General features: G+C 42.5%; 41 protein-coding genes and 2 pseudogenes (1 of these 43 running past the window's edge). 20 read left to right on the forward strand and 23 right to left on the reverse strand.

The features are described 5' to 3' along the window. Nucleotides 1–1,170: pseudogene (locus DP117_RS35550) on the forward strand (serine/threonine protein kinase); the annotation flags it as partial. 132 nt (nucleotides 1,171–1,302) lie between these two features. After that, nucleotides 1,303–1,785 carry a GNAT family N-acetyltransferase gene (locus DP117_RS23980; RefSeq protein ID WP_169220749.1) on the forward strand — a complete coding sequence of 161 codons (483 nt, stop codon included), beginning with the start codon at nucleotides 1,303–1,305 and terminating at the stop codon, nucleotides 1,783–1,785. 415 nt (nucleotides 1,786–2,200) lie between these two features. On the opposite strand, the gene DP117_RS23985 is transcribed toward DP117_RS23980, so the two are convergent. Next, nucleotides 2,201–5,182 carry a filamentous hemagglutinin N-terminal domain-containing protein gene (locus DP117_RS23985; protein ID WP_169220750.1) on the reverse strand — a complete coding sequence of 994 codons (2,982 nt, stop codon included), beginning with the start codon at nucleotides 5,180–5,182 and terminating at the stop codon, nucleotides 2,201–2,203. Nucleotides 5,183–5,681: 499 nt separating this feature from the next. Here DP117_RS23985 and DP117_RS23990 point away from each other — a divergent pair, with 499 nt between their 5' ends. After that, the gene (locus tag DP117_RS23990) at nucleotides 5,682–6,101 is read left to right on the forward strand and encodes a DUF202 domain-containing protein (RefSeq protein WP_169220789.1); all 420 of its coding nucleotides are present in this window, start codon (nucleotides 5,682–5,684) and stop codon (nucleotides 6,099–6,101) included. Between the two features lie 265 nt (nucleotides 6,102–6,366). On the opposite strand, the gene DP117_RS23995 is transcribed toward DP117_RS23990, so the two are convergent. Next, a complete protein-coding gene (locus tag DP117_RS23995; protein WP_169220751.1) occupies nucleotides 6,367–6,822 on the reverse strand; it encodes an Rrf2 family transcriptional regulator in 456 nt (151 codons plus the stop codon). A gap of 268 nt (nucleotides 6,823–7,090) precedes the next feature. Between DP117_RS23995 and cysE the strand changes: the two genes are divergently transcribed. Further along, nucleotides 7,091–7,816 (forward strand): serine O-acetyltransferase, encoded by a 726-nt coding sequence (gene cysE, locus DP117_RS24000; protein WP_169220752.1) that lies wholly within the window; start codon nucleotides 7,091–7,093, stop codon nucleotides 7,814–7,816. A 132-nt stretch (nucleotides 7,817–7,948) separates the two neighbouring features. On the opposite strand, the gene DP117_RS24005 is transcribed toward cysE, so the two are convergent. Beyond that, entirely contained in the window at nucleotides 7,949–8,278 is a 330-nt protein-coding gene (locus DP117_RS24005) for an AzlD domain-containing protein (protein ID WP_169220753.1), read from the reverse strand. A 523-nt stretch (nucleotides 8,279–8,801) separates the two neighbouring features. Here DP117_RS24005 and DP117_RS24010 point away from each other — a divergent pair. After that, nucleotides 8,802–9,788 (forward strand): 50S ribosomal protein L11 methyltransferase, encoded by a 987-nt coding sequence (locus tag DP117_RS24010; protein WP_169220754.1) that lies wholly within the window; start codon nucleotides 8,802–8,804, stop codon nucleotides 9,786–9,788. Between the two features lie 40 nt (nucleotides 9,789–9,828). Here DP117_RS24010 and DP117_RS24015 read toward each other — a convergent pair whose 3' ends face one another. After that, nucleotides 9,829–10,647 carry a hypothetical protein gene (locus DP117_RS24015; RefSeq protein WP_169220755.1) on the reverse strand — a complete coding sequence of 273 codons (819 nt, stop codon included), beginning with the start codon at nucleotides 10,645–10,647 and terminating at the stop codon, nucleotides 9,829–9,831. Between the two features lie 1,301 nt (nucleotides 10,648–11,948). Between DP117_RS24015 and aroF (DP117_RS24020) the strand changes: the two genes are divergently transcribed. Continuing rightward, complete coding sequence (gene aroF / locus DP117_RS24020; protein ID WP_169220756.1) at nucleotides 11,949–13,049, forward strand: 3-deoxy-7-phosphoheptulonate synthase; 1,101 nt, start codon at nucleotides 11,949–11,951, stop codon at nucleotides 13,047–13,049. Between the two features lie 528 nt (nucleotides 13,050–13,577). Then, nucleotides 13,578–14,855 carry a serine/threonine-protein kinase gene (locus tag DP117_RS24025; protein WP_248277796.1) on the forward strand — a complete coding sequence of 426 codons (1,278 nt, stop codon included), beginning with the start codon at nucleotides 13,578–13,580 and terminating at the stop codon, nucleotides 14,853–14,855. Nucleotides 14,856–14,961: 106 nt separating this feature from the next. Here DP117_RS24025 and DP117_RS24030 read toward each other — a convergent pair whose 3' ends face one another. Then, on the reverse strand, nucleotides 14,962–16,494 hold the full coding sequence (locus tag DP117_RS24030) for a SulP family inorganic anion transporter (RefSeq protein ID WP_248277797.1): 1,533 nt from the start codon (nucleotides 16,492–16,494) through the stop codon (nucleotides 14,962–14,964). Between the two features lie 713 nt (nucleotides 16,495–17,207). On the opposite strand from DP117_RS24030, the gene DP117_RS24035 reads away from it, so the two are divergent. Together DP117_RS24035 and DP117_RS24040 are read left to right on the forward strand one after the other, a co-directional pair. Further along, complete coding sequence (locus DP117_RS24035) at nucleotides 17,208–17,798, forward strand: IS607 family transposase (RefSeq protein WP_169220758.1); 591 nt, start codon at nucleotides 17,208–17,210, stop codon at nucleotides 17,796–17,798. Further along, a complete protein-coding gene (locus DP117_RS24040; protein ID WP_248277801.1) occupies nucleotides 17,704–18,891 on the forward strand; it encodes a transposase in 1,188 nt (395 codons plus the stop codon). The genes DP117_RS24035 and DP117_RS24040 overlap by 95 nt, the downstream gene beginning before the upstream one ends. Before the next feature lie 494 nt (nucleotides 18,892–19,385). Here the strand turns inward: DP117_RS24040 and DP117_RS24045 are convergent, their stop codons facing one another. Together DP117_RS24045 and DP117_RS24050 are read right to left on the reverse strand one after the other, a co-directional pair. Beyond that, nucleotides 19,386–20,996 (reverse strand): DUF4114 domain-containing protein, encoded by a 1,611-nt coding sequence (locus tag DP117_RS24045; RefSeq protein ID WP_169220759.1) that lies wholly within the window; start codon nucleotides 20,994–20,996, stop codon nucleotides 19,386–19,388. A 109-nt stretch (nucleotides 20,997–21,105) separates the two neighbouring features. Further along, nucleotides 21,106–22,155 carry a hypothetical protein gene (locus tag DP117_RS24050; RefSeq protein ID WP_169220760.1) on the reverse strand — a complete coding sequence of 350 codons (1,050 nt, stop codon included), beginning with the start codon at nucleotides 22,153–22,155 and terminating at the stop codon, nucleotides 21,106–21,108. Between the two features lie 1,798 nt (nucleotides 22,156–23,953). Between DP117_RS24050 and DP117_RS24055 the strand changes: the two genes are divergently transcribed. Next, complete coding sequence (locus DP117_RS24055) at nucleotides 23,954–24,211, forward strand: hypothetical protein (RefSeq protein ID WP_169220761.1); 258 nt, start codon at nucleotides 23,954–23,956, stop codon at nucleotides 24,209–24,211. A gap of 117 nt (nucleotides 24,212–24,328) precedes the next feature. Here the strand turns inward: DP117_RS24055 and tyrA are convergent, their stop codons facing one another. The 15 genes from tyrA to aroF (DP117_RS24130) all read right to left on the reverse strand — a co-directional run bounded on the left by tyrA (nucleotide 24,329) and on the right by aroF (DP117_RS24130) (nucleotide 44,122). Continuing rightward, nucleotides 24,329–25,492, reverse strand: coding sequence for a bifunctional chorismate mutase/prephenate dehydrogenase (gene tyrA, locus DP117_RS24060; RefSeq protein ID WP_248277798.1), 1,164 nt, complete (start codon nucleotides 25,490–25,492; stop codon nucleotides 24,329–24,331). Nucleotides 25,493–25,689: 197 nt separating this feature from the next. Next, entirely contained in the window at nucleotides 25,690–26,127 is a 438-nt protein-coding gene (gene aroH, locus DP117_RS24065) for a chorismate mutase (protein ID WP_169220762.1), read from the reverse strand. A gap of 583 nt (nucleotides 26,128–26,710) precedes the next feature. Then, on the reverse strand, nucleotides 26,711–27,340 hold the full coding sequence (locus DP117_RS24070; RefSeq protein WP_169220763.1) for a PEP-CTERM sorting domain-containing protein: 630 nt from the start codon (nucleotides 27,338–27,340) through the stop codon (nucleotides 26,711–26,713). A gap of 11 nt (nucleotides 27,341–27,351) precedes the next feature. Further along, the gene (locus DP117_RS24075; protein ID WP_169220764.1) at nucleotides 27,352–27,996 is read right to left on the reverse strand and encodes a PEP-CTERM sorting domain-containing protein; all 645 of its coding nucleotides are present in this window, start codon (nucleotides 27,994–27,996) and stop codon (nucleotides 27,352–27,354) included. Between the two features lie 385 nt (nucleotides 27,997–28,381). Further along, nucleotides 28,382–29,053 (reverse strand): PEP-CTERM sorting domain-containing protein, encoded by a 672-nt coding sequence (locus DP117_RS24080; protein WP_169220765.1) that lies wholly within the window; start codon nucleotides 29,051–29,053, stop codon nucleotides 28,382–28,384. A gap of 68 nt (nucleotides 29,054–29,121) precedes the next feature. Further along, nucleotides 29,122–29,871, reverse strand: coding sequence for a PEP-CTERM sorting domain-containing protein (locus DP117_RS24085; RefSeq protein WP_169220766.1), 750 nt, complete (start codon nucleotides 29,869–29,871; stop codon nucleotides 29,122–29,124). 360 nt (nucleotides 29,872–30,231) lie between these two features. Beyond that, a complete protein-coding gene (locus DP117_RS24090; protein WP_169220767.1) occupies nucleotides 30,232–31,728 on the reverse strand; it encodes an NAD(P)/FAD-dependent oxidoreductase in 1,497 nt (498 codons plus the stop codon). A 330-nt stretch (nucleotides 31,729–32,058) separates the two neighbouring features. Continuing rightward, complete coding sequence (locus DP117_RS24095) at nucleotides 32,059–33,201, reverse strand: 3-oxoacyl-ACP synthase III family protein (RefSeq protein ID WP_169220768.1); 1,143 nt, start codon at nucleotides 33,199–33,201, stop codon at nucleotides 32,059–32,061. A 2-nt stretch (nucleotides 33,202–33,203) separates the two neighbouring features. Beyond that, complete coding sequence (locus DP117_RS24100) at nucleotides 33,204–35,012, reverse strand: ScyA-related TPP-binding enzyme (RefSeq protein WP_169220769.1); 1,809 nt, start codon at nucleotides 35,010–35,012, stop codon at nucleotides 33,204–33,206. A 32-nt stretch (nucleotides 35,013–35,044) separates the two neighbouring features. Further along, a complete protein-coding gene (locus tag DP117_RS24105; protein ID WP_169220770.1) occupies nucleotides 35,045–36,565 on the reverse strand; it encodes a long-chain fatty acid--CoA ligase in 1,521 nt (506 codons plus the stop codon). 51 nt (nucleotides 36,566–36,616) lie between these two features. Continuing rightward, on the reverse strand, nucleotides 36,617–38,038 hold the full coding sequence (locus DP117_RS24110; protein ID WP_169220771.1) for a cytochrome P450: 1,422 nt from the start codon (nucleotides 38,036–38,038) through the stop codon (nucleotides 36,617–36,619). A gap of 15 nt (nucleotides 38,039–38,053) precedes the next feature. Continuing rightward, a complete protein-coding gene (locus DP117_RS24115) occupies nucleotides 38,054–39,463 on the reverse strand; it encodes a cytochrome P450 (protein ID WP_248277799.1) in 1,410 nt (469 codons plus the stop codon). Nucleotides 39,464–39,725: 262 nt separating this feature from the next. Beyond that, a complete protein-coding gene (locus tag DP117_RS24120; protein ID WP_169220772.1) occupies nucleotides 39,726–41,150 on the reverse strand; it encodes a cytochrome P450 in 1,425 nt (474 codons plus the stop codon). 33 nt (nucleotides 41,151–41,183) lie between these two features. Further along, nucleotides 41,184–42,893, reverse strand: a complete 1,710-nt coding sequence (locus tag DP117_RS24125) for an aromatic amino acid ammonia-lyase (protein ID WP_169220773.1) — start codon at nucleotides 42,891–42,893, stop codon at nucleotides 41,184–41,186. Nucleotides 42,894–43,018: 125 nt separating this feature from the next. Next, entirely contained in the window at nucleotides 43,019–44,122 is a 1,104-nt protein-coding gene (gene aroF, locus DP117_RS24130) for a 3-deoxy-7-phosphoheptulonate synthase (RefSeq protein ID WP_169220774.1), read from the reverse strand. Between the two features lie 2,364 nt (nucleotides 44,123–46,486). Between aroF (DP117_RS24130) and DP117_RS24135 the strand changes: the two genes are divergently transcribed. The 8 genes and pseudogenes from DP117_RS24135 (at nucleotide 46,487) to DP117_RS24170 (ending at nucleotide 53,719) form a co-directional block, all read left to right on the forward strand. Further along, nucleotides 46,487–46,810, forward strand: a complete 324-nt coding sequence (locus DP117_RS24135; protein ID WP_169220775.1) for a metalloregulator ArsR/SmtB family transcription factor — start codon at nucleotides 46,487–46,489, stop codon at nucleotides 46,808–46,810. Beyond that, entirely contained in the window at nucleotides 46,807–47,418 is a 612-nt protein-coding gene (locus tag DP117_RS24140; RefSeq protein ID WP_169220776.1) for an SRPBCC domain-containing protein, read from the forward strand. The genes DP117_RS24135 and DP117_RS24140 overlap by 4 nt, the downstream gene beginning before the upstream one ends. Nucleotides 47,419–47,654: 236 nt before the next feature. Further along, nucleotides 47,655–47,987 carry a cupin domain-containing protein gene (locus DP117_RS24145; protein WP_169220777.1) on the forward strand — a complete coding sequence of 111 codons (333 nt, stop codon included), beginning with the start codon at nucleotides 47,655–47,657 and terminating at the stop codon, nucleotides 47,985–47,987. Between the two features lie 106 nt (nucleotides 47,988–48,093). Continuing rightward, nucleotides 48,094–48,750 carry an ATP-dependent Clp endopeptidase proteolytic subunit ClpP gene (gene clpP / locus DP117_RS24150; protein ID WP_169220778.1) on the forward strand — a complete coding sequence of 219 codons (657 nt, stop codon included), beginning with the start codon at nucleotides 48,094–48,096 and terminating at the stop codon, nucleotides 48,748–48,750. Between the two features lie 291 nt (nucleotides 48,751–49,041). Further along, nucleotides 49,042–49,647, forward strand: a pseudogene (locus tag DP117_RS24155) (ATP-dependent Clp protease proteolytic subunit). A gap of 462 nt (nucleotides 49,648–50,109) precedes the next feature. After that, nucleotides 50,110–51,138, forward strand: a complete 1,029-nt coding sequence (locus tag DP117_RS24160) for an NAD-dependent epimerase/dehydratase family protein (RefSeq protein WP_169220779.1) — start codon at nucleotides 50,110–50,112, stop codon at nucleotides 51,136–51,138. Further along, nucleotides 51,135–52,928: an ABC transporter substrate-binding protein gene (locus DP117_RS24165; RefSeq protein WP_169220780.1), complete on the forward strand. Its 1,794-nt coding sequence runs from the start codon at nucleotides 51,135–51,137 to the stop codon at nucleotides 52,926–52,928. The genes DP117_RS24160 and DP117_RS24165 overlap by 4 nt, the downstream gene beginning before the upstream one ends. A gap of 32 nt (nucleotides 52,929–52,960) precedes the next feature. Then, the gene (locus DP117_RS24170; RefSeq protein WP_169220781.1) at nucleotides 52,961–53,719 is read left to right on the forward strand and encodes an alpha/beta hydrolase family protein; all 759 of its coding nucleotides are present in this window, start codon (nucleotides 52,961–52,963) and stop codon (nucleotides 53,717–53,719) included. Here the strand turns inward: DP117_RS24170 and DP117_RS24175 are convergent. After that, complete coding sequence (locus DP117_RS24175; RefSeq protein ID WP_169220782.1) at nucleotides 53,716–54,360, reverse strand: DUF2808 domain-containing protein; 645 nt, start codon at nucleotides 54,358–54,360, stop codon at nucleotides 53,716–53,718. The two genes, DP117_RS24170 and DP117_RS24175, sit on opposite strands and share 4 nt — an antisense overlap. Nucleotides 54,361–55,261: 901 nt before the next feature. Here DP117_RS24175 and DP117_RS24180 point away from each other — a divergent pair. Continuing rightward, nucleotides 55,262–56,974 carry an amidase gene (locus DP117_RS24180; RefSeq protein WP_169220794.1) on the forward strand — a complete coding sequence of 571 codons (1,713 nt, stop codon included), beginning with the start codon at nucleotides 55,262–55,264 and terminating at the stop codon, nucleotides 56,972–56,974. Nucleotides 56,975–57,400: 426 nt separating this feature from the next. Then, nucleotides 57,401–57,671 carry the 5' portion of a DUF4149 domain-containing protein gene (locus tag DP117_RS24185; protein WP_169220783.1) on the forward strand. 215 nt of this gene lie beyond the right edge of the window, so only the first 271 of its 486 coding nucleotides appear in the window; the start codon lies at nucleotides 57,401–57,403; the stop codon falls past the right edge of the window.

Consider the following 57,671-nt stretch of genomic DNA (forward strand, 5'->3'; position numbering starts at 1 on the left):
AGACAGTCCCTACCTCCCCCCACTCGCACCACAAGTTGGTGGACACCTGGTAAAATCATAGCCATAGCGGTAGTAATGGCTACTGCTGTTGGTGTAGGTATATGGGGAGCAAATCAATTATTTGATTCTTCATCCCTCTGGCGTAATGATCCAAAACTTTCCTTAGAAGAACGACAACGTAAGGGAAAATTAGATGAACGCCGTCAACAACTGGGTATCGACAATAAATTCTTTACTAGCTTAGTCAATCAAGTTTTTTGGGAAAAAAATCCAAGTTTACGCAACCGCACCTTGACAGATAAGCCAGAAGATGCTGAACTGCGGACACAATGGGACAGCATGGCAGATGAATTGCTGGAAAAGCTCGCGGTATTGAGTTCGAATGCACGGAAACAATTGGGTAGTTTCACGCAAGCAGAGCGCGATCGCGCTAAAGTGGAAGTTAACCAAATCAACGTTGGTAGTCGCTCTTTATATGATTTAGCAGATGCTGCTTTTTTGCAGCAATTTCCAGAACAGCGCGGCAAGAATTTTATCGAGCAGCCAATTGGACAAGTCTGGCAAGGGTTTGTTGCTGACAAACTCAATGCTATCCTTGCTGGCAGTGCTTTTAAGAAAATCGTTTTTGACAAAGGTGCCATCAGTAGTAGAGTGAGTGGCACCCTTAAACCAGGAGAAGGTAAAGTTTTTATCGCTGAGCTTCAAGAAGAGCAATTGATGAAAGTCAAGCTGGATGGTAATTCTAAAAATTTACTTTCCGTGTATTCCCCTAGTGGAAAATTCCGATTTTTGGAAGATTCTACACGACGCACTTTATCTATTAAACTTCCAGAAACTGGATTTTATGAATATAGTATTGTTTCTACAGGGTCGAAAACGTCAAATTATACGCTTGTCATCACCGCAGAAAATCCTGCCCCACCTCCATCGCCTACACCAACTCCTATAGAAACAGTCACACCCACACCAATACCCTCACCGACATCCACGCCTACTCCTACAGTTACAGCGATACCGATACCGATACCGACACCAACATCCTCACCCACGCCTACAGAACCCACGCCTACAGATACACCAACACCTACGCCCACACCGACACCGACATCTACGCCCACACCGACATCCTCACCGACATCTACGCCCACACCGACACCGACAACACAATAAGCAATACAAAATTCCAAGTTAAGCCGGTAAATTAGCTTCTGAATTGAGAATTTCAAGAAAAAAAGCTTGTGTTTTCAGTGAATACATTTTTGGTCTCGGTTTCTTCTGTGTTCACAACTTATCTAAAGGAAAATGGTAGAAAATAAGTTTTTAATTCGTTTGGCAAAATCTGATGATTTGGATGTCTTGGTTGAATTTAATCGAGCAACAGCACTTGAAACCGAGAATAAAGACCTCTCTATAGAAATTGTCACTGCTGGTGTAGAAACGTTATTGAAAAATCCGATTTTGGGTTTTTATATTGTTGCAGAAAATCAGAATAAAGTTGCAGGTTCTCTGATGGTGACAACAGAGTGGAGCGACTGGCGAAATGGGATATTTTGGTGGATACAAAGTGTTTACGTTAAGCCAGAATTTCGTCGTCAAGGGATTTATCGAAGACTCTACGAGTTTGTGAAAGAAAAAGCTAGAAAAGAACAAAATGAACTAAGAATATGTGGTTTTAGACTTTATGTGGAGCATCAAAATACTGTTGCACAAAAAACTTATGAAGCTTTAGGTATGAAAGACACAGGCTACAAGTTATATGAGGAACTTGAGTTGGGATTACAGTAATCCTTGCTTTGGCTCAATACGGTTCAATTAAACAGAATTGATTTAGCATCAACCATTGTAGAGAACGCCACATCGCTCAACGGGGAAACCCCTTCGGGGAAGACCTCCGGTCTCGCTGCGCGTTCCGCCAGTTGCCTGTTGTCGGGAAACCCTCCCGCACTTCTGTTGTCGTCACCGCGCACGCAAGTGGCGCAGTTGCATCCCGTCGTTCTACACACTGAAAATTGCCACCATTGGGCCCTAACAGCAACCGTATTGCGCTTTGGCTGGCAGTTTTGATACCAAGTTGTAAAAACCTCACCCCCATCCCCTCTCCTTAGTAAGGAGAGGGGTGCCCGTTAGGGCGGGGTGAGGTGTAAGTCATGAATGCAATACACGTATCAATTGGGTAGAAAGCAGGTTGGTTGTCGCGGGGTTATTTCGCCGCAGCACAACTCGTAGATGTTTGCGGCTCTCGTTGTACACCAGTTTTGGTAGGATCATAAGCGACCAGCACCACCTCACCTTTTTCATTAAATATCCATCCTCGTGCTGGTATTATGGGTTTGTCAGTTGGACGCTTAGATGGCTGATGATGAGTTGTACTTGTTGAACTCACCTTACTGGCGACGGGCTTGACTAAATCCACACGTACATTGTCACCACTGATGACTTCCTTTGGATCAGTTGGAAATCCACCACGTCCGGTGATGAGAAATTCGCCACCTCCTCGTAGACAGGGATTTTGAGCTATTTGCTCTGCTGGGTCGATAACAGTCTCTAATAATTCAAATAACCCTTGGCTGGGGTCAATCTCGGGTGTGTTAAATTGCACCGTACCACTGAACTGGGCACCAGCTTCAGAAGTAGCAGAGATGACGGTATCTGGTGAAAGAAATCTGCCTCCTTTAGTTGTAATGATGACATTCCCTCCATAACCTAGCTGGGCATTGGCAGTGATTTTGCTATTTTCCAGGACAACTAGGTTGTTAGTGTTAATCTTAATGTTGCCTCCATCAGCCGTGCCAGTGGCATTAGTGGTGATTTTGCCGTTGTTGCGCAAGATTAAATCGCGAGAATTCACGGTAATGTTGCCTTGTCCCCCACTCGTGTTAGCTTCAAGCGAACTGTTATCAACCTTAATAGTATCAGCCACAATCTCCAAATTACCAGCGTTACCCGCGCCAGAGGAGTTGGTAGTTATATTTGCACCGCCGGCTACAGTCAATGGACCTTTAACAGTAATGTTGATGTTTCCAGCGTCACCTTTACCTTTAGTGGCTGTAGATATATATGCTGTATCTGGTGGATTTTGTAGTACTTCCAGAGAGCGTGCGGTAATCTTGATTTCTCCACCCCGACCTGTGCTATTTTCCTGCGCCTCGCTTTGAATAACTCCTTCAAGCCGAAAAGAATTTGCACGGATGTTGATTTTTCCCGCGTCACCCGTGCCAAAGGTGTTAGTCGTTATACTTGTTTTGTTGATCACAACAGAGTCTGCTACATTAAAGTTGATTTCTCCAGCTTGACCTGCGTTTTTCGCCGTGCTAGAGACACTTGAGGTGTCCATCTGCAAAGAATTTGCATTGATGTTGATTTTGCCAGCGTTCCCCGTGTCATTGGATTCGGTACTTATACCTGTACCGACGGCTGTAGTCAATAGACCTTTAACAGTAAGGTTAATGTCTCCAGCGTTACCCTTACCATCAGTGGCTGTAGATATAACTGTACCTTCTTGTTCTGTATTTTTTGGTAATTCCAGAGAGCCTACGGTAATGTTGATTTCTCCACCCCGACCTGTGCTATTGTTCTGTGCCTCGCTAAGAATCTTTCCTCCAAGCCGAAAAGAATTTGCACGGATGTTGATTTTTCCCGCGTCACCCGTGCCAGAGGTGCTAGTCGTTATAGTTGTTTTGTTGATCACAAGAGAGTCTGCGACATTAAAGTTGATTTCTCCAGCTTGATCTGCGTTTTTCACCGTGCTAGTGAAAAACGAGCCGTCCATCTGCAAAGAATTTGCATTAATGTTGATTTTGCCAGCGTTCCCCGTGTTATCGGATAGGGTACTTATACCTGTACCGGCGGCTGTAGTCAATGGACCTTTAACAGTAAGGTTGATGTCTCCAGCGTCACCCTTACCATAAGTGGCTGTAGATATAACTGTATCTTTTGTCCTATTTTCTGTATTATTTTTTAGTAATTCCAGAGAGCCTGCGGTAATGTTGATTTCTCCACCCCGACCTGTGCTATTTTCCCGCGCCTCGCTAAGAATCTTTCCTTCAAGCCGAAAAGAATTTGCACTAATGTTGATATTTCCCGCGTCACCTTTGTCATGTGTCTGAATACTCAGACTACTGCTATTCTCTAACTTGATGTTGTTAGCTTCCAGTGTAATTTGTCCGCTGTTTCCTAAACCGAAGGTGTCAGAGGTGACGCCAGACTGATTGAAAACTATAGAGTCACCGACAATGCTAATATCTCCCCCATTTCTATCAGCAAGCGTATCAGATAAGAGAATTGATTTATCGGTGACATTGATATTCTTAGCTGTAAGCGCGATCGAACCACCGCCATCTCCTGTGACATTCACGAACGATTGACCAGAAAACTGGATGTCTCGAAAACTGGGTGTGCCTTGATAACCAAGTGAAAAACCTTCTTGTGCTGGGACAAGATTCACAACCTGATTGCTGTCAAAACTGCCGATTTCAATACGTCCTCCTTGTGACCTGAGTACACCACCCTCAAGTGAGACATTCCCTCCTACGAGTGCTAAGGTTTTTCCTGGACTGACTTGCAATCCCGTAACGCTCGAGTCAAATTTGTCACGGTTTAGTGAGTTGATAACATTATTATAGTCAACTCCGTGCCCCGGTCCTTGTACCTGAATCGGTTGAGGATTCTCCCCATACCTCAACCCAATTGGAAGATTTATAGTTAACAATGGTGGTGCTTGCGGATTAGTCGCACTAAACTCAAACCCATTATCAAACACAAAACTCTTCGCCGTACTCCCCAAAAATGAACCACCAATATTTAATCTGGCATTTGGTCCAAAAAGAATCCCCGCAGGATTGAGTAAAAATAAGTTAGCTGTGCCATTGGCTTTAATCAAACCATCAATATTAGAAATCGAACCACCCGTCACCCGGCTAATAATGTTTTGTATATTAGCTGCATTGTTGAAGTTAGCCGAACCACCTGTGGGTACAGAAAAATCTTTGAAACTATGAAAAAGGTTTGCTCCTCTTGTTGTACCATCATTGATATCAAAATTTTTGCCATCAGGAGTGGTAACTGTGGTGGATACAGTTCCATCCGCAGAAACTTGCGCTATTGCTGTGGTGAGTGGCGCAAAAGTTGCGATGGTTGCTAGAGGTAAGGCGAGGAAAAAGAGTCTGTGATGCACCTGTTTCATACTCATTACCTTACAAGTTCATGATTATGAGGTTGGGAAAAAGACTGTAATTAGGACGAGTCAAAATAGTTGCTCTTGAATACTAATAACAGGTTTTTAAGCTCCGATGATGGTTTGTAAGATTTTTTGACAAAATGTTGTAAATTTTACGACAATTATGATTGCTTTCTATCAAGAAATCGTAACTTTCTCATTCTAGTTCCCTGACATTGAGCGGGGATACATAACTGTGGGCTGTTGCCTGAATATCATTCAGCAGGAGACAGCAGCCCACGGTAGTGCGTTCCCATCCAGAGCATAGGAACCAGAGAGCTTTACCGACTGTTACATGTTGCATTAGAATACTTTAGTCACTAATTATTATGGCAATATTGTTGAGTTACCTAAATTCCACTCCTGGCTACTAGTTGAAGAGTTAGTAGGCAACGTAAAAAGTATTGTCAGAAATTGCAACACCGCCTTGTTCAGTCTTTTATCCATGCAGCTACCATTCAAATTTATGCAAGTTAATGAAGAAGTTTCAGAAAAAGAAAAGTTGAAAAAACCCAGTTCAGATAGAGTGCGGGAACATTTAGCAAATGAACGTACCTATCTTGCATGGATGAGAACTGGAATTTCCTTGATGGGGTTTGGTGTTGTGATTGTCCGCTTGCGCATCCTTCGTCCTCCTCTTGCACCTCAATCCCCTGGTGATGGTTGGAAGTTAGGTTTAGCCTTTTCATTAGTTGGTTTGTTGACAGTTATGCTGTCAACTCAGCATTACCTTGTTGTGCGCCGTGATATCGATCAGGATACCTACGAACCTGCAGACCGATGGATTATCCTCTCTAGTCTTGCTGTTATACTTCTTGGAATTGGAGTTGTCTATTACGTCTTCACAATACCTTTGGAATCATTAAACACAGTCATAGTTGAGTAACAAAACTAGGTGTAGATTTTAGGACTAAGGTTAGTACACGGTACACCAGCGCTGCACGACGGTGTACCACCAACGTCTTTGCTCAGGCGTAGAGGGACCGTTACAAAATTGATAAAACTGATACAATAATTACCTGTGCTTAAAATACAATACTAATGTCTAAACGCCAGACAGAAATGCCTTTTTACTCCTGACTCCTGACTCCTGACTCCTGACTCCTGACTCCTGACTCAGGAATTATGCTTTCACTGATAACTGCTCCCTGTTAAATGTAATACATTGGACCTTCTTGCAAACGAGCATCTCTTTGTTGACACAAATCTTGGAGTGTATAGTTGTGCAAAACTTTAACACAAGCAATGTTGGCTTGCTCCCAGATTTCGTGAACCAAATTCCTTTCCAAAGTGGGATTAACGAGTGGTTCTTTCTCTTTGCGTTCTCCTTCCACTAAAGTGACAATCTCCAGTAAGGTGATTTGCCAAGGTTCACGCGCCAAAACAAAGCCTCCTCGCGAACCTCGATGACTCTTTACCAAACCTGCGCGCCGCAAACTGGTCAGAATTTGTTCTAGATAGCGCTCAGGTATCGGTTGCTTAGTAGTAATTTCACTCATAGTTAAAGGGGTTTTTTTTCCCTTGTTACTTGCTAGTTCTAAAAGTGCTAGCAGCGCGTATTCAACTTTGGAAGACAGATCCAAAAGGTTGTAGTTTTGGCTATTCAAGTTTTTACTCTACATACTACCGTTAGTCGATGCATTAATCGTAATTTTATGATAAATTAATCCTTAACGGCAATGTCTCGATGTGATAAGGTCTCACAGGTTAATCAAAAAAAAATCGTAATTGTATCGACTTACCGTAGCTTATCTAACGCACTTTCTACAAATGACATAATTGATGACATAACTGACACATCTAGTTTGTCTGTTGAGATTTGGTGTAGGAGCATATTTTGAATTGCTTATGAACTTCCCTAGATAGGAACAGATTATGCTACTTGCTGATTTGCGAACGATTTATGAGCGTGATCCAGCAGCCCGTAACTGGCTGGAAGTGTTGTTCTGTTACCCAGGTTTTCAAGCTATACTCTTTCATCGAGTGGCACATTGGCTTTATCAAACGGGGATTCCCTTCATACCTCGGTTGATCTCTCATATCAGTCGGTTTTTTACAGGAATTGAGATTCACCCCGGAGCAAAAATTGGTACGGGAGTTTTTATTGATCATGGTATGGGAGTGGTGATTGGTGAGACAGCTGTGGTGGGTGACTACAGCTTAATTTACCAAGGAGTTACCCTAGGTGGTACTGGCAAAGAGACAGGAAAGCGCCATCCTACTGTTGGCAATCATGTTGTTGTAGGAGCAGGTGCCAAAGTATTAGGTAACATTAATATAGGAGATCATGTTCGTATCGGAGCAGGTTCAGTTGTCCTGCGAGATGTGCCTAGCCACACAACAGTCGTAGGAGTTCCAGGGCGTGTGACTCGTCAAGACTATGAAAACGCCGATGTTCTTGCTCACAATAAACTGCGAGATGTGGAAGCAGAAGTCATTCGCGTCTTATTTGAACGAGTTAAAGTTTTAGAAAAACAAATCCAACAGTTAGAGATGCAGTCATCTTTACACGCATTGCAAGTCAGCAACTCACAAACGAACAATGGTAAGTGTAATAGTGATTTGGTGATTTCAGAGTTTTTAGATGGTGCGGGGATTTAGGTGATGAGGGCGATCGCCATTTAATGGATGAATGCGATCACAGCTTTGCTTACAGTACTGCGATAAGCCGGAGGCTTGACGCTGCGCGTATCGCATTTTCAAAGAATGAAATTTACCTACTTTGTAAAAGCTTTAACTCAGTTGCACAAGAAGCCACTGCCAACAAAAAAATACCAGCATTCCCAACACTATAGTTAATAGCAAATTCCTTGTGTAAAAGCTGATCAAAATTGCAGCGATCGCTCCCATCAAACGAGCATTGGTATAACTGAGCATCACTTCACCCTTACTACTTATAAGAACTGTAGGAACCACAATTGCTGTTAAAACTGCAGGAGGGATATAGCGGAGCATTTGCGTCATGGAAGCAGACAGCTTAATCCGACTACTCATCCCAAGCAATCCATAACGAATGAAAAACGTTATCAGTGCCATTCCAACGATAAGACACAGTTCATTCATGGCGCGACCTTTTTAATTGAATTTTTTCTGTTCCAACTCCCGCTAAGATACCTGCCAACACTGCTACAATTAAGCTCAATTGATGTGGTAGCGAATGTACCGCTTCATTTTCCATGAGCCTTGGATGGACAACCCTATACAATGTCTACTCGTAAAACCCAAAATCTGGGTGTATTTTTGCGGTGAATCCAGCGCCGTGCCAAGAGTTGTTTGAGCGGAGGTTTCCTCCGATCAAAGCTATGCCCTACGGGCACGCTGCGCTATCGGGGGGTTCCCCCCGTTGAGGCGACTGGTTCTCCCGTTGGGCCCTACCCAAGAATTTGGGTAAAACTAGTTGACTGGAGGCCGCAAAAATACAAGGGTTGTCCATCCTTGTCAAGGGTTTGCCCAACCCATACTGAAACTATCCCTGTCACCATGACCGTTACAACCATTGGCTGAGTGATGAGGTAGGGAACAACCATGCCGATGAACGTTACACACATAGCGAAATCTAGTCCCCAGCTTGCAGGAAAAAGAAAATATGCCGTGGATAGAGTTAAGCCTCGATACAACACACGAGGCTATTGATTGGGTCTGTACGCTGCTTGCAGAGACTATCGATATTGATGACGTAAATATCGTAGAATATACAGAATCGAACCAACCCCACCCAGTTGCCCACGATATCACACACCCTCGATGGACATTCACTGTTTACTTATATCTACCACTAGATACCCAGTCGAGGACACGTGTAGAAAAAATCGTTCATCTGCTCTCGCCTTTACACCGTACTGGATTAACAACTGCAATACAGACGAGTGTGGTTGAAGAGAAACCCACTGACACAGACGGACTTCACTCCAGAGTTCATCGAATTGGGAAACGCTTCATTGTGCTGACTGCTGATGCACCATTACAATCGCAGACAGCAGACGACATCATCTTAAGAATAAAGACAACGCTCTCTTTTGGCAGCGGTTTACATCCAGCAACGATTATCAGCCTCCGACTGCTTGAGCGGTACATTGTTCCTAGTATGAATGTCCTTGATTTTGGATCAGGTTCAGGTATTCTGAGTGTGGCAATGGCAAAGCTTGGGGCAAATGTCTTAGCACTGGACAACGATAGTATTGCTGTACAAGCCACTCAAGACACCGTACTTCGTAATGGGGTAGACCAGCAAGTCACAGTCATGAAAGGAAGCTTGGGGGCGGGAAGTGATATGGGACATTGGATGGGCAAAAACACCACCGACAATGTGCCAAATATTAACGCTACAAAAGCTTTTGACCTCATTGTTGCAAATATTTTAGCAAGGGTACATATTGCTCTTGCTGATGATTTTCAGCGCGCACTGCGTCAAACTTATGATCAAACTCATGCACACGCTGGACTTCTGATTACCGCTGGTTTTACGAAAGATCATGAGGATGATGTTAACGCAGCTTTAGCAGAAGCAGGATTTAAGGTTGTTGATTGTGAACGATTAGACGAGTGGGTTGGATTTGCCCATCGCCTTGTATAGCAACGAGACAGATGAGGCAACTCTAGCCCTATAGTTTTAGCTATGGGTACACAGTCTCAGCAACGAACACAGGCTTATTTCTGTAATCTGCTTCCAACTGTCGTCTCACCCTCTCATCCCAAGTTATACCGTAGTCTCGTTCAATATCTGCAGCGACAAACGGACGAACAACACCCACCATCCCTACTGTCTGATTTTTGTTAATCACCTTTTTTGGTGTTCCGACTAATAAAACCAACAAATCTTCCGCACCTAGCGAGTAGCTTTCATCTACTGTGAACAAAACGGGACTTTGAATGTTATCAACATCGCCCGTAATTGCAACCCTTGTGCCATAGTACTTGCTAGGGTTTTTGGTAATTTGTCCAGGTCTTGGCGCTAATAAAATTGACTTAGCAATAATCGCAGGTTTATTGATGTAGTTTTTATAAGATTCGTCCTCTAAATTAAGCTTATAATCGCGCTCAATGTTTGAAATATCTAAGTTACGAACATCACCCGTAACTTGAACTCTTGTTTGACTGTCAGTAGGTAAATCAAAAGGTAAACCCGAAGCATTCACCACTACTATAGGTTCGCCACTTAATAATCTCTGATCACTCACTGTAAAAGAGGTTAAACCAACTTTTTGAATCGGTTGGCTTCTCACTGTCACAGTTTCACCAACAAAATTTTTTGTGTTTTTGCTGACTTCATATGTATTAACAACTGGTGCAGGAGCTGGTGTATCACTGCTAAAACCAACTCTAGCCACTAGTGCGATCAATATTATAGAAACGAGAACTTTTGCGTCCCAAAGCTTTTGAAGTAAAAAATTCGTTTCACGATTGACTTTGTTTTTCATCTCTTGGTTATTCATACGCTCAGAGTTTTTTATTCAAGGTTTTCTTGTTAGTCTAAAAAATTAAATATCACACTTATTCAATAAAAAGCAAGAATACTAAGGACTATTCCTACAAATCAAAATGCACTTTTTCATCTAGCTATCCACATAAAGAAATATCAAATTGAGTCTTGGAAGATATGCAAGCATAATATTAGCGAATCCATGTCATTTTCTCTTCTTACTGAGGTAATATAGTTCATATCCAATCAAAGAAATTGCCAATACTATCGATAGATTCTTATCTTCCTATCGACGATAGGTTGAACAAGGAGCACAGCCATGCCTATGTTCCGCCTCCGGTCACAAGACAGAAATCTTCCAGCCATAGTTAGATGTCTATGTTGACAAAAATTTTTTGTTTATTATAAAATTTAACGTCAATTAAAGTGTATTTTTTTATACCAATAGCAAACAAAGAATTTATGGGTAACATCAAAATCAATAATTTGCAATCTGCCAACCCATAACATTCTTAATTCAATTATGAATAAAGTGAACTACCTACACTGACCTGGCGGTGGACCAGGCAAGTCGTGCTGCTGGTGTTGTTGTGCCAGTTCAGGGACAAGTTAAGGAGGTGGCGCAGTGGTTTACAGGAAAAACATCCTCTGAAAGAGGACTGATAACCTTGACTATATATAGTCATGCTCGGCTAAATTATTTTTGTTTTTAAAAAAGTTAACAACCCGTCCTTCCATCTTTATTTATATTAATATGACTATTCTAATGACTTTATCTGACCTTTTCTGACTTGTTGAAACCGGAAAAATAGAAAATCATAATGTAGTCTCTATTAAGAAACAAAATTACATTAAGAAGGAGTCAGCAAGTCCTGATTCAGAATTCAGAATACATCCCCATAAATAAATTTAGGGGACGCATGAATCCATAAAAAACGGAGTCAGCACGCCAGGTCTCTCAACGCGCTTAACCCGCGCACGAGACTGGCTCCTTTGTCTAGTTTCACTGTCGGCACCCACGAGTACTCGTTCTAATAAGGCTGACTCCGTTTTTTACCGAATTTTTCCACGGGGATTTGATTTTGACGCTTTGTTTCATCGCACTACGTGTCTCGAAACAACTCTTTTTTTATTTTCATAACGGAGTTGGGGGCTTGAACCCCCAAGTCATCCGCCAGTCGCCACTTGCCATTCTGGCTCCTGGCTCCTGACTCCTGACTACTTTCAAAGGTCAAAAGCCAAAACGGCTGATTGCTGTTGAAGCACTACAGCTAACTACAAAGACTCAAGTCAAAATTTAGGAGGATTAAAACAATGATTATTATTATGAAATACCAAACTCCATTATCAGAAATTGAACGCGTCTGTGATGAACTCTCCAATCAGAATATTACACCAGATAAATCTGTTGGTAAGGATAAAGTTGTCATCGGTTTAGTAGGTGATACAGCATCTCTCAATCCGGAACAAATTCAACAACTTAGTCCTTTTATTGAACAAGTTCTTCGAGTGAAAAAGCCATTCAAACGAGCTTCTTTAGAATTTCGTCATGGTGAATATAGTGAAGTTGTTGTCCAAACACCCAATGGTGCAGTCACTTTTGGTCAAAACCATCCTGTCGTTGTTGTTGCTGGACCTTGTTCTGTTGAAAACGAAGAAATGATTGTCGAAACAGCTTTGATTTGCAAGGCTGCAGGAGCTAAGTTTTTGCGTGGTGGTGCATACAAACCCCGGACTTCACCTTATGCTTTCCAAGGTCATGGTGAGAGTGCTTTAGAATTGTTGGCTAAGGCTCGTGAAGTGACTGGACTGGGTATTATTACAGAAGTTATGGATACAGCTGATTTGGATAAAGTTGCATCTGTGGCGGATGTAGTGCAAATTGGCGCACGCAATATGCAGAATTTCCCACTGCTACGGAAGGTGGGTGCGACTGGTAAACCTGTGTTGTTAAAGCGGGGACTTTCTGCCACGATTGAAGAATGGTTGATGGCAGCTGAGTATATTTTGGCAGCTGGTAATCCCAATGTTATTCTGTGCGAACGTGGTATTCGCAGCTTTGACCAAAAGTACACTCGTAATGTGTTGGATATTTCTGCAATCCCAGTTTTGCGCTCTCTGACTCACTTACCGATTATGATTGATCCGAGTCATGCGACTGGGAAATCAGAATTTGTCCCGTCGATGGCGATCGCCTCGATTGCTGTAGGTGCAGATTCGTTGATGATTGAGGTTCACCCTAACCCTGCTAAAGCACTTTCAGATGGTCCTCAATCTTTAACACCTGAAAAATTTGAGCAACTTATGTTGGAAATCGCTCCTCTTGCTAAGTTCTTTGGTCGTTGGACAATGCTACCATTCGCAACTACAATGTCAACTCATTGGCTTCATGAGTTTGTTGATTCAGCTAAGTAATATCAAGTCCGGTTAATCACTTATAAAAAAAATATGTCTGTCATACTGAGCGAAACGTAGTGTAGCGAAGTATCAAGGGAGATTCTATGTCTTTCAGACACGCTACGCTAACACTTCGTTCAGAATGACAATTAATCACCCGGACTTGATATAAATGCTCAAGCACTTAGGGAATTCAAAATTCAAAATTCAAAAAAAAAGATTCAACCTGTTTGAATTTGAGTGTGATTGCGGGTTATCAACTGGTGCAGAGTTTTCGTTGCCAAGTTTTTAAATCTTGCCAGGATGTTTGTAAGTTTATTCCTGTCACTCACGCACACTCGCAAAGCTAGCCGGGTGGAAGATTCGATCCGGCAAACTTTGCGCCATTTTGATTGGATCTCTGAAGTATGGCTGTCTTTGCTCCTTACACCAGCGTTCTTTTTGGTCAATATTTCCTTCTACCTCCTTGTACTAGTCACCACTAGAGAAAGACCTTTGTCAATTGTTGTTTAGTGTATCCTGGCAAGCAACAGGCACTTAGATAAGATGAATAGCATTTTAGTAAATCACAGCCCAGTAATGCTAGCAGAGATTAACCCCGGAACATTAATAAACAATCGCTATCAGATTCAAAAACTTCTTGGACAAGGAGGTTTTGGAATAACTTACTTAGCAGCTGATACTCAACGTTTCGGGGATTATTGTGTCCTTAAAGAATTTGTACCTACAAACACACAAGAGCATATACTTCTCAAATCTCGTGAGCTATTCGAGCGCGAAGCGAAAATTTTATATCAAATTAATCATCCTCAGATTCCTAAGTTTCTAGCTTGGTTAACTGAGAAAGAGCGGATATTTATAGTTGAGGAATATATTGAAGGAAGTACCTACTCTCAACAGTTGAACGCTCGTCTTGTGGCGAAAAAAAAGCCGTTTTCTGAGGCAGAAGTTATCCGGTGGTTGTTGGATTTATTGCCAGTTTTAGACTATCTCCACCAACACAATATCATTCATCGGGATATTTCACTCGATAATGTCATGCTTTCCCGTAAGCTTTCTAAACCTATACTGATTGACTTTGGAATAGTTAAGCAAAAAGTCACTCAAATACTGGCGGCTGATTCTTCAAATGTTTTGCACTCTGTTGCTGGTTCGGTAGTTGGAAAGATGGGATATTCTCCACCAGAACAGATTCGTATGGGATATTGCTACCCCTGTAGCGACCTCTATGCACTGGCTGTTTGTGCCATTGTTCTCATCACTGGAAAACCGCCACGTTTGCTGCTGAATCAATCTTTTCAGTGGGAATGGCTTTCCTACGTTAAAGTCAGTGATTCTCTCGCTCAGATACTAGAAAAAATGTTGGCAGATAAACCCTCAGAACGTTATCAGTCAGCTAGAGAAGTTTTGAATCTGCTTCAGTTACAAAGTTTATCTGGCAGTATGGACTTGAGCGAGTCACATCAAAAAGTGCAAATTTACCCTGACTCTGTAAATCAGCTTGAGTTTTCAAAAACTGGATATTTTGAAGAAACAAAACAGCTAAGCCGAAAGTCACAAGACCCTCGGCAAAAGCTTCAAACAAAAACCTTATTTCCAGTAGAAAGTACAACGAGTATTAATCCAGATTTTTTGGAGTATTGTCTGAGGGAACTAACTAGTTTTATCGGACCTTTCGCTAGTTTTGTTTTTGAAGAAACTTTGACTCAAAATCCAGAAATGACACCAGAGGAATTGATAGAAGCTTTAGTAGAAGAAATTCCTTATCAGCAAAGAGCACAAGAATTTAGAAAGCGTATTCAAGAAGTCATTCGTCAGAAATGAATATTCAAAATGTAATCTTTTAGGGATTGGTGTCCACTCAGAGATTGTGGACTACCAAATCAAAAACAACGAGTTAGAAGTTATGAATCAGCAATATTCTCTGTTCTTACACTGGTGCTTGAGAACGTCCAGGCGTGTAAATTTTACGATTGCGTTCTACCAATCCATCCCACTCCACGATTAGAGTACTTCCTATTTGTTCTTGTTGTTTGGCGCATGTTGAGAACAAGTCAAGACACGAATGGTCTATGTAGGCTAGTTTATCGAGGTGAATATGCAATTCTGTTCCTGGAGAAACTTGCTCTAAAATACTGGCCAGTTTTGGCAAACTCACAAATGTTGCTGCTCCTTCTAGATAAATGTCCAGACGTTGATTTTCTCGATCACTAAGAGTTTGGATATTCAACGTGGACATTTTGTAGATGAGTAAGACAGCAGTGAGCACAATACCAATGAGTACACCTGTGAGTAATTCGGTTGTCACAATTCCTATCAAGGTCGCAAAGAATATGACTAAAGGAAAACGTCCATATTTTCTGAGCTGGCGAATATGTTCTACTTCGATGAGCTTGTAACCTGTGTATACCAGGATTGCAGCCAAGCTAGATGTAGGAATCATTCTTAATAAGCTAGGTGCAGCAATGACTAGAATCAGTAGCCATAGACCATGAAGCATCGCAGACAATCTGCTTTTAGCACCCGCTTCCACATTTACAGAACTGCGGACGATGACTCCTGTCATCGGTAAAGCACCGCAGAAACCGCACAGCATATTGCCAATTCCTTGTGCAGCTAACTCCCGGTCAAAATCTGTTCTTGGTCCAGTGTGTAGTCTATCTACTGCTGCTGCGCTAAGCAGGCTCTCTGCACTGGCAATGAATGCGATCGCCATTGCTTCGAGTAAAATGGGAGCATGAATCAGACGTGGCAAGCTATTCAGCGATGGTAGTTGAATTGCCTCCAAGAGATTTGAAGGGACATCAACATACTTAAGAGGTAGTCCGTACACTTGGGCGATTATAGTCGCAATTGTCACAGCTATGAGCGCACCAGGTATAAGCTTTAAACTGCGTGGCTTAAACTTTTCCCAGAGCAAGAGTGTGATGATTGTCGTGATACCTATGAGTGCTGCAATGTGATGAGCGCTACCATCCATTGGAAACACAGCTTTGTGGATAGCACTAGGAATGGCAATCAAATTATCGATTCCGTGGGTACGCGGTTTGTCATCAAGCATGACGTGAAACTGCGAACCAAGAATCAGTACGCCAATACCTGCTAGCATCCCATAGATGACTGCTGGGGACATGGCACGAAACAACTTACCAGTTTTGAATATGCCTGCAAGGAACTGCAATAACCCCGCCAGCATAAGAATTGGACCGAGCATTTCAATGCCGTAGTCTCGTATGAGTTCTGCAACAATAACGGCAAGTCCAGCAGCAGGTCCGCTCACAAGCAATGGTGAGCCAGAAAAAGCATTGACAATTAGTCCGCCCACGATTCCTGTGACAATACCGCGAGCTGGAGGAACTCCAGAGGCGATCGCAATTCCCATGCAAAGAGGGAGGGCGACGAGAAACACAACAAATGATGCTGATAATTCATTGGTCAACGAGGGTTTATTTTTAAGACTCATCAGGTTTCTCATTAGCTTCTCCTTGGATGTCAATATTTAATCGCTTGTTTTTGGATTCATCTCCTGACTAAGATACAGAGTCTTTACGGTTGACATTCCACAGAAAGTTTGATAATTGTCAAGGATGTCAGGAGTTTTTCAGTTTAAGAATCAATGTAAAGTGCAAAACACAATCATAGTTCTGTACCCTGTTAACACACCCTGCGAATAAAAGCTGCTTTTCTCAACCATCTTTTCTCGTAAAATCAGCGCTCTTTTAACGAAGCACCCATCAAGCTAACACAGTCATTGGATTGACTCATAGCTATCGTTACTATTTATATTTCTTTATTTTTCTAAAAATCATCAAACCTTTCATGAAAGGTTTATGAATGAATCATGAGAAATTTCTCATGATTTTTGAGAGCGTGCCCTAGAAAACTCTTTTTCTGAATTTTGCACACATTACCTGAACAAAGCTGTATAATTTCATCTGTACAGCGTTGCTCAGATGAAAAGGAGTCAGAATTCAGAATTGCTGGAGCGGAGCCGGAGCCGCTCCGCCTCCGGTCAGAATACCCCATGCCTGAAGTCAGGGGTTTCAAGTAAAGTGCTGAGCATTTTTATTCCTCCATACTTGAAAGTAGGGGCTTTAAACCTCGACTCATCCGCATAAGGAGTACAGGAGTCATTCTGACTCCTGACTCCTGACTCCTGAGTTCTTCTTCTGGTAAATGTTTAAAACACCAAAAGAAGCATCTTCTTATTTTGGAGTTTGCTTGCATACACTGAGGCGTTGGGAAAAATCTGGAATTATTAAAGCAATCAGAACGCCATCAGGTCAACGACGATATGACATCACGAGCTACACGGGCATATCAACAAAGGGAGGAGGCAGGACAACTATCGTTTATGCCCGTGTTTCAAGCCGTGGACAAAAAGCAGACCTTGATAGACAAGTTGCTGTCCTTAAAAACCTGTATCCCGACGCCGAACTCATCACCGATATCGCCTCCGGACTCAATTTTAAAAGACCGGGACTTAAAGCCCTTTTGGGACGAGTGCGTGAAGGCAATGTCGGACTTGTTGTGGTTGCCCACCGTGACCGACTCGCCCGTTTTGGGTTTGACCTCATCGAGTGGTTTATTGAGCACGAGACAGCAAAACTCTTGGTTCTCAACCAAGACAACCTTTCTCCCGAAAGAGAACTTGTTGAGGACATCCTTGCCATTGTCCACGTCTTTTCGTGTCGATTATTGGGCTTGCGCAAATACAAATCTGCAATCAAAGAAGATCAGGATCTATCCAGAAACAGAACTTCATAAGACATGGAAACAATGGCTAGCTGCTTGTCGGTATTGCTACAACCAAGCTATTTCAGCACAGCGTAATTCCTCTACCCGGATAAGTAAGCTTAAGCTGCGTAATCTGGTTATGCAATCCAATTTGCCGGAATGGGTAAAAAAGACACCTTGCCACATTAGACAAAACGCAATCTTTGACGCTCATCTAGCTTATTCTGCAAGTAGAGAAGCTAAATTCCGAAGCATTAGAGATATCCAGCAGTGCATCAAGTTCAACAACTCGAATTTCACTAAAGGCAAGTGGTATAGCCAGATTACTAAAAATTTGAACTATACAACCAGTGAGCCAATTCCGGTTAATTGTGAGTACGGAACGCAGTTAGTTTATCGACGTGGAAAATGGTTTGCTATATTTCCTGAAGTCATGCAAATTAGCACTTCTGTCTGCGACAAAGTAATAGCTTTAGATCCTGGAGTGCGAACATTTCTGACTGGCTATGACGGCGATAAAGTGATAGAGATCGGATGCAATGACATGGGTAGAATAACCCGTCTGTGCCAATATCTCGATAACTTGATGAGCCGTTCTAGCAAAGTAAATGCAAAACGTCGTAGAGCTATGAAACGTGCTGCAAACAGCATGCGTGAACGTATTCAGAATTTAATTAATGAAGTCCACAAAAAAGCAGCGCATTACTTAACTAGTAATTATCGAATCATTTTTCTTCCCACTTTTGAGTCTTCCCAAATGGTAGCCAAGGCAAAAAGAAAGATTCGGTCTAAAACTGTTAGAAGTATGCTCTGCTGGGCGCATTACCGATTTAAATTAACTTTAAAACATCAAGCGCTAAAGCGTGGTTGCATAGTGATTGATGTTAGCGAAGCCCACACTTCTAAAACTTGTGGAGTATGTGGTCATCGTCACGCAAAGCTTGGTGGAAATAAAGTTCACAAGTGTCCAAACTGTGGAGTTCAAGTACCTCGCGATGCTAATGGTGCGCGGAACATTCTGTTACGCGCTTTGAGGGATACCTCCTATTCTGTTTCTCAAGACGGGATAGCTATTGTTTCATTCAGTGCGTTGTCAACCAACGTTCATGAATGTTCAGCATAAATGTATCAGTCAGTTCAACAAATGCATATGCAAAAAGCGTGCCCATCAGATGAACACGCCAGAATACTAGGTAGGCAGTCGCAACCCAACACAAAATGTTTATGGTTGGGTTGACCTCAGGAAACCCAACCTACACATTTTTGTTTTTTGGGCAAAACCCGAGAAGTATTAGGATCTGTACAGATCACTTAACTTTTGGTTACACCAAGAAACCTAAGCCAATATGATTGACTTAGGTTTTCCATAAAAAAATCTTTTTAGGACTTACTTTTGAGCAGGAAATACTAAATATGAGGTATGGGTTTGGGGCATGAAAACCTGATTCTTCGCTCATCTTGAGCGCGATACGCTTTGCGTCAAGCCAGAGGCTTATCGCCACCCATGTGGTGGTAATTGTCAAAAGCCTGGAACGACCAAATTCCATTCATACACATGATGTCCTATTTGTGAGCGTGCGTAAGTCCTAGTCTTTAACTCACACTGGTCATGCCACCTTAATTATTTAATTGGGACAATTTACAGAGTGGATAAAGTGGACAGTCATTTTCTGTCAAAGTCGTTGTATTAGTTGCTTGGCTACTCGATGGTGTAGTAGTGCTTTCAACCGAGATAACTTTTATCTGGACTGTCATATCATCAAAGTCTTGATCTCCTCCCCCGTACGTATCTTCAAAACCAAATGTATCCTCTGATAATGCTTTGATATGAGATTTCTTATCAGGGTTTGCTTCAGTAGTTTTAAAGTAAGCCTTGGGAGTTACTGTTGTCTCATTTTTGGGGTCTTCCAGTAAAAATTGTTCTGGGGTTCCATTTGCAATGAGGAACACTTGATAGTGACTTCCACCAAGCAGTTCGGATGTAAATGTCTGCTGAAGTGAATCCTCATTGTAGTTTGCTAACTTAACGCGATTTCTAACCGCAGTTTCTGCATAATTAGGCTCCCCTGGTTTGACACCAGCAACGCTACCATCTGCGCTGGTGGGGAATATACCAAAGGTATTTTTATAGCCAGCAGTTCCTGGGTTAACTGTTATCTGAACATTGTATTTTTTATCAGGTTCAGTGACGATGACAGCACTATCTTTAGTAATTAAAGATGGTTGCAGCTTGCAGTTTGCCTTTGCCCAAATACAAGTGTTAGGGTCAAACTTTATCTTTGTACTTAAATCTGGTGAGTTTGTAAACTGACCTAAATTTATACTGTTGTTAGCAACATTGCTTGGTTTAGTAATCGTAATTCCGTTACGGACTACTTTAACATAGGCTCTGACTAAACCTGCGTTATTACCATAATCATTATCCCAGCAGGCAAAAGATAAATGACCTATAGTGAGAACTGTCATTTCCAAATGGGTTCCTACTGAAAAGAAAGTTTTGCCCCCGTCTAAAGTGCCAACTAGACTACCATATTTAAAAATGTGGTTGAATAATCTGTCAGTATTTCCGTAGATAGTTCCATTGGATCTTCTACCATTAGTAGTCAGGTTAGTATTTGAATCTCCCGACGTTAAAGACCAGAAATCGAGAGGATGAACATCAACGGTGATTAAGTCTCCTGGTTGTAAATAAAGACCTGTTTTTAAAAGACGAGAGGCAGTGTTGTTGGATACAGAATTGGCCTTAGCATCAACATCAAACTGCCATCTGTCTGTAAAAAGATAATTGCTAAGTTCTAGGGGAATATTAAATTGTTCTAAGTCCTTTTGCCTTTGGACTTCTACAGTTAGGGTAACAGCATTGGTACTAGTGCTGCTGTCACTCCCCCAAAAGACAAAAGAAAGATTCCCATCTGGTTGTAGAACGGTCATTTCCAAGTGGTTTGCTATGGGAAAAAAAGTTTTGCCATTGTCTAAAGTCCCCACCAGGCTACCGAAAGGAAATTCATAAAAATTCGTTGTTGATTCAGCAAACGGGATAAATTCATTCAGTGGGTGTGTGCCATCATAGACACCATAAGGATTTCCACTTTCGACATTAATGATGAGTAAGTCCCCTGCTGTTAAAGCCGGAATATCTGTATTTGATATTTTGAACAGAGATGTTTTTGAGGAGTATTTACTGGTCTCAATTGTGAATTGTTTTTTTTCAACTGTTGTTGTTACCATGATTGTCTCCTTCAGCTTTATTGTAATGGTTCTTTAAGACGTTGTAGGCAGAGGTGCGGAACTTGCTCCGCACTCAATTCACCTGAAATTTCTGCCACCAATTGCTTTCCTATTTGCTAGCACTGAGGTCAGACTTTAACTTGGTGTTTAACTTGAGCAGATTTGTAGAACAGTCTAAAGTTGAGTCATCAATTTCTGTTCCGCTTGATGTTCCGGTACCTATCTGAGTATTGCTGCCATTTCCAGTGCTAATGACGGTTTTGATGTTTAGATTAGTAATTGGCACGCCATTACGAACTACTTTGACATAGGCTGTGATAAAACTTCGGTTATTACCCGTATCTCGATCCCAGCAGCAAAGAGAAAGCGTACCTGCACTTAAAACTGTCATTTCTAGGTGAACTCCTACAGGGAAAAAAGTTTTTCCCCCGTCTAAAGAGCCAGCTAGGCTACCTTCTCTATAGTTGTGTCCTTTATAGGAATGAAGACTCCACTGGGCTTTTCCAATGTCTGTGCGAGTAGCAGGACCGACAATTCGACCATTAGCATTGGCAAGTCTTTCTCCTGTATCCTGACTCCATAAATCTCTAGGAGAGACATCAACTGTCAGTAGGTCTCCAGGTTGTAATTCAATAGCTGTATTTAAAAGAGGTTCAGGAAGGTAGTAGTTGTTGGATGCATACCAAGCTAACGAATTGGCATAAGAATGAACGGCAAAAGGAAATGTATTGGGAAAGTCATCAAAATTAATTTTTGCGGGTTCGGTTTCTTTTGATGTTGCGATGGCTTGCTCTTCAGCTTTCCCCCTTTCGACCTCTACTGTTACCGTAACCGCAGTGCTATCTGCACTGTTATCGGAACCCCAGAACACAAAAGAGAGATTACCTCCTTCATCTAAAACCATCACCTTCAAATGGTTTCCTACCGGAAAAAAGGTTTTGCCCCCGTTTAGAGTGCCCACTAGACTGCCTACAGAAAATTCAAAATCACGATTGGTGGTGTTTTTACTGTTAAAATTGGGTTGTCTTTGGTTAGAGTCAATGGTTAATAAATCCCCTTCTTTTAATGCCAAATTCGTATTAAACAAGTTTTGAGAAGTTGAATTTAAAAAATTGTTATTCGCGTTAATTGTAAATTCTTTAGTTTCTATGGTTCCCATAAGATACTCCTTTTTTGAACTAGAGTTTTTGGTGAATTCCTTTTACATCAATAGTTCCAAGTGATCATTCATCAAGGCAAGGTATGTTAAACTAGGAACATGTTTGTATTTTTTATACTCAGCGTACCTTCGTTTCAAACTGTCATTTCCAAGTGAGTTCCAACCAGAAAAAGGTCTTGCCTCCGTCGATAGTACCAATCAAACTACCTACAAAAAACTCAAAATTAGGATTGGTAGTAGTATTAGCATTCTGATAGACAACATCAAAATTTTGTCTTACTTGGTCAGAATTGATTTTTCATAAATCTCCTTCTGCTAAAGAGATTTTTGCCTCTGGAGTAAAAAAGGTTTTGGAAGTTAAATTGAGGTAGTATTTCTTCGCCTCAATTGTGTAACTTGATGCCATTGTTTCTCCTTGTAGTTTTATTCGACTGTCTTGTGATTATTCTTGACAGACCAAGTTTTCAAAGTTAGTCTTGTTTGGAATTAAATCTACTACTAGACTAACTTTTGAGCAAATAATGACGCTCAAATACAACTTGGTATTATTTCCTCAAACACATATAGAATTCCTGTCTGATTCCTGAAAAGGATTTCAGACAAAATCCTTATAAAACGGGCTTTTCAGTTTCCGTCTGTTTTCAAAAACCTTTGGAGGATTTCCATAGATTAACTTACAACATATCAGCACTACAGTAAATACTCTCAAAAAATAAAAAACATTTTAATATTTCACTTGTTTTTTTTATATGTAAAAAATAATACGATTAGCCACTGCTCACAAAACGCAAAAATCTTGATTTAGACATAAAAAATCAATAAAAGCAAATTTATATTTAGTGTCATATTTTACTTTTAATTTATTTTATTTTTTAAATAAAAAATATAAAAGAGGATTTACATATCGTGATATTAGGTATTTGATATCTTGTTTACAATTAGGGACTTAACATATCAATAATGTCAAGAATGGGAGCAAATAAGGACTATACAAAAGCGCCTGAGATAACCTGCTCTCATGACAAGTATATTAATTTGTACAGTGCGTAACAGCCTTTTCAAGGTGTACTGATTCGCAATAAATTAAGGTTATGATGTGTTTATCAAAAAGTCATCAAATTTAAAAAACCTCCAAAAATCATAGTAGAAAACATATCTTCAGCGATCATGTGAAAGCGATCGCATCTTCCCTGTGTTAGACTTGATAAAGATTCCTAATTATTTGGTTGATGGTGGGCTGCTGGCATCAACAAAGATTCTGCAAAAGCTATTGTTTTTCCATCAGCTAACTGTGCGAGTTCTTCTCGACTTGGCACAGAAATATGCCGTAGGAATCGCGCACCATCCCAAGAGCTTGGTGCGTTAGACGTTCCGTCTAACGCACCCTACAATGACTACAATGACTTAGATTCTTTCAAAATTCAAACCGGCTCGCTATAAATTGGACTTTAGACTAACAATAGGCGATCGCTCGCACCGTGCAGTGTGATTGATGGGTATAAAAAATGAAGGGATGCCTGTTGATAAAACAAACACCCCTTGGGTGGAAGATGAAAAAAGTACTACCTAAATTCACTGGAGTTTAAACTAAGGCAGGCGATCGCTGGCTTTTAAATTCAACTGCACTAAAAGCCAAGACGAATGTACAGGTATAAAAAAAATGAAGGAGAGTCTACGGTTGATGCACAGGCATGGGTGCCAACGTCAGAGACAAATGACTAGCATGGGAAGGGGGTAAAGAAAGTGGCATTGTACAAAATTCTTGTGAAAGCCTAGATGGGCTTTGGGGCGTGCCAAATTGGTTCAACTTAAAGGAATTGCGATCGCACACCCAAAGACTTTTCGTGTGAGTCCGAGTTGCGCTCTGGGGCTTGGGCGGACAGGTGCGCGACTGTCGAGAAACCGTAACGGAGGTCGCTCATGGGGGAAACCCCCAAGACCTCAGCGGTTGGGCAAACCCAGCCTACGGCTCGCTACGCTAACGACAAAAATGGACAACCCTTGTATTTTTGCGGCTTCCCGTCAACTAGTTTTACCCAAGTTCTGGGCGTCGTAGCCGCAAAAATACACCCAGATCTTGAGTTTTACGAGTAGACATTGTTGTCGGGTTGTCCATTTTTGTCTATGGAAAATGAAGCGACTACCCCCAGCACTGTCCTCCCCAAGAGGAGTCTCACGATAATGAGAACATCCCAGTTTTGCTGACATTCTTTGTGGAGGAAACAGTAGAATTTTGTGGACTTGCAAAAGCAGAATGTTTTTGTTCAACATCCCTAGCTGCTAGTAGTCCACTCAGGGCATTGATGACATGAGAGCTTTCTTCTAAAGTGGAGTTGATTTGTTCTGCCAAACAGCTGTGGGCTGTTTTGAATTCATGAATCAGAGTATCGCGATCGCCTTGCATGACGAGTTGCGCCAACCGATTATAAGTATTCGCCAGTCTGCAAATGGCTTGTTGACGTTCTGGTGTAGCAAGCATAATGTCTACTATCAAAGGTGCAGACTGAGCAAATAAGCGGCTGATAAAGCCGATTTCCATACGGAAAACAGGGCTAGAAAAATCTAAGCTGCGGCGAATATCAAGCTCTTCTTGGGCCAAGAAAGTTCCTAAGCTAAACGTCGCAAAGTTGCGGATTGCTTGAATAGCAACCATAATCTCATCGTGTTCTTCCGCACCAGACACAATCAATTTACCACCCTCGTTCGAGATCAGATCCAACAGCCATTGAAAAGCCTCATCTTGACGACCTGAACAAACCACAACATTTTGAGACAAGAACGATTGGACGCCTGGACCAAACATTGGATGCAAGCCCATGACAGGACCACTATGATGCTCAAGCATCGCTTGTAATATTGGAGCTTTAATACTGGCGATATCAGCTAAAGCAGTCTGTGGACCAAGGTATTTAGCAATTTTGCCAATAACCTCTATCGTAGATTCGATAGGAACACACAGTAAGACTAAATCAGCTCCTTTCAAGAGTGACTCTGCTTGTTCCCAATCACTCCGTGCGAGAATACTGACATGGTGACCTGCAGCAGACAACCGAGAATTAAAGAAGCGTCCCATCAAACCACTTCCACCAATAAGAGTGACTCGTCGTGGCTCGACTTTAGCTGGAAGTGAAGATCCAGTGCCAACTGCAGCAGCACAACCTGTGACAATGTTTTTCCAAATCGACTCTGGAACATCAGCCTGAGCGAGGGACAATGTAACATTAGCAAATTGTTCCTCTAGACAAATGTGTTCTAATTCACCTAAGACTTCTATTCTTTTGCCTAGTAGATGAATAAGTTGTTGATCTATTTCTTGCAGTTTGTGTTGAAACATCATACGAAATCCTAAGTTTACAGAGACGACAGGTATCCTGTCTGTTTTAACAAGAAAGAATAAAGATATAAGGAGTCAGAATGAGCGCATGAATTCTGTGTGACTGGAGTGTTAGTACTGCAGTTCTTGTTTATCACGTCTAGGCGACTGCTGTCCAGGCTTTTAGCCTATGGGAAAAACAAGAGCATTGAATGATAAGTTCACAGCACTAACGCCAAATCTGGACGTAACTGAGCAGCACGACGCAGATAAACACAGCGTAATGCATTCTGGGGTAGAGGGGTGTTGAGGTGAATAAGCACTCGAATACACTTCTCGAGGCTACCAACAACCTGCATTTGCTGCACGTCTAGCAGAAGAACTTGCTCCCAACCTGGACGACGACGCGCGACTGTTGCTGGAAATATCGCATCTAAGTCAGGAGTTGCAGAAAAGATAACACTGACGATTTCAGTAGGATTTAAAAGATTGTTTGTTTCTAAGGCGTCCAATAACTCATCTACAGCTTCAGCAATTGCTTCTTTTGTATTTTGACTAACTGTAGTTGCACCTCGGAGTGCGCGCACCCGCCAGACTTCTGGTGTTTGTGATACGTTAGTCTGTTGGTATGTGTGTGTAGCAAATGTGAGTTTATCCATATTGATTTGATAGTTGAATTGATTTGATAGTTGATATGTTAATAACTTTTGGTGTTTTTTGAGAATAGGCGCTGCTCCATATTGTGTTAACAGTTAAGTATCATGTTTGTGTTTGTTCTAGGCACAGAAATTGCCATCTGTATACAACACCAAGTTTTGATAATTTCATGCAGTATGAAAATCTGATTAAGCACCTTTGAAGCGTTGTTATATGGTGTAGATGCTATGACTAAAAAGAAGGCAAGTATTTCAATTTGTGCAGAATAATAACCGGATTCAGGGAACTACTATCGCTGCCGAGTCAGTCAAAATTCGCTGATTCAAAAAGCTTACATGATAAACTTTGCGTTAATTTGGAATGTAAGCTTTATTTGGACCGTAGTGTACGAATAAATATCTTGAGTGTGGGTGCATCTGGGTGCTTTTTTAGAATTCTCTAATAGCTACAACTTCAAGTAGGTGTTTTCCTGATTTATTTGCCAAATATATATTCTTTTTAGATTCTTTTTAGAAAAGAGATGCACCCTTGAAATTAAGCATCTCTTTTCAATGGAGTCAAAAGTTTCCCCACTCAAAATCAGCTTTACACAGATAGTGTTTGTCGGCGCTGGCGACGACGGAAGATCAACCAAGCGCCCACTCCCAACAACGCAGACACTGATGCTGGCTCAGGAACCTTCTCTATCTGGGTTCGGATAGTTCCTGTAAACAGCCGGTTACCTATTGAATTAGGAAAGTTTACATTTGGGTAGATATTAATTGTTGCGGTACTTGGAACAGTAGTTGGTAGCTCTCTGGATCCACCAAACGTCCCTATTGGGTAACTAAAATAACTCAATAACGCGTACTCGGACTGTGGTTCCCGTTGAGAAGCGCGTACCTCCAAAAGAAAATCGTCGGTTTCTGGTGCTGTAATACCACTACCTTGGCGTACTAAAAAAACAACCGCATTAGCAGTTGTACCCTGGAAAACACCTTGGTCGCCTAAATCAATTTTGTATTCCCGGACTGCGTCGTAATATATAGTAGAGGTGGGTGAATCCTGAGTACCTTCAGTAGAATCATCGTAGACAACGTAACCGTTAACTCCCTCGCCCTCAAAACTGTATTTAAACAGGGCAGCTTGAGCGGAATCTACACCGAAAGTTCCTAACGTCAGAAATGCTGCGGCGCTAGTTACAGCAGCTAGTGATAATTTTTGCAACAAAGCCATTTGAGTTATCTCTAAAAAAGTGGATTGGAGACTTGAGGTTGTGTTTGTCGGCGCTGACGACGGAAGAAAAACAAAGTGCTTACTCCTAACAAAGCAAACACAGTTCCTGGCTCAGGGATTTTCTCAAGTCGGGTGTAGACAGTTCCTTCAAATACCAATTCGCCGATTGTGTTAGGAAAATCTAGGTATGGATAGACTTGAAGTGTTGCAGTACTTGGAACACTAGTCGGTAGATCCGTAGATCCTCCAAATGTTCCTTTTGGATAGACAAAATAACTGACTAAAGTATACTCAGATGTTGGCTGCCGATCAGGACCACGAACTTCTAATTCAAACTCATCGGCTTCAGGTGCTGGAATACCATCTTCATTGCGTGGCAAAAAAACAATTGAGGTTCCTTTTGTTCCCTGATAAACGCCTTTATCGCCTAAGTCAATTTTGTAATCAACAACATTATCAACATAGGCTTCAACGTTCCGGTTTTCGCTTAAACCCGTCACCGCATCGTCGTAGATAATGTAACCATTTGCTCCTTCACCCTCAAAACTGTATTTAAATAAGGCAGCTTGAGCAGGAGATGTGCTAACTGTTCCTACTGCAAGAAATGCAGCAGCACCAGTCACAACAGCCATTGATAACTTTTTCAACAAAGCCATTACTTTTCAACAAAGCCATTACAAGGTTTTTCTTAATAACATTGAGTTTGCAAATCAAGTGAATCAGTTCAGGAAACCTGAACAATCTGTCACTGCTCATGAGTGACAGATTAAGGTTATTGCATTTGTCAATATACCTAAAGATTGAAAAATTTGCTAAAAACCGTAGCAGAAAACATAGTTTTTGGGTTAGTGATTGCGTAATGTTTGTACTCATCATTCACTTTTCTGCTGCTCAAACAGTACAAAGCTTAGTTTTATACCTAGTTTTTGACTTCTTTTTCAACATATTTTCTAATTGACAAAAGCAATATTATTTTGATACGTCACGAATGGTCACTGATTATGAATGCTTTGAATAGAGATCAAAGCAATTCAGAAAAAATTATTTGCTACAAGTTTGAATTGAGACTTGCAGTGGTGTTTGTTGGCGCTGACGACGACGCAAGAGGAACAAAGCACTGACTCCGAACAATGCAGACACTGATGCTGGTTCCGGGATCTTCTCAAGCCGGGTTTGCACAGTTCCTGTAAATAATGTTTCACCTCTATTTGTAGCCGTCGCATTTGGTTGGACTTCCAGGCGTGCAGTGCTTGGTACACTAGTCGGTAGCTTAGTAGAACCGCCGAATGAATCCTTTGGGTAATAAAAATCAGCCAAGAAAGTGTAGTTGGACTGTGGCTGTCGATCAGGACCAAAAATCTGCAATTCCAAAACGTCAGATTCTTGTTCAGGAGGAATACTTGAGCTTATATCCGAGCGAGCAAAGAAAACATTAGCCGCACCGGTGCTTCCCTGAAAAACGCCCTTCTCGCCTAGGTCAACTTTATACTCAACAACTGCGTCAGGATAAAGGTTGAAGGTGGTGTCTGATGCTGCGGCGTAATCTGGATTTGAGGGAGTTTCCGTTTCATAGATAAAGTAACCGCTTGCTCCTTCACCTTCAAAGCTGTATTTGAACAGGGCGGCTTGAGCAGGATCACTCATCAAGGTTCCTAGTACTACACAAGCCGCGCTGGTTACAGCAGTCATCGATAGTTTTTTCAACAGTGCCATTTGAGTTATGTCTACAAAATGATTGTTTGCAAAATTTTTAGTGACTGAGAGTCGGCTAAGTTGAAATCCTAGCTGTTCTCTTGAGGTACTGCTGATTTGCGCTGACGACGATAGAGGATGAACAAAGCTCCCCCTACTACCAAAAATGCCAGCGATGATGCTGGCTCAGGAATCTTCTCTACTCGGACAGATACAGTTCCGTCAAAAGCTGCGTCTCCCGTTGAATTCGGAAAGTCCCAGTATGGGTAAGCTCTTGCTCTTACCGTGCTGGGAAAACTTGTTGGTTGAGTATTCGCATCACCACTGGGAAAGGTTCCTTCTGGGTAACTAAAGCGAACTGATAATCCGTATTGTCCATCACGCAGAGCTTTCGGTATGTAAAAGATAAAGTCGTCTTCATTGTTACCGTCATAGCCAATATTTCCAGGGCGTGAAATAAAAACAACAGTTCTTGCCTCATCGCTGATCTGGCTCTGTGTTCCCCTCTTTCCTGTCTCCGTAATTTCTCCTGTATCTCCTTGAAAAGTCACAGAGTACTCTGTAACAGAGCCATCATAATCACGAAGATAATCAGTGTTGAGAGGTTGGTATCCGACTGTATCAGTGTCATAGATAAAGTATCCGCTTGCTCCTTCACCCTCAAAGCTGTATTTAAACAGGGCAGCTTGGGCTGGATTGCTGCCAAGCGTTCCTAGCGATAAAAATGCAGCGACGCTGGTAGCAGCTGCCATCGATAGTTTTTTCAACAGAGCCATTTCAGTTATCTCCACAAACACTACAAACAGATTATTGGCTGATAATCGTTGCTGATACTGCATTTTCTGCTTAAATCAGCTTGATATTTGTAACTCTTATTATGTCATTTTCTGTAACCTTTATTACCTTCAAAAAAGGAAATCAAGGTAAAAGCGAAGAACTGCGAAAAACTAAGGATTTAATGACCTAAGACTCGAATTCTTCGCTGTGATCACCAATTCGATTTATGAATGTTACAAACTCTCCTCTTCTTTTTATTTCGCTGCAACCAGAGGAAACTGCGTAGATAAGGAATTGTAAATGTGACAACAATAAAGCGAAATGGTATCTCTGAAAAAATGGTACGATTTCTATGCACAAGCCTTTGAAAAAATTCAAAAGACTTCACAAATCGCTTTAGTCTTCTTCAAGAATTAGTTCACCTATGCCATTGCCTCTGCTGGTTGAGAGTAGTACTCTTCAGATAAAACCGTATCTAGTGTTATTGCTGGGGTAATATCTTCGTTGACTGGGACTAATTTTAATTCAGGTTGAGTCATCAGACGCAAACCTTCAAAATCTGGTAGGTATCCAAATACCCCTCTCCACAACTGCAAGAACACTGCTTGATGCTTTGGATCTAATTCCGCAGCAACTTTAGCTGTACCTGCCAATTCTTCGGCAACCATCAGTCGAACACCTTGCTCTGCTTTGGTTAAGAGTTCCACCATATGTTCTGCCACAAGATCACGGATATGGGGTTGAGCTGTCTGTAAGTCTTCTACTTCAGCAATAAAGCGCCTAGGTCCAGCGGAGGGATCGGCATCCATGTCCATATCCTCAGGTTTGGTGGTAATATGGTAGAAAGAAGATACAAAGATCAACAAAGTCAAGTAGTGGAATCGGTGAGTTTGATCATAGAAAGAATAAGCTTTTTCCTCTGTGACTTCATTTCGCAGTATGCTTCCTATACAAGCTGCAGACAAAATACCGCTGAAAAATGCCAAATGCACTCCAGTAGAGAGCAGTGGATCTAGAAAACATGCGGCATCTCCTAACATGAAGTAGCCAGGACCAGCAAACTTCTCAGCAGAGTAGGAGTAGTCTTGTTCAACCTTGACTGGTGAGACTAATTCTGCTGTTGACACCAAATCGGTGACGTACGGGGTGTCAGCTATTCCCTCGGCATAAATTTCTTCCAAGCTTGCTTGCGATTTCCTTTGCTTGTAAATTTCCTTGTTCATGACTAAACCAGTGCTCAAGGTACCGTCACTCAAGGGAATTGCCCAAATCCACCCAGAACCATCATTAGTACGAGCACTGACAGTGGCATTTTCAGGCCAGATTTTGGAAAAGTCTGCATTCTTCCAATATCCCCAAATCGCTATGTTTTGGAATTCCTTATGATAGCGTCGGTTATGCAAGTATTGTGTTGACATCAAACCATATCGGCCTGATGCATCAACTAAAAAGTTGAAGGAAATCTCTCCAGAATTATCTACAGAAGACCAAGTAGCACTGGTTGGTCGATCGCCATCAAAAGATAGCTTGCGAATCTCGATTCCTTCAAAAAATTTAACTCCAAGACTTGTGGCGTGATCTAAAAGCAACCTGTCAAATTCACCGCGACGAACCTGGAAAGTGTACTTATCAAGTAGTCTTTGAAACTCAAGTCCCCACTGCCGAGGTCCCCACACAAAGTATGCTCCCTCTTTTTGCTGGAACCCATAAGATTCTACTTTCTCTCTCACACCCAATAGATCGAACATTTCCAAAGCTGCGGGCAATAAGGATTCGCCGATATGGTAACGGGGTGTGATTGCCTTCTCGACTAAAGTGACATCAAACCCTTGGCGGGCAAGGAGAGTAGCCGCAGTAGATCCAGCAGGCCCGCCTCCGACAACTAGGACTTGTGTAGAACTAGGTAGTTGTGTAGACATGATTGTTTTCCTCAATAGAATACAGCTTTGTGAATGAATTTTGGTAAAAACTGATTATTTTAAGAACACCTCGGTCTTAGTTGCGCTGTTTTAAAACTTTCACAGCTATTACCGAAGTTTGGTGTCAGGGTGGATTCACTTATTCCAAAGACAACTCTCTAGAAAAGAGTTTTAATAGGTGGCATCCGTGCCCTTATCTGTATTATCTTCATAAAAAAACTCTTTTAGAGTCTAAATAATAGGGAACAAAACTTTTTTGTGCTACTCGTTAAGTAAAGGTTAGGAGCAAGGGATTAGAACATCCCCAGTTCCTAATCTCCAAACACCTAGCTAACGAGGAATGAGAATTTTATTCTCCTGTTGAGAAATACTAATTGAGGGAGCAGGAGCAGATCCGAGTGCAACGTCACCCCAGCGCATTACACTAGCACCTGCATTAGATGATGAACCCATTGTGTAGACAAGAACCACATCGTTTTCCTTGATTTTGCCTGCGTGTGCAGCGTGGTAAAGATTAGCAACAGGGAACGTCGGCCCAATGTTGGCATACAAAGGATTGATATTGATTGTCTGCTCTGAGTCGATGCCTAATGCACGGGTGCAAACTCTTGAATACCAAGCACTAGGTGTATTGAAAACAAAAAAGTCGATATCACCCAAAGTTAGACCAGCATCAGCGATCGCCCCATGACAGCACAGACGAATAAACTTCACTGTCGTCTCGTTGAACATCTTGCTTACACCTTTACCGCCCCGGATGAACATCTTGACATTGCCTTGCTCATCGGTCGTGAATTCATTGTAGAAAGCACCACAGGTGACGGCGGTATTCGCTATTTTGGTACCGAGAATTCCTTGATCCTCTTTAAGCCTACTTACCACAAATGCTCCTGCACCATCGCCTGATAAAAATGCGAGAGTATCATTTTCGTCGGTATAGCGAGAGTAAGTCGTAGAAATGACCACCAGCACATTACGGTACTGTCTTGTTTGCACTAATGCACAAGCACTCTGGAGCGAAACCAATGCAGAAGTGCAGGTTGATTCAATATTCCATGCTGCACCTTGCAGCCCTAGTTTACCAGCTAAGAAAGCGGCATTGCCTGGTGTGACTTGCTCTGGAAACAAGGAGGTGACAAGCATAAGGTCAATGTCATCGGGGGAAAGCTTTGCCGCCTCAAGAGCATCGATAGCTGCACCATACTCCAGCGATAGCGAGGTTTCATCAGGAGCGACGACTCGCCGTTCAACAGTACCCCGGAAGGGGTCTGACATATACGGCGCTACCTCTTGTGACCAGATGTCATCGTCGTTGTGAATTGTGGAGTTGTCAGGCACAAACAACTTTGCTAAAGTTTTTTGCTCAGCTCGGGCTATCAACTCTGGGTAATTTTCTCTGTAGTAATCGTTGGTGCGAATGATGCTGGGAAACTTAACTGAGATTGCACGAATACCTGCTGGACATAATTTCATGATTATTCTCCTTTTGATTCTAAAATGGCACCTTGTTTGATCAAACTCCGAATACGACCTCCAATTGGTGCAGGTCGGGAGGAGTCAATGGTCACATCAACAACAAATGGAACTGTTGATGACATTGCTTTTTTTAACGCTAGTTCTAGGTCTAACTCTGTTTCCACACGCACACCATCCGCTCCCATAGCTTTGGCGTACATGGCAAAATCTGCAGTTGGGATCGTCGTATCCACACCTTTGAATCCCTGCAACGACATCCCTTGGGCGCACATATTGTAGCGTCCATCGTTCAGTATAATCCACACAGCGGGAACCTGAAATCTTACAGCTGTACTGATTTCATTGTTCATCAGCATTGCTCCGTCCCCAACAATGGCGACGACTTTGCTATTTCGTGCCAACGCAGCACCTACAACCCCGGTGACAGCATGACCCATAGCCCCGACACCAGTACTGATACGGTAACGACCTGGTTGAGTAAATCGCAGCAAATTTGTTGCCCAAGCAAAGGAATTACCCGCCTCAGCCATGACTAGAGCATCGCTTTGTTCAACAATGAACTGTTGAATCGCATTCATCAGTGCATCAGGTCGCACTAAGCCATGTGTGTGTGGAGCGATCGCATTGCTTTCAGGATGAGGCAATGTTGATGTCGGTGACCAATTCAAGCGCTTTGGCAACTGTTTGAGCAGGTTTGTCAAAAACAATTTGACTTCAGAGTGGATAGAGAAAGTTGGTACTGATGGATAAGCCACTCCTGGGACTTCCGGATCGATATCCACATGAACAAACCCACTAGCAGGAACCATCAACGGATTCCAGAATGAAGTCGGCTCACCCAGGCGTGTTCCTAAGACTAGGATGCGCTGCGGACGTTTTTCCTGCATATATTTCAAAACAGATTCATGTCCACTAAAGCCTGTGACACCGATATACTGGGGATGATTCTCTGGAAAGATGCCTTTACCACGGGGTGATGTCATCACCGCTGCGCCTGTTTTCTCAGCCAACTCAAGGATTTCCTGTGCAGCGTGTCGCGCACCAAAGCCAACCCAAATCGCAAAGGATTCTTCTGAGAACAACCGCACACATTCGGCGATCGCTTCTTCACCAGCAGTTGGTACAGAATAAGAAAACTCTGGCTGTGAAAATTGTGCTTTGAGTGGCGTCATCTGAAGAGGGGTTGGGATACTAATATGGGCGACAAAACCCCCTGGTTGTGCTAACCCAAGAGCAAGTCTGCGAGAAATTTCTGGGATTTCATCGCCAGATTCTACAGTCGTTGCATAATTGAACAGTGGACCTGAGGTAAAAATACCTGAAATTGGCATCGTGTGAGCACTTGTTTCCTGACAAGCCCAACGACCGCGATTTCCAGAAGGAGTTGCAGCGGACAAAAGAATGACCTTTGCTCCATCTCCTCGTGCGGCGAAAAGCCCAGTGATTACGTTTGTAATGCCAGGTCCTGTAGTCGTGAACACCACGACAGGACGACCACTTGCAAAATGAGCTTCGCAAGCTGCAAAAGCCGCTCCTGATTCATGGCGAAAATGAACGACTTCAATTGAACTGCGATCCAATGTTGCCCAAAGTGGCCCGATACCTCCCCCAGAGATACCAAAAGCATGGCGCACTCCGAGATTTTCGAGAACTTTGACCACAGCTTCTCCAACTGTCTGTTGTGGTGCTTCTAACTGGCTAGACTGTTGATGAGTGGATGGTGAGGAATCTGTAGGCGGCGAGAAAATAGAAGAACCAGCAGAATACTCAACTGAGGTATAGTTGGATTTGGTATTAGTAGGACTCATAGAAAAACCTCTTTTTTTTCTGAAGTTATTAATCAGTTAGTGACAGTAGCTAAGTGCGGTGTTGATTCTGTTCGTAAAACTCGCTTCAGGACTTTACCTGTTGGGTTCTTAGGAAGTGAATCCACGAAGTCAATGATGCGGGGGACTTTGTAAGTTGCCATCCTCAAAGAACAGAATTCAATGATTTGTTCTTCTGTGAGTGCGTGACCAGCCTTAAGTACGATGTTTGCCTTGACTCTCTCTCCTTTCAAATCATCAGGTACGCCATAGACTGCACATTCAGCAACTGCGGAATGTTGATAGATAACATTTTCTACTTCACTTGGATAGACCTTAAATCCAGAAACGTTGACCATATCTTTTTTGCGATCAACGATATAGAAAAAGCCATCTTCGTCCACGCGACCGATGTCGCCAGTATGAAACCAACCATTTTTAATCACTTCAGCAGTTTCAAATGGGCGATTCCAATAACCAAGCATGACGTTTGGTCCCTTAATGACTATCTCACCCGACTCGCCAGGTTGTACTTGATGACCATAATCATCAACAATTTTCATTTCCACGTTTTCAATCGGAGTTCCAATGGAACCAACTTTATATTTCAGGTCATGGTTGTAACAAGCACATGGTGATGTTTCCGTCAAACCATACCCTTCATGAATGACTTTTCCGTATTTATCTAGCCATTTCTGTGCAATTTCAGCGGGCATGGGTGCTGCTGCTGAGAAATAATAACGCAAGCTTTGAAGATTTTCAAAAGAGATGTCTGTATTCAGCAGTTCTATAAAAATTGTCGGAACACCAAAGAACATTGTGACCTGATGGGTGCTGATAGCCTCAAGAACCTGCTCAAGCTTAAACCTGCGTTGCATGATAATGGTGGCGCAGACGTTGAGTCCAGCGTTGAGAATAGCGTTTTGACCAAAGCAGTGAAACAGTGGTAGAGAAAGCAGCAATCGGTCATCTGGTTGCATTCCACAGCAACGATTATGGGAATACATATTGGAAACGATGTTACCGTGAGAAAGGGTAGCTCCTTTTGGGAAACCAGTTGTTCCTGATGTATAAACAATGCTAGCAGGAGCGTGGCGATCCATTTCCACAGCATGTGCTTCCTCTGAAGCACTTTCCATAACTTGTGCTAAAGTTATTCCCTTATTTGCTTGACCTTCTGCAATCAAAATGTGTTGCAGTTCGTATAAGTCTGCCTCTAGCACCTGTTCGCTTTGCAACTCTGTTGTGATGATGGCTTTAGCTGCACAATCATTGAGAATGTAGCTAACTTCAGCGCTTTTAAGCATCACGTTGACTGAGACAGCAACAGCACCAATTTTGAGAATTCCAAGATAAGAAATAATGAATTCTGGGATGTTTGGCAAAAACAAGGCTACGCGATCGCCTTTGTTAATTCCCAATCCCCGTAAACCATTTGCTACACGATTGGTTAGCTGGTTAAGCTGTTTGTAAGTAAAAGACTTATTCTCAAAAATCAGAGCTGTTTTGTCAGGAAATAACAGATGACCTCGTTCTATGTGATGTGCGATGTTCATAATCAAAAAGATTCTTTTCGTTTAATGATATTTACTTACTTCGACGACAAGTTAATGAGTTATTAATGCCTTTTGAGTATTTTGTTGATTCATTTGACCAAGGTCTACTCTTGGCTCTAATGTCATCAGGATGCCGTGGCGTGTTTGCAAAGTGAGTAGTGGAGCTCTCTCAACTGGGTATTCAGGCACCAGGTTCAGACGAAACTGTTGAGATACCATTGCAACAACTAACTGAATTTCAGTCAAAGCAAAGATATCGCCTAAGCACTGACGTGAGCCGCCGCCGAATGGAAAGTAAGCATACCGTGGACGATTAGCAGATTGTTCTGGCGAGAAGCGTTCAGGATCAAACCCTTCGGGGTTATCCCAGAAAGCCGGTAGGCGATGCGTTACAAATGGACTCAGTAAGAGCATTGAGCCAGCTGGGATATGATAACCGCCGATCACGTCGTCTTTCAAGTTATTGCGGGCGTAGACCCAAGCACCTGGGTAAAGCCGCATTGCTTCCTGGACAATCATTTTGGTATATTTTAGATTGGGCAAATCTTCAAAAGTTGGAGTTCGCCCATCGAGTACCGTAGAAAGTTCCTTTTGCAATTGCCTCTCTACACTGGGATACTTAGAAAGCAAGTACCAAATCCAGCTTAGCACTGCGCCAGAGGTCTCAAACCCAGCAGAGAATAGTCCTACTATTTGGTCATGCAATTGCTGATCGCTCAAACCCTCGCCTGACTCATCGCGGCTACTCATCAACATTGAGAGTATGTCATTAGGAGCATCGTTACCTTGCTGGCGTTCTTGGATGATCCGATTAGCGGTTGTGCGTAGTGTGTTTATTGCTTGTAAAAACTGACGGTTTTTCGGTGTGGGGAAGCTGATAGGTGGTTTGAAGACAGCCCACAGGCGATCGCTCAGGAACTTATATATAGTATTCCATGCTTGAATCAGTTCGGTGGTGTCGCTGCTGGTGTCGATACTCAATGTCGTCTTCAGAAGCATCTTCTGCGTCAGCAAAAGCATTTCGTCATATGCATCAAGTGTTGCACCGCGCTCCATTTGGTGCCAGCGCTCTAGCATCTGGGCGATGGTTGCAGTCATGTCATTGACCATCGCTGCAATTTGCTGGCGGTGAAAACTCGGCTGCATCAGGCGACGCTGGCGACGCCATGAGTCACCCTCGCTAATCACCAAGCCTTCACCGATGACCAGCTTCATTTCTTGAAAATTTTCACCTTTTGTGTAGTTCTGAGGATTTTCTTGCAGAACATGCTTCACACAATCTGGGTGAGCGATGAGGTAAAGTTGTTGCGGACCGATTGCTCCCAAGTGGACAACATCACCATACTCACGCGCAGCATTGGTCAGGAATTGCAACGGATTTGATGCCATTTGCAGAAAACAGCCAATAATAGGGAGACCGCGCGGACCTGGGGGAGCTTTGTAGATGTTTGCAGATATATTGTTTTTAACCATTATACTTTGCTTGTTCTACTTTGTGTGTAATGTGAATTCGTGGGTTTTTCGTGACTCCAATGTCATCAAAAGACCGTGGCGCGATCGCAGTGCGAGCCTTGTATCAACTTCGACTGGGTGTCCGGGCACTAGCTTTAGGCTTAAGTGCTGGGATATCATAGCGACAATCAACTGGATTTCTGTCGTGACAAAAACATCACCTAAGCACTGACGTGGTCCGCTACCGAATGGAAAGTAAGCATAGCGTGGACGGCTTGCTGAGCGTTCCGGTGCCCAACGCTCAGGCTCGAAGTTTTCGGGATTTTCCCAGAAAGCTGGGTGGTGGTGTGTCACATATGGACTCAGCACGATCATTGAACCAGCTGGGATATGATAGCCGCTTATTTGATCGTCAGCTATGTTGGTCATGCTTAAAATCCAGACAGCTGGGTAAAGCCGCATCGTTTCCTGAATAACCATTTTGGTATATTTCAGGTTGGGAAGATCTTCAAAAGTAGGGGTACGTCCACCTAGGACTGTTGCAAGTTCTTCTTGAAGCTTGCTTTCTACATCTGGATACTGAGAGAGCAAGTACCAAACCCAACCAAGCGAGGTTGCAGATGTATCAAACCCAGCAACAAATAACGCTACAATTTCGTCGCGCAGTAATTGATCGCTTAAACCCTCACCGGACTCATCACGCGCACTCATGAGCATTGAGAGTACGTCATCGGGGTGATTGCTGCTTTGTTGGCGTTCCCGGATGATTTGGTACACAACTGTGTCAATTGTCTGCACTGCTTGCAGAAACCGAACATTTTTCGGTGTAGGTACACTCAAAGGTACTTTGAGAAAAGCCCAAATGCGTTCTGTGTGGAAAGCTAACACAGTATGCCACGCCTGGATGATCTGTGCAGTTTCGCTGCTGTTGGGATCAAGACTTAACAATGCTTTGATCACAATCTTCTGCGACAGTTCCAGCATTTCGGCTGCAACATCGATCTGTGCATTCTCCATGCTGCGCCAATGTTCTATCAACTCCTCAATCACCTTGGTCATGAGGGTGACCATTGCTGCAATCTGCTGACGGTGATGAAAAGCGGGCTGCATCAAGCGACGCTGACGCCGCCAAGCCTCACCCTCGCTGTTTATTAAACCGTTGCCTACTAGTAGTGTAAAATCTTTATCTTTAAAGTTCGCACCTTTTATATAGTTGTGATAATTATCTTGGAAGACATGCTTCACACCGTCTGGGTGAGCAAACAGATAAAGTTGTTGTGGACCTATTGTCCCTAAATGAACAACATCACCATACTCACGCGCAGCATTGGTCAGAAACTGGAGCGGATTTGACGCCATTTGCGGAAAGCAGCCAATAATTGGGTAACCGCGTGGACCTGGGGGAGTTTTCTGGATGTTTGGGGAGATACTTTGTTTTATCATCATGCTTTCCTTTATTCATCAAGGATTTACTATCAGATGTATATCTTAAAAAAAATAGCGCTAACCAGATGAGATTTAATTATTCTTTTGATACCAAGTTGTATGTATAAGGTAAACATATCGGTTTGGTGAGGTAGACTGTTGAGAATTCAAGTTAACTCTCAACAGTTAACAATTCCAATAAGTTACATATTTGAAGACAACTTGGTATGAAGAACGCCCTCGTTATCTTCTTGCTTGTTCACTGCAACAATGACAAGCAAATTTAGACTTTTGATGGATACTCCAATCTGGAGTGCTTAACAAAACTGGGACGTGGCTCTAATATCATTGGCAGACCACCGCGTGCTTGCAGTACGAGCTTCGGCTCAAGTTCGAGCTGATATCCTGGTGCTGGGCGCAAACGATATTGTTGAGCTATCATGGCGAGAACCAACTGAATTTCAGTCAAAGCAAAGACATCGCCCATGCACTGACGTGGTCCACCACCGAATGGGATATATGCGTGACGCTGACGCTCAAAGATTCGTTCTGGCGCAAAGCGCTCAGGCACAAAATCTTCAGGATTTTCCCAAACCTCTGGGAGGTGGTGCGTCACAAACGAACAGAGCATGATCATCGAGCCACCAGGGATATGATAGCCACCGAGTTCATCATCGCCTATGGTGCTGCGGCTGTTAATCCAGACAGCTGGATAAATCCGCATCGCTTCTTCAACAACCATTTTGGTATATTTCAGGTTGGGCAAATCCTCAAAGGTTGGGGTTCGCCCACCCAGAACTGTAGCAAGTTCTGAGTGTAATTTCTCTTCTACCGCTGGATACTGGGAAAGCAGATAAAATGTCCAAGCAAGCGAAGTACCTGATGTTTCAAACCCAGCACCAATTAAAGCACTGATTTCATCACGCAACTGCTGGTCGCTCATCCCTTTTCCGGATTCATCACGCGCCATCATGATCATTGATAAGATGTCATTAGGATCATCGTTGCTTTGCTGGCGTTTCTGGAAGATTGGCTGGAGGATTCCATCGACTGTGCGTACTGCTTGGAGAAACTTGCGGTTTTTTGGTGTAGGAATGCTCAAAGGTAGTTTGAATACAGACCAAACGCGATCGCAGTGAAAGTCAAACGCGGTACTCCAACCACGAATCAGCTCAGCGCTTTCTTTACTGTCAGGTTCAAGACTCAATAACAACTTCAGAATGATTTTCTGTGTCAGCAACAACATCTGTTTAAACATGTTGATTGGCTGAGCATTCTCCATACGACGCCATTCTTCAAGCATCTGGGCAGTGATATCAGTCATGACGGTTGTCATATTTGCGACCTGCTTACGATGTAAGGCGGGCTGCATCATACGACGCTGGCGTCGCCAGAGTTCGCCTTCACTACTGACCAGACCATTGCCGATGATGGCGGTCATCGCCTCATCTTTCTGATAGTTCGATCCTTTGGTGTAGTTTTGTGTATTCTCTAAGAGCATATGTTTCAGACTTTCCGGATCAGTGACCAGGTAAAGCTGTTGTAAACCCATCGCTCCTAGGTGGACAACGCCACCATACTGACGCGTAGCATGAGTCAAAAACTGGAGTGGATTTGATGCTATTTGCGGAAAGTTACCAACAATGGGGAGACCGCGTGGCCCTGGGGGAGCTTTACGAATTACTGGGGAGATACTTTGTTTGATCATCTTGCTTTACGTCCTTTCTTCATTCAGGAATGCCTATGACTTAAAACTAGACAAGATGTCGTTAACAGCTTCTACAATCTGACCGCCAGATGCAATATCTTCTGCAATGCGAGCAATGTGTAAGTCTAAAGCTTGTTCGTGGTCGTTCCAAATGTAGGGGCGGTCAGCAGAAGGTGCTTGTCCAACAACATCGCGCACGGCGAGATAGAGTTCTCGGGTTGCAGGTGATAGGGTGTCGCGGGCGTCATAATGGTTAGCTACTGCATAGGTGCGTAAATCAACCGCTTGCACTCCAAACATGAGGGCGATCGCCATATACTGTTGGAAAATATCTACTGAGCGACGCGCTAAATTTGCAGAAGCAAAACCTTGGCTGTTGATATTTTGGTTGAACTGTTCAGCGTGGGTGGGGAATCTATCGGCGATAGAATTTCCATAGAAGGTCAACAAAGGCATAATCGAGTTGCCTGTGATTTGTAACCCCTTGAGTCCCATGTTCACAACACGCTCTTGGTTCCCAACTAACGAAGCGGGCAGTCCATTGTTAAATTCTGGCGCTACCAAATAGGCTATTTGCACATCCAGATGTTTAGCTAACAAGCCAATGTAATAGCGCAGTTGATCCATTCCCACACCAACGTATTGACCCAAGAAATTGCCACCATGATAACTAGCTTGGTTCTTAACATCAATCAGTGGGTTGTCAGTCGCAGAATTAATTTCTATTTCAATTTGTCTGGCAATCTCTTCAATACCATCTACAATTGGTCCCATATACTGTGGCAGGCAGCGCAACGAATAACGGTCTTGAATTGGATGTTCACCGCGATAGTCGTGAGAACCGTCTAACTCTTCACGTACTAGGCGTGAACCTGCAAGCAGATTTAGCATTTGTGCTGCTGCCTTTTTCTGCCCTGGATGTGGTTTTAGCTCATGAATAAATGGGTGGAAAGATTGATTTGTACCATTCAAACCTTGGATTGCGAGAGCGTGCGCACCCATCGCGAGGGCTAATAAAATTTTGGTGTCATATACACAGTTAGCAGCAATGGCTGTCATGACTGAAGTACCATTCATCATTGCCAACCCTTCTTTAGGAAGTAGTTGCAATGGTTCTAAATTCAGTCTAGACAGAGCTGTTGGTGCGTCTAGTTCTTCACCGTTAAAGTCAACTTTATAATTGGAATCCAGACCAACCAGCGACCCACAGATGTAAGCTAAAGGCGTTAAATCTCCACTTGCACCGATTGAACCCAACTCATGTATATGGGGTGTGACACCAGCATTTAAAAACGTTTCCATACGCTGGATAAATTCCAAGCGAATACCAGATGCACCATACAAGTGAGAGTTGGCTCGTAACAGCATTGCTGCCCGCACATCAGCGTTTGATAACTTTTGACCTGCTCCTACTTTGTGATAGCGCATCAAGTTATTTTGGAGGAGTGCCGCACATTCACGGGAAACCACGACGTTTGCCATACCCCCGAAGCCACTTGTCACACCGTAAATTGCCGCTCCTGACTCTACAGCTTCGTGGATGTAATCACAAGATGCTTGAACACCTTGCAAGATATTCTCATTATCAGTAACACGTACTAAGAAACCACGACGTGCAACATTGGCTACGTCTTCTATTGTCAGGTTTTGTTCGCCCAAAACGACGGTTTTTTCTGAACTCCCATATAGGGGAGATGACAAACGAGAAGTTGTGCTTTTGGTAAAGGATGCTGTTTTTTTCATTGTAAGTTTACTTGGATTTTGTAGTGGTTGATTAAACATCTCCAAAAATCAAACTTGAGTCTATATAGGATAAAGTCTTCATGCTTATTTTCGGAGATGCCTGGTGAGAAAAATGATTAACTTGTTCAAATACGCGCGGTGGAAGAAATTTTTGGAGCAAACTTAGGCAAAGTTGCACTGGTGCTATGGTTTTGATTCCAACGACCGAAGTATCTGCTTAAAGGAGCTATTTCTTGCATAAATAGCTCAAATGCTTCGATTGTCAGAGATTGAGGTCCATCTGAAAGCGCTTTTGCTGGGTTGGGATGTACTTCAATCATCAAGGAATCTGTACCAGCTGCAATTGACGCCATTGCCATTGATTGCACAAACTCTGATTTGCCAGTGGCGTGGCTTGGATCAATCATGATGGGCAGGTGAGTGAGCGTACGCAATACTGGAATTGCAGATATATCCAGGGTATTGCGGGTGTACTGCTTGTCAAAGGTACGAATTCCCCGCTCACACAAAATCACATTTGGATTGCCTGCTGCCAGAATGTACTCAGCTGACATCAACCAATCTTCAATCGTCGCTGATAGTCCCCGTTTTAAAAGTACTGGCTTACCAGCAGCTCCCACCTTCTTCAGTAGGGAGAAATTCTGCATATTGCGGGCACCAATTTGCACCACATCTGCCACATCTGCAACCTTGTCTAGGTCAGCTGTATCCATGACTTCAGTGATAATCCCCAAACCTGTCACTTCACGAGCTTTTGCCAACAAGCCTAGAGCACTTTCACCGTGACCTTGGAAAGCGTAAGGAGAAGTCCGGGGTTTATATGCTCCGCCTCGTAAAAACTGTGCTCCTGCTGCTTTAACTGCTAAGGCAGTTTCAACAATCATCTCTTCGTTTTCTACAGAACAAGGTCCTGCAACGACGACTAGAGGATGGTTTTGCCCGAAGGTGACAGCCCCATTTGGTGTTGGTACAACTACATCACTTGGCTCACCATAACGAAATTCTAAAGAAGCCCGCTTAAAAGGCTTTTTCACGCGTAGAACCTGCTCAATGGAAGGACTCAAGTTTTGAATCTGTCTTGGATCAAGCTCTGATGTATCGCCTATTAACCCAATGACTGTTTTGTGACTACCTAACGAGATTTCTGGGATGATGTCTAAATTGCGAATTTCTTGACTGATTTGCTCAATTTCTACAGTCGTTGTGCCGGGCTTCATGATGATGATCATAGTTCAAATCCTCTTTAGAGATTGCAAGTAGTCGTGTGTGTGCTTGATATAAACTCAGTGATTTCAGTTTGATTTCGGAGTTACACCTTGATAGAAATCTGATTAGGTAAAATGCCTCATCTTCTTATGCAACAGAAGTTCAGCTTGTTGTCATCCTTCTATATTGTTAATGGGTGTAAGGCAAAATCTACATTTATGTTCTTTGTGGATGGAAAGGAAAAAGAATACTATCAAATTAACTGCTTTCTGGACGGAGCCTATTAAAATGGTGAAGGCGATCGCCTTTCATGCTGTTGAACAATTGGAGTGGTTCACTTAACTGATATTGCATGATTTGGTAGATGCACATAAAGTAGTAACTTGTGAAGTTGGTCGGATAATTCCTTTTGGAAGTCTCTAATTACTAATCACTTCGGTTCCGGTGTTTTACGCAAAAATAAAAGATAATTTTTTCTAATCAATATTTCGTTTATCTCTAAAAAAAGATTAGTTTTTACTATCCAAGGACTATCTTTCATACATTTGGTAAAAACACTGAGTTTTCCTATTCGAGAACTTAGAGTACAGGCTTAGCTTCCTACAGGATATTCACAGTTTCAATTTCTTGGAAACAGTAAATTGATTGCATTTTAAGATCATGAGTCAAGCCGTCCACTTTATTCAAATATTGACTCACACATGAAAAATTCACACGCTAAAGATATCATGCCTGCTAAACATTTGGCATAGCTGTGTGGTCAGTTTAAGGCTTTTTTGTGTCTTCTTTTCGAGAAGCTAGGAATTGCAAAATAGTCTGTCTACAAGGCATATTTGATGCTTACTCTTTGAGCAAGCTATGCAAATGTGTAGTCTGCTCATAGAGAACACATTTGAAAGCAGCAAGGCTCACATGACTTTTAGACAGTCATAAGGAACTCATGACGACTGAAATTTTGTAAATCGACTGAAGTCAACGTTGTAATGTATAGCTCGTTGCACTGAAATAAGCAATGACAATTTTATACAGAATTCTAGAGTGTTTCTTGAGATTGCTAGAATCTACAAATTATCATTGATGGTTAATCAACTTTCTGCAAAATTCTACAGTTGACTGACACATCTTTTTCAAGCCTGTTCAATGAATCATTTCAATTTTCCAAAACAAACTATTTATAGTTTGCTTTATCTATAGAGAAATATTTTTGCTCAAGAATAACTTTCGTCAATATTCTCTATTATTTTGAACTGTTAATAGCTTGATTGAGGTGGGTTTTGAGTTCAACAAACTTATACCTGCCACTACAGGTACTAAAGACCAATAACTTTCCATTGTGGCATAGCTCATTAACATCATGCACTCCTAACTTATGCTTTGATAAAAACTTAAAAGTTTTCGGTTTTCATCAGTGTTGAGAGTTCAAAAAAAGATAAATTTGGCATTGTTCATCTTTTCTAAAATCTATACAGAAAGTTCTTGTTTGTCAATACTCTGAGTAAATTTTCTGAAAAAGAAATATACATGTCAAAAAAAGATGAAGAATTGATGAAGTGTAGAAAAGACAGTCTTTCTCTTTTTTCTACAAAATATGCGAATCGCCATAAGCATATACATTTACTAGCTGATTGTCAGATACAACAAGCAGCTACTAAGAACAACGAAACACATAATAACCCAAGTTGCTAGTTATCAAAAAGCGCCTTGTTTTAAGTACAAAATTCCAACCAAGTATTTTTCATTACTTGGAAATGTACTTTCTGTATCAAAATGATACGGTTTGAGGGCACTAATTAGCAACTTACGTTAATAGACATAATTAAGTTGTGTCTGCATATTCTTTGTTGTCACTGCCTCAGAAAAAAACTTACAGCGATTTAAATGATGAAACTACAACAGTTTATAAAGCGGACAACACCCACTCTGTAGAAAATTGTTGTCAAATCCTGATTAGGATGTTTGAAAAGTATCGACTATGTCATCGTGTTCACAAAGCGTGCCATAGACATCGGTAGCGAAGCACAATAACAGGTGTAGCATGGTGGTTGAAAAATAAACAACTTAACTTTAATAGGTTATGGCTCATGAAACTTATGCAGTAAACAAACGTCAGGTACTCTGGGCTTTTATTCCCACATCTTTGGTAAGACTTCAGCTTCAGTGGGTTAGTGTTACGCAAAATATCGTAACTTCGTAACATTTCTTAAAATAAGGAGTTGACATTTAAGCATTTACTTATCTATACTACGAGATAGTTAAGTATTTGGTTAAATATTTGGATGAGGCTAATGAGAGGATGAATGAGAAGATTTTTGCTTTTTCAAGCAACGAAGTGATGAACTGACAATGCCTGCTAGCCTAGTTTACCTGCTCCAAAATGCATAATCGCTATGAGTAGACTTGCTGTCAGTACTGATGTCTTTGCGGCGATCGCAGATCCAACAAGACGAGCGATATTAGATCAGTTACGTGCTGGTGAGCAACCAGTCAAACAGTTGGCTGAGCCTTTCGCCATGAGTTTACCAGCGATTTCTCAGCATTTGCAAGTGCTGTGTGAAGTTGGTTTAGTACAGATGCGAAAAGCAGGACGACAACGCCTATATCGGCTGAACCCAGAGCCTTTAAAGCAAGTTTCTGACTGGATTGCAGATTACGAACAGTTCTGGCAAGAAAAACTGGATATCCTTAGCAACTATCTGGAGGAAAATGTATGATCCGAGACTTGAAGAAAGAAGTTTTCTATCCTCATCCGCCACAACGGGTTTGGCAAGTCCTCACCAACCGTCGTGCTTTGGCTGCATGGTTGATGGAAAATGACTTTGAGCCGCGTGTCGGACATAAATTTCGATTTCAGGACTCCACACTGCCAGGACTAGATGAAAGTATTGATTGCGAAGTTATTGAATTAGATGAGCCAAAGCGGCTTTCTTACACTTGGCAAGACAAATTCATGCCCAAGCCTTCCATTGTCACTTGGGTTTTGGAACCACAAGAAGGCGGTACCCAGTTGCGGTTGGAACATAGAATTTTGGAAACCACTGTAACTAAGTCGCCAAAACCGTCGCAAGGTGAGTTTATGCAAGAGCAAACCACAACAAGCGCTCTGTATGGAAAGTCACTGGCTCTACAGACAAAATCACCATCTGCCCTGCAAACAAGAACTTTAATCAAAACGAGTGGCGAACATCAATTGCTCAGTTCTTGGTCGATAGGTATGGAATTTCAAGCATCGACTAGCGTGATTCTTACTTCCTATCTCAGTAGCAGATGGGAGTACAAACTTGAACATGTATTACCGCAAGTTCTTGTACAAGGAAAATAGAAATTTTTTGTCAGGGAATTTTGTCAGGGAATTGAGCTAAGAATTCTTTTGATAAATAAATACGAGTGAAGCCATTGTTCATTGGCTTACTTTTTCATGACAAAACACCACTGCATACTTGGCAACTTCAAAAGTTAGGGAGATAGGAGTTGCTGGTTCTGTTGCTTGTCCTCAAGTCAATGCTTGCAGTATGACAACCTTTCGTCAAATAAGTTTTTAGTTTGAGCTAAATATGTATGAATGAGCAAAATTTTGTTGACACAAATACTGGACACTGGCAAGAAATTGAGCAACTACCAGGAACAAAAATACTGTCATTGGCTGAACCAGTGTCACAAGGCTCAATCCATAAATTACAAATGGCTGCTGGTACTGTCATTCCAGTTCATGTTCATCCCTGTGATGAGTATGTCTATGTTCTTAGTGGAACTATCGAAACAGGTGGACGTGAATGCACAACAGGTACATTTTGGTTTACACCTGCTAACACCAAAAATGGTCCTCATAGGGCAATGACATCTGTCGAAATCTTGACAATTCGTCTTGGTCAGATGGGAATTTTTGAGTAGTTTTCTACTTGAAATAAGGTAAAGATAATTTTTTGAAAAGACCCTAGCTAGCTATTTTGACAGTTGGGTTAATTTGCCATTCTCTATTTCTTGGGAGACAAACGTTATGAAGAATTCTTCTCAATTCAGTATTCCAATAGTAATTCAGCCATCTGATAAGGGAGACAGAGCCTTTGATATTTATTCACGTTTACTTGCAGAGAGAATTATCTTTTTGAAAAGTGAAGTGACTGACGAAACAGCTAATCTCATTGTTGCACAATTGTTGTTTCTTGATGCTGATGATCCAGAGCGAGATATCTTTTTGTACATTAATAGTCCAGGAGGTTCAGTAACAGCGGGAATGGCAGTTTACGATACCATGAATCAAATTCGTGCAGATGTTTCTACTGTTTGTGTTGGTTTTGCGGCTTCAATGGGAGCATTCTTACTTTCTTCAGGTACAAAAGGCAAAAGATTTGCTCTGCCAAATGCTCGAATTATGATTCATCAACCTTCAGGAGGTGCCCAGGGAGTCGCTACTGATATTGAGGTTGCAGCTAAAGAAATTTTGCGTACTAAAGCAACAATCAATAAGATACTAGCTGAGAATACTGGTCAATCATTAGAGAAGATTGAACTTGATTCAGACCGCGACTTTTTCATGAGTGCTGAAGAAGCACAAGCTTACGGCTTAATTGATGGCGTTATCCTGAAAACGCCCACTTCTATTCAATCTTCAACTAATTTTCCAATGGATAAACATCAGTTAAATGGAGGCTAACATTTGTTTTGAATTTGTCTTACTCCCTTCGGTGGTCTAAGATTACCTATACTCACACCGAATGCACCAATTGCGTTATTGCAATTTTTGTAAGGTGGGCACTGCCTAGGCTTCGCTCAAAACCTTATTTTTACATTGTGGACAGTGCCCACCCTACGGTTACTGAGTGACTTTAGTTTCCGGCAAAATGCAACACAATTAAAAAGCAAATTACAATCTTTTGATATAAAAATGCCCTTAACAATTAGGGCAGATTACTTGCTGTCGAATTTTCCTTTGGAGAAAATAGCTATGAACCCTTCTCAACTTGGCTTTGCAAATGTTATTCATCCACCACAATTAGGAGAGAGACCACTTGATATTTATTCTCGTTTACTTGGAGAAAGAATTATCTTTTTACGTGGAGAATTAACATAAGATATAGCAAATCTAATTGTAGCACAAATGCTATTTCTGGATGCAGAAGACCCAGAAAAAGATATTACATTGTATATCAATAGCTCTGGAGGCTTATTAACAGCAGCATTCGCGGTTTATGATGCTATGACTCAACTTCGTACAGATGTGTGTACTGTATGCATTGGTACTGCGGCTGCTACAGCAGCATTCTTGCTTTCTTCTGGTACTAAAGGTAAAAGGTACTCTCTTCCAAATGCGCGAATTACAATCCGTCAAGCATCAGGAAGCACTGAAGGAAAAGCAACTGAAATTGAGGTAGTAGCCAGAGAAATTTTGTACCTCAAAGAATCAATTAACAGAATACTTACCGCCAATACTGGTCAATCAAAACAGCAGATTGAACAAGATTCAAACCGTGACTTTTTCATGAGTGCTGAAGAAGCAAAAGCTTACGGTTTAGTTGACACTATTATCCAGAAAACAGCAGTTCCATTGTAATTTATAAGTAAGTCGGCGTTGAAAAATAAATCTATTAGGACTTACGCAAGAACTCTCTAAAACTCTTATTCCTATGCCCTGCGGGCACGCTGCGCTAACGTGTCCTTTGCGTCCTACCCTGCGGGAAGCCCTTCGGGGAAGACCTTCGGTCTCGCTGCGCTAACGCAGTCGCCTCTGTCGGGAAACCCTCCTGCAGCGCTGTCTCACCGCTGCGCGTCTATGCGGTTCGTTTTTTCATAAATTTGCGTAAGTCCTGTCTATATAACGTGTCAAGTCAGCAAATGGTTTATAAATAGCTCATTTGACAGTTTTTTACAGAACTAAACATAGATAGGTTTTATCGTGCCGACTTACTTATTTCACTATCTTTCCAGCTGATAAAAATTAAAAAATAGTTGAGTAGTTGGGTTTCATTGCTTCAATCCAATGTCCTAAATCTAGTGTGTCAAAAGGATGTAAAACTTGAAAATTCTAATCATTGGTGGCACTAACTTTATTGGTCTTCATGTCGTTCCTCACCTCTGTGCGATAGGTCATGAAGTGACTTTATTTCATCGAGGAAAAACCATAGCTGAATTACCATCAAATGTGCATCAAATTTTGGGCGATCGCACTCATCTACATGAGTTCAAAAGCAAGTTTAAGGAAATTTCTCCTGAAGTCGTCCTGGATATAATTTCCTACACAGAACATGATGCACTCACACTGATGAACACGTTTAAGGGAATTACACAGCGTGTCGTCGCAATCAGCAGCATGGATGTGTATCGTGCCTATGATGTGATTCTGGGTAGAGAATCTGAAGTTGTTCCAGTACCTTTAACTGAAGATTCACCTGTGCGTCAAAAATTTTATCCTTTTGAGGATATGCCAAATAGACCCTTAAACACGCCTGTTAATTACGAAAAAATTCTGGTTGAACAGGTTGTCATGTCAGACTCTGACTTACCTGGTACTATTGTTAGATTACCAATGGTATACGGTCCTAACGACCCCCGACACCGTCTATATTCTTATCTCCAACGAATGGATGATAACCGCCCTGCTATTGTCTTGGAAGAAAGTCTTGCCAGGTGGCGGGGTTCTTATGGATATGTGGAGAATGTGGCATATGCGATCGCTCTAGCTGTGTGTGATCAACGTGCGAAAGGTCGCATTTATCATGTCGCCGACACAGAAGTATTTACCGAGGCTAAACGCATAACTAGAGTTGGCAAAGTAGCAGGATGGCAGGGTGAAGTCATTTCTGTATCTAGAGACAAATTACCAGCAGAATGGAAGCTGACGGTGAACACAGAGCAACATTGGTTTGTGGACTCTACTCGCATCCGCCAAGAGTTGGGATACAAGGAAATTGTATCCTTGGAAAAAGCACTACAACGAACCATTGACTGGGAGCGAATTCATCCACCTGAAGAACCTGAGGAGTTGGCAGAACCTTGGTTACTGGACTACGGAACAGAAGATGGGATTTTGGCAAAGCTTGTATGAAATTTTGCGGTACAATCTTTTCCCTGATCTCGCGTTTTTGGTTACCAATCATCTTGATTGTGACAACAACACTTATAGTTTTGGCTTATCACTCAGTTCACTTTCAAACACAATCCACTCCAGTTAATCAATTGGTAACTAGTATCCTTGGCGAACCCCAAACCTTTAACACTGCTTTTAATCAAGCTGGAGTTAATATTTTTGGCTTGACTTATGAGGGGTTGGTCAAAGAAAACCCAGTCACTGGTAAAGTCGAACCAGCCTTAGCCGAATCTTGGCGAATTTCCGACGACAAATTACGGATTGTTTTTAACTTGCGTTCTGGGTTGAAATGGTCTGATGGTAAGCCTCTAACAGCTGATGATGTGGTGTTTACCTACAAAGATATTTACCTTAACGAAGAGATTCCCACAGTTGTCATTGATACATTTCGCATAGGTGAAACTAGGGCATTGCCTAAGGTTCGCAAATTAGATGAGCATCGGATTGAGTTTATTCTACCAGAACCTTATGTTCCTTTCTTGGGTATGACAGTGGCTGATGTTTTACCTGCTCATGTTTTCCAAGCGTCGGTGAAAGCGAAAGACAAAGAGGGGAAGCCGATGTTTCTAACTAAGTGGGGCACTGATACTCCTGTCGATCAACTGATTACCAACGGTCCTTATATACTAGAGCGTTACGATATTGGTCAACGTTTGGTGTTCCGGCGCAACCCTTACTACTGGCGCAAAGATGCTCAAGGCAATTCCCAGCCTTATATTGAACGCATTGTTTGGCAAATTGTGGCATCGACGGATACTTCCTTGCTCCAATTTCGTTCCGGCGGGTTGGATGTTGAAGCGCTGGAACCGCAACACTTTTCTTTACTGAAGCGGCAGGAAAAGCAGGGGAATTACAAAATCTATGCCCAGCCTAGCTTCCGACCAGAGTTTCTTGTTTTCAATCTCAATAAAGCGACAAGAGATGGAAAACCATTAGTTGATCCAGTAAAGTCACGTTGGTTTAATACAGTGGAATTTCGACAAGCTGTCGCCTACGCTATCGACCGTCAAACGATGCTTAACAACACGTTTCAGGGCTTGGGTAAAGTAGAAAATTCTCCAATTCTCGCGCAAAGTCCTTATTATCTTTCACCAACCGAAGGGTTAAAAGTTTACGATTACAATCCACAAAAAGCGAAGGAACTGTTACTAAAAGCCGGGTTTAAGTACAACGACAAAAATCAGCTACTAGATACTCTTGGCAACCGCGTCCGCTTCTCTTTAATTACTGGTGCGGGAAGCAAAACAACAGACGCAATCGGATCGCAGATTAAACAAGACTTGAGCAAAATTGGTATTGCAGTCGATTTCGTCACAATGGTAAATAATGCTCTTGTAGACAAGCTCTTGAACTCCCAAGATTGGGAAACTTCTTTTGGAAGTTTTCTTAGCAGTTTAGAACCGAACGATTTAGCAGGTGTCTGGACTCCTCAAAACGGAGGTCCTTTGTTTAATCTAAGCCCTCGAACGGGACACAAGCCGATACAAGGTAGGGAGGTGGCTGATTGGGAAGCAGAAATTGGAAAGCTTTACAGCCAAGCTGCACAAGAATTTGATCAAGCAAAGCGTAAAGCAATTTATGCCAAAACTCAGCGGCTTGCTCAAGAGTATTTACCGTGTATTTACTTGATTAACCGTTTGGAAATGTTGGCAGTGCGCAATAGCATCCAAGGCATTAAATACTCCGCCAAATACACCCCTATTGCTCACAAATTTTGGAACATTCATGAAATCAAAGTCACACAATAAGGCATCCAGATTAGGATTTTAACGGAGGTTATATGAGTCTTTTCTGTTTAGTTCACGGCGCTTTGCAAGGCGCGTGGTGTTGGGATTTGCTGATTCCCGAATTGGAAGCACGAGGTCACAAAGCAGTCGCAATGGATTTGCCTATCGAAGATGCATCCGCTACTTTGTCCGATTTTGCAGATGCAGTCGTTCAAGTGATACCAAAAGATGAGGACGTGATATTAGTCGGTCACTCAATGGCTGGTACTGTTATTCCCATTGTCGCCACCCAACGTCGAGTTCGTCGGCTTGTGTTCCTCGCCACGCTCATTCCGCATGTAGGAACAAGTGTCCTCGACCAGTTCTATGATGAGGTTGATCCCAATGCCCTTAAAGCACTAGGTTACGAACTGCCAGAGGCGAGTAAGTTCGAGCAGTTCCGTGATGAGCCTGATATGTACAACCCAGCTGTGCTTGGCGCTGCGCTTGGCAAAGACTCTTCAGGGAGCGAAGCACTAGCAATGGAAGTTCTGTTTCACGACTGTGAACCTGATGTGGCGCGTTGGGCAATCTCCAAACTGCGGAATCACCAATCAATGGCACACATTTTCGAGGTCACTCCCCTGCAAGCTTTCCCGGATGTGGAGTACACCTATATTGTCTGCACTGATGACCGAACAATTTCCCCCACATGGTCGCGGTATGCTGCACGCAAACGTTTGGGAGTTGACGCCATAGAACTGCCTGGAGGACATTGCCCCTATCTGTCTCGCCCTGCCCACCTTGCCTCAATACTTAGCGCTGAGTGCTAAAAAAACCGATTATGACCAAAGTTGTAAAATTGCAACCTTCCATAGCCAAGAAATTGACCATGAGCTTGCTCTCCCGGTGGAAACGCTGTGACTCCAAATAAATATACGCCAGCAACCGTTGGGTTTTGCACTGGTTTGAGAGCTATTGTGATGGTTCTCCCTGGAGAGACTGGCGGATCAAAAGTGAGTGATATTGTTTTCGTTTTGCGGTCGCTTGTTACATCTTTGAGAGCAAGTTTTTGACCTTTGTTAGAATCCGTTCCTTCAAAAGCGGAAGTGTCTTTGAGGTCAAAGCGTACACGATCTACTCCCTCACGCTGGTTAATCGTGATTTTTTGCAGCGGTTCTCCAGCGTTTTCTGGCAAGCTAATGGTAAAATAGTATGTTGCGCCCCATATATAAGTATCTTTGTAGGTTGTCACTGCACTTACTAGTTGCGGCGGTTGGACAAAATAGACTTTACCATCTCGTAACTGAACTGCTTGGCTCAAGTCCGCAGTGTATCCGCCTATGACTGCTGTACAAGCGATCGCGCAGAGTGTCTGCCCCAAGGAGGCGATAGCTAGCCCCTTAGGGGGCGCTGCGCAAACGCTGCTGCGCGGAGCGCAGATCGCTTTACCTAATAAAAATGCTATGCGCATTGTTCTGCATCCGGAGGAGCTATCACAGGTGGCGAACTTGCCTTACGGTTTGATTTTACAGTGTGGAAGCAGAAAGCTCATCCCCTTATAGAGGTAGGGACGCTAAACACATGCCACTTGCTACAGCGAGGCGCTTCAGGGTCCCCAGCGAGTGGGGATGGATGGAGTCCCCTCCTGCGCCGTGCTGGTCTCACCAGATACCAAGTAAGAGAGAATGCGCTTGTGCTCTACTTTTCAGTGCCAGATAAATCGCTTTTTTGATATGATTTTTTTTATCATCTACTTTATGGTAGATAAAATTATTTTTTTTCACTACATTTTCAGATATTTTTTCTCTAAAAGCTTTACATCATAAAGATTCTACCCTGCTCTTAAGTTGTTCATAACACACCTCAAAAATATATTTGTTTGAGAAATAAACGTAGAAAAAGAATCTTTTTCTGGTTGCAAAAATGACAAAATTGATTGACAATGTTGGTTGCTGACTTAACTCATAAAAGTTATTTCGTGCCTATTTATAGGTCGAAATACTTGTGCTCCACTTGCAGAAGTTTTTCTTGGAGATTTACCGGTAAAAATCTTTACAGAGGGAGTTATTCCTGATGCTAATTCACTCAATGACTTGGATAATAGGCTGCTGAAAGATAATGTCTTCAGCTACTACTCTTTTGAGGTTGAAGAAATTGTTAAAGCTCCAGTCAGTTCGTAGTTTGAAGTGACGTTTGAGCCTATATTCTGCAGGTTATCTCTATAAGATTTGAGACGACACAAGTTTGACCATCTGAAAGTGTTGCTTTGCAATACTTGACGAATACTCAAATCTCAAAAAATATCTGCTCATACAATATTACCTTGCAAAAACTAGGTTTTAGGATTTGAAGCAACGAGGTATAACCCATCAATGAGACTTCTAAAACAATCATCTCTTCTAGCAGCTCAAGTTGTCATGCTAGGTATTTTTCCGACAGCAGCGCTAGCATTAACTTTCAAACTAGAGGAAGCAACCATTTCTGATGCCAAGGCAGCATTTGAGTCAGGTACTTTAACAAGTCAAGAACTCACACAAATGTACCTTGACCGAATTACTACATACGACCAAGCAGGACCAAAGCTAAATTCCATTGGTTTTCTCAATCCAAACGTGCTGCACGAAGCAGCACAGTTAGATGTGCTGCGTACTCAAGGCACTATTCTCGGTCCACTGCACGGTATACCAGTGGTCGTGAAAGACTCATACAATGTTAAGGGTTTGCCAACAACCAATGGCGTCGAGGCTTTCAAGTCGCTGATCGCGACGGAGGACGCCTTCGCGGTCAAGAAGCTTAAGGAAGCCGGAGCAGTCATCCTGGGCAAGGCGAACATGAGTACCTGGGCTTTTTCTTACGATGGGGTGAGCGAGGCATACGGTTCGGTGATTAACCCTTATGCGCCAAACCGCACGCCTGGCGGCTCCAGCAGTGGTTCGGGAGTATCGGTAGCAGCTAATCTGACGATGTTTTCTATGGGTGGCGAGACTGGTGGTTCAATCCGTGTACCCAGTACCCACAACGCCCTGGTCGGTCTTAAACCCACTGCTGGTCTAATCTCTGTCGATGGTATTTGGCCCCTAACACCAGAGCGGGACGTGATTGGTCCGATGGCTAGAACGGTTGCAGACGTTGCCATTGCGATGGATACGTTGGTTGATTACGACCCAAACAACATCTGGAATCCTTACATCCCAAACAACACCCGCCCTAATTCCTACATTAATTTCCTTGACGACACTTCGCTCCAAGGTAAGACACTGGGTTTACCCCGACCTTACATTGGTAAGGGCGATCCCGAAAAGGGGGAAAGCTATCCCATAGATCCGCAGGTCGCCGCAGCGTTTGAGCAAGCCAAGACGGTATTAGAAGCGCAAGGAGCTACGCTGATTGAGGTTGACATTCCTGCTCACAAAACTTGGTTCATCGATTTTGGTCCACAAGACTATCCCAGTTCCAACAAGCGAGTGGATCAGAGTCGGGCTTACTATTACGAACAACTCATCAAGGAGTACAACAACGACGAAATTAAATCATTCGTTGACTTGCTCAATATTATCCCAGAGGATAACTTAAACTACTCATACGTCGAGGGTATTGCCGGAGTCATTGCCGGTGGAGAAGCTAAGCCGTGGGAGGAGCTTCCAGAAGTAGCCCAAGCACTGCAAGCTCTCGCCAGGCTCAGGACAGAACAGTATGAAGACTTTATGGCAGCGAACAGCATTGATGCCTTCGTCTTCCCAACGCTCAACTACCTTGCGCCACCACAGGGAGATGCAGGAGACGAGATCTACCAGGTCTACGGTGAGCTTCCTGCACGGTTTGAGGCAAACATCCTCGGTTTGCCAGCTATTACAGTCCCAATGGGATTCTCGACTGAAGGAATTCCCATGTCTTTGGAGTTCTTGGGCAACTACTTTGGCGAAGCAGAAATTATCAGCTATGCATATGACTACGAGCGTGCTACACAGCTTCGTCGTCCTCCCATACTTGTACCTGAACCTTCTACATTACCTGCTCTGGTGTTGCTTAGTTTGGGATTTCTCACATTTAGGCTCAAGCGTCAGCAGTCGTTTCTCCGTAGGTGATTGGTTTTCCTGTTGGGTCCAAATGTTAGCGTGCGTAGCGGATGTTTGGGCAGTCGTGAGAGGATGTCAAAATTGACTTTTCCATACTCTACGTTTTCATCAAACTTATTTGTTATTTATCTTCAATTTACTTTACATTTTTTAATGCCACTTCTTAATGTATGGCAATCTTATTTGATTTGTGAAAGTTGAAGACACAAATCCCCGACTTCTCGCGAGAAGTCAGGGATCTTGTTTTTCACGTTGGCGTAGCGTACACGCAGAGCTTATGATTTAGGACTGCTACAAGACTGGAGTTGTGTAAAGAATACCGAAATTGCTTTGCAAAGTGATAATAAATTTGTAAAAGATAATTGACATCTGTTGTCACAGCGCTTTGTTACGTTAGAAACTAGAGATATTAAAGATACGCAATTATTCAAAAATATGAACTCAGTTTCTAGCGTTGAACTTAAGCGACCCATTTGGCAGACCATTGCCGTATTCACTTTAGGCTTTTGGCTTAGTGCGAGCCTCTTTCTAGACTGGGTAATTATGCCTAGCTTGTATGTTTCTGGCATGATGACTCAATCCAATTTTGCAACAGCCGGCTATGTCCTTTTCTGGAATTTTAATCGTATTGAATTATTGTCTGCTGGGTTAGTGTTAACCAGTGTGTTAGCTGTGTGCAACAGCCAATCCAACTGGCGGCGCAGTG

This window comes from Brasilonema sp. UFV-L1 (assembly GCF_012912105.1).
In the GTDB taxonomy this organism is placed as follows: Bacteria; Cyanobacteriota; Cyanobacteriia; order Cyanobacteriales; family Nostocaceae; genus Brasilonema.

What these genes read in the sequence shown, in the direction of transcription:
- clpP (WP_169220778.1), top strand. Translation starts at nt 48,094, where the DNA reads ATGAAGAATTCTTCTCAATTCAGTATTCCAATAGTAATTCAGCCATCT.
- DP117_RS24105 (WP_169220770.1), bottom strand. Translation starts at nt 36,565, where the DNA reads ATGAACATCGCACATCACATAGAACGAGGTCATCTGTTATTTCCTGAC.
- DP117_RS24005 (WP_169220753.1), bottom strand. Translation starts at nt 8,278, where the DNA reads ATGAATGAACTGTGTCTTATCGTTGGAATGGCACTGATAACGTTTTTC.
- DP117_RS24070 (WP_169220763.1), bottom strand. Translation starts at nt 27,340, where the DNA reads ATGGCTTTGTTGCAAAAATTATCACTAGCTGCTGTAACTAGCGCCGCA.
- DP117_RS24175 (WP_169220782.1), bottom strand. Translation starts at nt 54,360, where the DNA reads ATGCGCATAGCATTTTTATTAGGTAAAGCGATCTGCGCTCCGCGCAGC.
- DP117_RS24120 (WP_169220772.1), bottom strand. Translation starts at nt 41,150, where the DNA reads ATGATCAAACAAAGTATCTCCCCAGTAATTCGTAAAGCTCCCCCAGGG.
- DP117_RS23985 (WP_169220750.1), bottom strand. Translation starts at nt 5,182, where the DNA reads ATGAAACAGGTGCATCACAGACTCTTTTTCCTCGCCTTACCTCTAGCA.
- DP117_RS24080 (WP_169220765.1), bottom strand. Translation starts at nt 29,053, where the DNA reads ATGGCACTGTTGAAAAAACTATCGATGACTGCTGTAACCAGCGCGGCT.
- DP117_RS24115 (WP_248277799.1), bottom strand. Translation starts at nt 39,463, where the DNA reads ATGATGATAAAACAAAGTATCTCCCCAAACATCCAGAAAACTCCCCCA.
- DP117_RS24030 (WP_248277797.1), bottom strand. Translation starts at nt 16,494, where the DNA reads ATGAGTCTTAAAAATAAACCCTCGTTGACCAATGAATTATCAGCATCA.
- DP117_RS24045 (WP_169220759.1), bottom strand. Translation starts at nt 20,996, where the DNA reads ATGGTAACAACAACAGTTGAAAAAAAACAATTCACAATTGAGACCAGT.
- DP117_RS24090 (WP_169220767.1), bottom strand. Translation starts at nt 31,728, where the DNA reads ATGTCTACACAACTACCTAGTTCTACACAAGTCCTAGTTGTCGGAGGC.
- DP117_RS24085 (WP_169220766.1), bottom strand. Translation starts at nt 29,871, where the DNA reads ATGCAGTATCAGCAACGATTATCAGCCAATAATCTGTTTGTAGTGTTT.
- DP117_RS23980 (WP_169220749.1), top strand. Translation starts at nt 1,303, where the DNA reads ATGGTAGAAAATAAGTTTTTAATTCGTTTGGCAAAATCTGATGATTTG.
- DP117_RS24110 (WP_169220771.1), bottom strand. Translation starts at nt 38,038, where the DNA reads ATGGTTAAAAACAATATATCTGCAAACATCTACAAAGCTCCCCCAGGT.
- DP117_RS24145 (WP_169220777.1), top strand. Translation starts at nt 47,655, where the DNA reads ATGAATGAGCAAAATTTTGTTGACACAAATACTGGACACTGGCAAGAA.
- DP117_RS24015 (WP_169220755.1), bottom strand. Translation starts at nt 10,647, where the DNA reads ATGAATAACCAAGAGATGAAAAACAAAGTCAATCGTGAAACGAATTTT.
- DP117_RS23990 (WP_169220789.1), top strand. Translation starts at nt 5,682, where the DNA reads ATGCAAGTTAATGAAGAAGTTTCAGAAAAAGAAAAGTTGAAAAAACCC.
- DP117_RS24025 (WP_248277796.1), top strand. Translation starts at nt 13,578, where the DNA reads ATGAATAGCATTTTAGTAAATCACAGCCCAGTAATGCTAGCAGAGATT.
- DP117_RS24010 (WP_169220754.1), top strand. Translation starts at nt 8,802, where the DNA reads ATGCCGTGGATAGAGTTAAGCCTCGATACAACACACGAGGCTATTGAT.
- DP117_RS24170 (WP_169220781.1), top strand. Translation starts at nt 52,961, where the DNA reads ATGAGTCTTTTCTGTTTAGTTCACGGCGCTTTGCAAGGCGCGTGGTGT.
- DP117_RS24165 (WP_169220780.1), top strand. Translation starts at nt 51,135, where the DNA reads ATGAAATTTTGCGGTACAATCTTTTCCCTGATCTCGCGTTTTTGGTTA.
- DP117_RS24125 (WP_169220773.1), bottom strand. Translation starts at nt 42,893, where the DNA reads ATGAAAAAAACAGCATCCTTTACCAAAAGCACAACTTCTCGTTTGTCA.
- cysE (WP_169220752.1), top strand. Translation starts at nt 7,091, where the DNA reads ATGCTACTTGCTGATTTGCGAACGATTTATGAGCGTGATCCAGCAGCC.
- DP117_RS24050 (WP_169220760.1), bottom strand. Translation starts at nt 22,155, where the DNA reads ATGGGAACCATAGAAACTAAAGAATTTACAATTAACGCGAATAACAAT.
- DP117_RS24135 (WP_169220775.1), top strand. Translation starts at nt 46,487, where the DNA reads ATGAGTAGACTTGCTGTCAGTACTGATGTCTTTGCGGCGATCGCAGAT.
- aroH (WP_169220762.1), bottom strand. Translation starts at nt 26,127, where the DNA reads ATGGATAAACTCACATTTGCTACACACACATACCAACAGACTAACGTA.
- aroF (WP_169220774.1), bottom strand. Translation starts at nt 44,122, where the DNA reads ATGATCATCATCATGAAGCCCGGCACAACGACTGTAGAAATTGAGCAA.
- DP117_RS24140 (WP_169220776.1), top strand. Translation starts at nt 46,807, where the DNA reads ATGATCCGAGACTTGAAGAAAGAAGTTTTCTATCCTCATCCGCCACAA.
- DP117_RS24100 (WP_169220769.1), bottom strand. Translation starts at nt 35,012, where the DNA reads ATGAGTCCTACTAATACCAAATCCAACTATACCTCAGTTGAGTATTCT.
- aroF (WP_169220756.1), top strand. Translation starts at nt 11,949, where the DNA reads ATGATTATTATTATGAAATACCAAACTCCATTATCAGAAATTGAACGC.
- DP117_RS24095 (WP_169220768.1), bottom strand. Translation starts at nt 33,201, where the DNA reads ATGAAATTATGTCCAGCAGGTATTCGTGCAATCTCAGTTAAGTTTCCC.
- tyrA (WP_248277798.1), bottom strand. Translation starts at nt 25,492, where the DNA reads ATGATGTTTCAACACAAACTGCAAGAAATAGATCAACAACTTATTCAT.
- DP117_RS24180 (WP_169220794.1), top strand. Translation starts at nt 55,262, where the DNA reads ATGAGACTTCTAAAACAATCATCTCTTCTAGCAGCTCAAGTTGTCATG.
- DP117_RS24075 (WP_169220764.1), bottom strand. Translation starts at nt 27,996, where the DNA reads ATGGCTTTGTTGAAAAAGTTATCAATGGCTGTTGTGACTGGTGCTGCT.
- DP117_RS24035 (WP_169220758.1), top strand. Translation starts at nt 17,208, where the DNA reads ATGTTTAAAACACCAAAAGAAGCATCTTCTTATTTTGGAGTTTGCTTG.